Genomic DNA, 57,552 nt, shown 5'->3' on the forward strand with positions numbered 1-57,552 from the left:
CGTCGTACGGGCCGAGGATGAGCTGGAAGATCGGGTCGAAGAAGAACAGCGAGACGATGATGCCGAGGACCAGCACGGTCATGATCTTGAGCAGGCGCGCTCGCAGTTCACGCAGATGGTCGGAGAGGGCCATCCGGCCGTCTGCTCCGACAGGGTGCTGGGGCCTGCCGCTGTAGAGCTGGATGAGTCCGGAGAACACGGCTGTGACCTCAGTCAGAAGCCGGCGGACGGGCCGGGGTCAGCGGTTCTGGCTGTCGGGCCGGATGTCCGACGCCTGGATGTCCGACGCCTGGGTGTCCGCGACCGGCGGCGCCTGCGGCGGTGCGGCGGGAGGCAGCTCGGCGGGGCCTTCGGCTGTCGCGCGACGCGTCTCGTCGGGGTCCTCGTCGTCGTCCATCAGACCCTTGGTCTCCGACTTGAAGATGCGCAGTGCGCGCCCCGTGCCGCGGGCAAGCTCCGGGAGCTTCTTGGCGCCGAAGAGAAGCACGATCACAAGCAGGATCAGGAGCAGCTCAGTGGTACCGGGCACACCGATCAGCGGGATGGTCATGGCGTCCTCACCTAGAAGTACTGCGGGTAGTGGTCATCGTACGCGCATCACGCGTAGAGCCCGAGAGCCTGCCGGGCCTCTTCGACGAAGTCGTCGCTGAGCTCGGCGGGTGTCACGACCCGTGCGTGCGGAGCAAGACGGAGCAGCAGCCGGCGCAGCCACCGCTGATCGGCCACGTGCAGGTCGACCTCCAGCGAACCGTCGGGCTGCGTACGGACGGCGTCGACAGGGTAGTACTCCGGCACCCACCGCGCAGAGGGGGCCAGCAGCAGCGTGACCGGGGTGGTGTCGGCCGAGGCCTGGAAGAGCCCGGCCGAGAGGTCCCGTGGCGCCTGCGGCGGCGTGACGACCTCGGTGTCGAGCACCACCGCGTGGTGGACCCGGTCGAGGCGGAACAGACGGGGCGCCTCGGCACTGTGGCACCAGGCGTCGAGGTAGGCGTGACCGTGCGCGGTGACTACGCCGCGGGGGTCGACGGTGCGCTCGGACTCCTCGTCGCGCGCCGGCACGTAGTAGGTCAGCTGGACCTGACGTCCGCGAGCCACCGCGTCCTCGAGGCTGGTCCGCAGCCGGGTCAGCTCGGCCTCGGCCGGGTCGGCCCCGGGGTCGATGAGCGTCGCAGTCCCCTGCGCTGTCGCCGCCTCGAGCTTGGCCAGGGTCCGGTCGACGATCACCCGGGTGTCGTCGCCGGCTCCGTTGCGCAGCGCCCGGAGCGCCACGATCAGTGCAGTGGCCTCGGTCGTGGTCAGCCGCAGCGGGCGGGCGAGATAGTCGGCGTTGAAGACCCGGATGACCCCGTCGGCGTCCTCGCCCTCCAAGGCATCCAGGTCAACGTCGATCAGGTCGTCGGGATAGCCGCCCGGCAGACCGCACATCAGCAGCACCTTGAGGTCGCGCACCAGCTGCTCGGGCTCGACCCCCAGCGCTGTCGCGGCCTCCTCGAGCCGGACCTCGTCGTGGGCGTGGAGATAGGGCACCAGCGTCAGCAGCCGGGACACCTGCTCGCGGGCGTTGGGCTGGACGGGAGGCTGCGCCGGAGGTGGGGGCGGGGTCATGCGGCACCTCCAGGGACCTGGCGCGCCACCACGGCACTGAGGCGGGCGACGACCTCCTCGCGAAGCCGCGGCGGGGACACGACGTACACGTCGGAGCCGTGGCTGAGCAGCTCGTCGGCGATGCCGGGACCGGACTGGCCGAGGACCACCTGGTCCCAGGTGGAGCGGGTGTCGGGACCCTCCACGCCGGCGTCGATGCTCACCGCGTGGCGGCGCAGGCCGTGACCCGTGTCGGTGCGCACCAGGAGGACGGCGCTCTCCGCGACCGGGGCCGGTGCGAGGCGCCGGGTGAGGGCCCCGACATCGGTGCCCGGGGGCACGACGTACGAGCCAGGGGGGCCGGCATGGCTGACCGGGCCGGTCACCCGGGACAGCCGGAAGACGCGCTCCTCACCCCGGTCGGCGTCGAGGCCCACGGCATACCAGCGGCCGGACGAGCGCACGACGCCCCAGGGCTGGAGGTGGCGGGTGGTCGCCTCGTCAGCGCCGGCGCGGCGATAGGCGAACGACACCGGGATCCGCTCCTGCGTGGCCTCCCAGAAGGCGTCGAACGCCGGCTCGTCCGCCGTGAGCCTGGGCTCCACGAGGTCGAGGGCCGTGAGGTCGACCGGCAGCCCGGCGGCAGCGAGCTTCTTGAGGGCCTCCGAGGTGGCGTCGGCCAGTCTCGCGTGCTCCCAGACCCGGGTCGCGAGGCCGATCACCGCGGCCTCGTCGGCCTCAAAGCGGATCTCGGGCAGAGCGAACTCGTCGGGGCGGATCCGATAGCCGGGCTCCTCGAAGAAGGCGTCCAGGCTGCCCACCTCGATGGGTACGCCGAGGCTGCGCAGCTCCTCCTTGTCACGCTCGAACATCTTCTCGAACGCATCGGTGCTGGCGTCGGGGTAGAGGATGGCGCGGATCCGGTCCTTGGGCACGTAGTGACGCTGGACCAGCAGCATGATGAGCAGGTTCAGCAACCGCTCGGACTTCGGTGACGCCATGACCCTCCGCTCCTCGTGCGCTGACTACTGCTTCTTCTTGTCCTGCTTGGGCTGGGCGGGCTCGGAGGCAGCGGGCTCGGAGGCAGCCGGCTCGGAGGCGGCCGGCTCGGAGGCGGCCGGCTCGGAGGGTGAGGCCTCCGGGGCGGGCGGGGCGGCCGTCTTCTTGGTGGCGCCGAGGATGTCGACGACGAAGTACATCGTGTCGGTGCCCTTGATGTCGCCCTGGCCCTTCTCGCCGTAGCCGAACTCCGGCGGGATCGCGAGCATCACGCGACTGCCGACCGGGACGCCGACCAGCTTGAGGTCCCAGCCCTGGACGAAGCCGCCCTCGCCGATCGGACCGGCGTAGGGCTCGCGGGTGTAGGTCTCGTCGAAGGCCTTCTTGCCCCCGAAGACCTTGCCGAAGTAGTCGACCGCGATGACGTCGCCCTTCTCGACCTTCGGTCCGGTCCCCTCGATCACGGTGGCGGCCGACAGCCGGGCGGCAGGCTTCTTGACGTCTGCGAAGTCGAGGTCCGTGACGCCGATCTCGCCCTCCACGATCTCGGGCATGAAGGCCGGCGCCTCGACCTCCTTGCCCTCCGGGGCGGAGAGGACCTGGTCGACCAGGTCGACGACGACGAGCACGCTGTCGCCGTTGCCCAGTCCGAGCGAGGCGTTGCCCTGCGCGCCGTACGCGTCCTCGGGCGGAGCCGCCACGACGACGCGGGAGCCGATGGTCTGCCCCTCGAGCGCCTCGATGAGGAAGGGGGGCAGGGCCTCACCGACGGTGAGGATTGTCGGCACCTGGCCGTCCCAGGTGCTCACGGTCTGCTTCGAGGTGTAGCCGTTGCCGAGCCACAGATGCGCGAAGACGCTGTCGCCCTCGGCGATCTCGGCTCCGTCGCCCTCGACCAGGACCTCCGACTCGAGCTCGGCGGCCTCCATCCGGCCCTCCCAGGTGACCTCGGGGACGGTGCCGAAGTCGTCGGAGACCTCGACCGTCTCCAGCGCGTCGCTGCTCTCCTCGTCGTCCCCGCAGGAGGCGAGGCCGAGCGCCAGGCTCAAGGCTAGGGGGACAGCCAGCAGACGACCGGGGCGAGGACGCACGTGAACAACCTTCCAGACAACGACTTCGGGACAACCGCGAACGGCGTTGTCACCCTATCCGGCGCGGCGCAACGGCCTGCGCCGGCGGCTCACATCCCGTCGATCAGGCGCTGCACGCGCTCGTCGTACGCCTTGAACGGGTCCTTGCACAGCACGGTGCGCTGGGCCTGGTCGTTGAGCTTGAGGTGGACCCAGTCGACGGTGAAGTCGCGACGCCGCTCCTGGGCGTGCTTGATGAACTCGCCACGCAGGCGGGCACGCGTCGTCTGCGGCGGCACCGACTTGGCCTCGAAGATCTTCAGGTCGGTGGTCACGCGAGCGACCTTGCCCCGCTTCTCGAGGAGGTAGTAGAGCCCCCGGTTGCGGTGGATGTCGTGGTAGGCGAGGTCGAGCTGGGCGATCCGCGGGTTGCCCATCGCCATGTCGTGCTTGGCGCGGTACTGCTCGATCAGCTTCCACTTGATCACCCAGTCGATCTCGGTGTCGACCAGGCCGAGGTCGTCGGACTCGACGGCCTTGAGCGTGCGCTCCCACAGGTCGAGCGCCTGCTCGATGACCGGGGTGCTGATCTCGCGACGGTCCACGAAGTCGCGGGCCTTGGCGAGGTACTCCCCCTGGATCTCCAGCGCGCTGGCCTCGCGCCCGTTGGCGAGACGCACCTTGCGGCGGCCGGTGGGGTCGTGGGAGATCTCGCGGATCGCGCGGATCGGGTTCTCCATCGTGAGGTCGCGCATCACCACGCCCTCCTCGATCATCCGCAGCACGAGGTCGCAGCTGGCCACCTTGAGCATCGTGGTCGTCTCGCTCATGTTGGAGTCCCCGACGATCACGTGCAGTCGGCGGTACTTCTCCGCGTCGGCGTGCGGCTCGTCGCGGGTGTTGATGATCGGGCGGCTGCGCGTGGTCGCGCTGGAGACGCCCTCCCAGATGTGCTCCGCGCGCTGGGAGACCGAGTACGACGCGCCGCGGGGCGTCTGGGTGACCTTGCCGGCCCCCACCATGATCTGGCGGGTGACCAAGAACGGGATCAGGATGTCGGCCAGCCGGCTGAACTCCCCCGCCCGGCTGACCAGGTAGTTCTCGTGGCAGCCGTAGGAGTTGCCGGCCGAGTCGGTGTTGTTCTTGAAAAGGTAGATGTCGCCGGCGATGCCCTCGTCGTGCAGTCGCTGCTCGGCGTCCAGCAGCAGCCCCTCGAGCACCCGCTCGCCGGCCTTGTCGTGGGCGACCAGCTCCAGGATGTCGTCGCACTCGGGGGTGGCGTACTCCGGGTGGCTGCCCACGTCCAGGTAGAGCCGCGCTCCGTTGCGCAGGAACACGTTGCTGCTGCGCCCCCAGCTCACGACCTTGCGGAACAGGTAGCGCGCGACCTCGTCCGGCGACAGCCGTCGCTGCCCCCGGAACGTGCACGTGACGCCGTACTCGTTCTCGATCCCGAAGATGCGCCGGTCCATTTCGCCACCCTAGGCCCATGGCCCTAGGAGAAGCGTCACATCGCGAGTCCTCCTGCGTCGGATGCTGCCGTTTGGTCCCCAACGGCGTCCATTTCGCGATTCCTCATGCAGTCTCTGCCCAATCGGGGACCCCATTGACCTTCCGCCAGCGGTTCTCCAGCCGCGCCCGGCCGGCCGGTGACCAGCACGATTCCGCGACGAGCCGGCGCCAGCGGTGCACCCGGGTCGGCACGTGCTTGCGTCCCAGGGCCTGGTCGATCTCCCGGAGCACCAGAAGAGGTCGGTTGAGGAGCTCGTCAGCGGTGAAGGCGCGCCGGCGGTACGGCGTGCCCGCGAGCCGCCGCTCCCGGCGAAGGTCGTTGGCCTGCACGTCCGCATCGCGGTGCACGCCGCCGTCGTACTCATGGAGGAACCAGGTCCCGACGACCAGCAGGTCAGCGCGGGCGATGAAGAGCCCGTCGTCGTCGAACACCTCGAACTGGGGCTCCACCGCGATGCGCATCAGCACGTGGAAGACCCGCAGCAGCGTCTCCCAGGGTGACTCGGCCCGGCCATCGGAGAGGCGCACGGCCGCACGCAGCCGCCGTACGCCGGGGCGTGGCGCTGTATTGCAGAGGATGAGGAGGCGCTTCGCCGTGGTGTGGCCGGCATGGAGGGCCGCGTCGACCAGCACGATCAGATCGAGCAGGGACAGGTCACGAGCCGCACGCAGGAGGATCTCCTCGGCGGAGTCGATCGGTACACCCCGGTGGTGGTGGATCTCAGCGGCGCGGGTGAGGCGCGAGCAGATCAGCGCCGGCCGTCGCGGTCGCGGGTCGTCGTACTGAGTGGCGGCGAAGACCGGGACGTACTCCGGGAGCCGCGGCATGCTCCACCCCAGCAGCTGGGCGGCGGTCAGGTGGGTGAACACCGCGCCGCCAGGCAGGACCAGAGCCCACGCCTTCAGGTCACGGATCAGTTCCTCCTCGGGCGTCGAGCCCGCGACGTGAGGCAGGTAGAGGCCGTGGCCCACTCGTCGAAAGCCGGCTTCGCGGATATGCCCCCGGATCGCTTCGGCGGCCCCGATTGGTTCATCATTCATGCTGGCGAGCCTGACCGACCAGCGAGGTCGGCGACAACCCGTCGTACGCGCCTGTGGAAAACCCACGCGGAGCTAGTCGGCGACGAGCCGTCGGAGCCCTCGAATGGGCAGAGACTGCAGGCCAAGTCACGAAATGCATGCCGTTGGGGACCAAACGGCAGCCCGAGCGTGCGAGGGCCTCGGTCAGAGGAGACCGGCGTGGTCCAGGGCGAGGTAGGTCTGCTCGGTGACGCCCAGGCGGCCGGCGCGGAGCTCGGCGCGGAGGGTGGGGAGGTCGATCAGGACGGGGACGCAGTCCTCGTAGTCGTCCAGCATCTGCTCGTACGACGCGACGCAGCCACGCGCGACCGCGGCGAAGCGGGGGCCGGTCCCGTTGCCCGCCATCGTGGAGCCCACGACCTCGATGGACGCGCAGGCGTAGCCCGTCTCCTCGCGCAGCTCGCGGGCCGCGGCGTCGGCCGGGTCCTCGCCGAGGTCGACGATGCCGCCGGGGAGCGAGAGCACCTGACGGGCGGGCCCGGGGCGGTACTGGCGCACCATCACCACCCGGTCGTCGGGGGTGAGCGCGAGGACGGCCACCGTCGCCGGAGTGTCGAGGATGTCCCACAGCGCCTCGCGCCCGTCGGGCAGGCGCAGGGTCCGGTGGAGGACCCGGACGAAGCCGTCGTAGGCCACCCGGTCCTCCCCCACCGGCACCCAGCCGGGGCGGGGCTCAGCCGGATCCGTCACGCCAGCGGGTCGCCCGGATCGACCTCGGGAGCGACCGGCGGAGCCACCGGCGTGTCGTCGGCCGCCTCGGACGGCGAGACCGTGCCCCGCTCCCCCAGCACCTCGGCCAGCCGGGCCGGGCGCAGCCGGACGAACTTGCGCGGCTGGGTGCGGGTCCGGTCGAGCACCGCCACCTCGAGGTCCTCCACGGGGATCACCCGGTCTGCGGCGTCGGAGTGGCCGAGCGCGGTGACCGCGAGACGGATGGCGTCGTCCAGCGAGGCACCGGCCACGTAGTGCTCCTTGAGATGGCCGGCCACGACGTCGGCGGCGCCGCCCATCACGGCGTACCCGTGCTCGTCGGCGACCTGACCGTCGTAGGTCAGCCGGTAGACCTGGTCGTCGGCCGCGTCGTCCCCGATCTCGGCGACGAACAGCTCCACCTCGTAGGGCTTCTCGCCGCCGCTGGAGAAGATCGTGCCCAGCGTCTGCGCATAGGCGTTGGCCAGCCCGCGCCCGGTGACGTCGCGCCGGTCGTAGGCGTAGCCGCGCATGTCGGCCAGCCGGACCCCGGCGATGCGGAGGTTCTCGAACTCGTTGTAGCGCCCGACCGCGGCGAAGGCGATCCGGTCGTAGATCTCGGAGACCTTGTGCAGGGCCTGGGAGGGGTTCTCGGAGACGAACAGGACGCCGTCGGCGTACTGGACGCAGACGACCGACCGGCCGCGCGCGATGCCCTTGCGGGCGAAGTCGGCGCGGTCCTTCATCAGCTGCTCGGGCGAGACGTAGAACGGCATGCTCATGGCTGTCTCCCTCTCAGACCAGGCCCGCGGAGGGGCCGTCGGGGCGGTTCATCCGCCCGGCGATCACGCGGTCGGCGATGGTGGCCACCTCGTCGTCGGGGAGCCGGCGGCCCCCGTCCGCGGTGACCACGTGGACCACGGGGAAGATCCGGCGCGCGATGTCCGGCCCGCCGGTCGCCGAGTCGTCGTCGGCCGCGTCGTAGAGCGCCTGGATGACGGCCGTCGTGCACTCCTCGGCCGTAAGGTCGTCGCGGTAGAGCTTCTTCAGCGACCCGCGTGCGAAGAGCGACCCGGAGCCCACCGAGTGGAAGGACGTCTCCTCGTAGCGCCCGCCGGTCACGTCATAGCTGAAGATCCGGCCCTGGTCGCTGTTGAGGTCGTAGCCGGCGAAGAGCGGCACCACGGCGAGGCCCTGCATGGCCATCCCGAGGTTGGAGCGGATCAGCGCCGCGAGCCGGTTGGACTTGCCGTCCATCGACAGCGTGGTGCCCTCGATCTTCTCGTAGTGCTCGAGCTCGGTCTGGAAGAGCCGCACCATCTCCACCGCGAGGCCGGCGGTGCCGGCGATGCCGACGCAGGAGTACTCGTCTGTGGGGAAGACCTTCTGGATGTCGCGCTGGGCGATGATGTTGCCCATCGTGGCCCGGCGGTCACCGGCCATCAGCACCCCGCCGGGGAAGGTGGCCGCCACGATCGTCGTCCCGTGCGGCGCGAGGTCCCCGGCGTTGCCCTGGGGTACGGCGCGGCGCGAGGGCAGCAGGTCGGGGGCCTGGTCGGCGAGGAAGTCGGAGAACGAGGACGTCCCAGGCATGAGGTAGGCCGCGGGCAGGCGGGGGCTGTCGCTCACGCTGCTCACTCGCCGCCCTTCTGGATGAAGGACTTCACGAAGTCCTCGGCGTTGGTCTCCAGCACGTCGTCGATCTCGTCGAGGATCGAGTCGATGTCGTCGTCCAGCGCCTCCTTGCGCTCGGCGACGTCGGTCTCGGGAGCGACCTCGGTCGTCTCCTCGGTCTCGGTCGACTTGCGGGGCTGCTTGTGCTCCTGTGCCACGGGGTGCCTCCTTGGTGAGGGGTCACAGGCGACCCTATCCACTGACGGTGACGAAGCGGTGCGGCGACTCAGCGAGTCAGGGCGGAGAAGAGCTGCTCGGCCGTGTCGCACCGGTCGAGCAGGTCTCCCACATGGGCCCGGGTCCCGCGCATGGGATCGACGGTGGGGATCCGCTGCAGCGATGCGTGCCCCGGAAGATCGAAGATCACCGAGTCCCACGACGCGGCGGCGACGCTGTCGGCGTACTTGTCCAGGCAGCGACCGCGGAAGTAGGCCCTGGTGTCGTGCGGGGGCTCGTGCATCGCACGCTCGACCTCCGCGTCGCCGAGCAGCCGCTCGATCCGACCCGAGCGGACCAACCGCTGGTAGAGCCCCTTCTCCGGGCGGATGTCGGAGTACTGCAGGTCGATGAGGTGGAGCTTGGCGTCGTCCCAGCCCAGCCCGTCGCGGTCGCGGTACTGCTGGAGGAGCTTCAGCTTGGCCACCCAGTCCAGCTCGCGCGCGCAGAGCATCGGGTCCTGCTCGAGCCGGGACAGCACGGACTCCCACCGGGCCAGCACGTCGACGGTCTGCTCGTCGGCATCGCTGCCGTAGCGGTCCTCGACGTACTTGCGGGCCAGGTCGAGGTACTCCATCTGCAGCTGGACGGCGGTCAAAGTGCGGCCGTCGTGCAGACGGATCAGGTGGCGCAGCGTCGGGTCGTGGGAGACCGCGCGCAACGCGGCGACCGGGCCGTCGACGCTCAGGTCGCGATCGATGAAGTCGTCCTCGATCATCGCCAGCACCAGTGAGGCCGTGCCGACCTTGAGGTACGTCGAGATCTCGGCGAGGTTGGCGTCGCCGATGATCACGTGGAGCCGGCGGTACTTCTCGGGATCGGCGTGCGGCTCGTCGCGGGTGTTGATGATCGGTCGCTTCAGCGTCGTCTCGAGGCCCACCTCGACCTCGAAGTAGTCCGCGCGCTGGCTGATCTGGAAGCCGTGCTCGCCGCCGTCCTGGCCGATGCCCACCCGGCCGGCACCGGTGACGACCTGACGGCTCACGAAGAACGGCGTCAGGTGGCGCACGATGTCGCCGAACCGCGTCGAGCGGCGCATCAGGTAGTTCTCGTGAGCCCCGTAGGAGGCGCCCTTGTTGTCGGTGTTGTTCTTGTAGAGCAGGATCCGCGCGCCGTTGGGCAGCTGGGCCGCCCGGTTGGCGGCGTCGAGCATGACCAGCTCGCCGGCCTTGTCCCACCGGACGATGTCGAGCGGCGTCGTCACCTCGGGCGTGGAGTACTCCGGGTGGGCGTGGTCGACGTAGAGCCGGGCGCCGTTGGTGAGGATGACGTTGGCCAGCCCCAGGTCCTCGTCGGTGAGCTGGGACGCGTCGGCCGCAGCACGGGAGAGGTCAAAGCCCCTAGCATCACGCAGCGGCGACTCCTCCTCGAAGTCCCACCGGGCGCGACGTGCCCTGGCGGTCGCCGACGCGTAGGCGTTGACCACCTGCGAGGAGGCCACCATCGGGTTGGCCGTCGGCTGCCCCTGCACGGAGATGCCGTACTCGACCTCGGTTCCCATGACGCGGCGGACGCTCATGCGGCGAGCCTACTCGGGGGCGCCGACAGCCGGACCCGGTCTCAGCGGCGGCCCATCACCATCTTGGCGACGTAGAGCACGACAAGGACGACGAGGATGATGAGCAGGATCTTGATCACGAGGGTTCCCTCCCTGTTCGGGCGCCACCGGTGCGGCGCCGCCTCCTCGCCGTACCCCGCGACCGTGCGACGAAACGGCTATCGTCGCCGGATGGGTGTCTGGACCGACCACGTCGTGCCCCGCCTCACCGAGAGCTCCCTGAGCAGCGACGAGGTCGGGCGCTGGCGGCGCCGTGCGACCGCAGGGCTGCACGGTCGTGTGCTGGAGCTCGGCTTCGGCTCGGGGCTGAACCTCGCCTTCCTCCCCTCCGCAGTCACCGAGATCGCCGCGGTGGAGCCCTCCGATGTCGCGTGGAGCCGGTCGGCCCCGCGGCGTGAGGCGTGCGGTGTGCCGGTCCGGCGGATCGGCCTGGACGGCCAGTCCGTCGAGGCCGAGGACGGCACCTTCGACGCCGCGCTGACGACGTTCACGCTGTGCACGATCCCGGACGCCGGCCGGGCCCTGGCGGAGGTACGACGCGTGCTCGCTCCTGGCGGGGCGCTGCACTTCCTCGAGCACGGTCTCGCCCCCGACGAGTCGGTGCGGGTCTGGCAGCGGCGGCTCGAGCCGATGCAGCGCCGGGTGTTCGCCGGCTGCCACCTCACCCGGGACGTGCCGGCGCTCGTGAGCGAGGCGGGGCTGGACGTGGTCGAGCTCGAGCAGCTCTACCTGCCGGCTCCGGCGGTCTCCCGGCCGTGGACCTTCGGGTCGCTCGGCCGGGCGGTGCGCCCGCCCGGCTGACCGCCCGGCTGTCCGTCAGACGTCCCAGACCTACAGGTACTGGCCCTAGAGATATTGGCCCGTGTTGGAGACCGTGTCGATCGAGCGGCCCGGCTCGGTGCCCTGCTTGCCGGTGATGAGCGTGCGGATGAAGACGATCCGCTCGCCCTTCTTGCCCGAGATCCGCGCCCAGTCGTCGGGGTTGGTGGTGTTGGGCAGGTCCTCGTTCTCCTTGAACTCGTCGACGCAGGCCTGCAGCAGGTGCTGGACGCGCAGTCCCCTCTGGTCGTGCTCGAGGAGGTCCTTGATCGCCATCTTCTTGGCCCGGTCGACGATGTTCTGGATCATCGCCCCGGAGTTGAAGTCCTTGAAGTAGAGGACCTCCTTGTCGCCGTTGGCGTAGGTCACCTCGAGGAAGCGGTTCTCCTCGGTCTCGGTGTACATCCGCTCCACCGTGGCCCTGATCATCCCGGCGACGCAGGCGTCGCGGTCGCCGCCGAACTCCACGAGGTCGTCGGAGTGCAGCGGCAGGTTGGTGGTGAGGTACTTGCTGAAGATGTCACGCGCCGACTCGGCGTCGGGTCGCTCGATCTTGATCTTCACGTCGAGCCGGCCGGGTCGCAGGATGGCCGGGTCGATCATGTCCTCGCGGTTGGACGCCCCGATCACCAGCACGTTCTCCAGCGCCTCGACGCCGTCGATCTCGCTCAGCAGCTGCGGGACGATCGTGTTCTCGACGTCGGAGGAGACCCCCGATCCACGGGTGCGGAAGAGCGAGTCCATCTCGTCGAAGAAGACGATGACGGGCGTGCCCATGCTGGCCTTCTCGCGGGCCCGCTGGAAGACCAGTCGGATGTGGCGCTCGGTCTCGCCGACGTACTTGTTGAGCAGCTCGGGGCCCTTGATGTTGAGGAAGTAGGACTTCCCCTCCTGCCCCGTCTTCGCCGCGACCTTCTTGGCCAGCGAGTTGGCGACCGCCTTGGCGATCAGCGTCTTGCCGCAACCGGGGGGACCGTAGAGCAGCACGCCCTTGGGGGGCTTGAGCTCGTGCTCGAGGAACAGCTCGGGGTGCAGGTAGGGCAGCTCGACGGCGTCGCGGATCTGGTCGATCTGCGCGATCAGGCCGCCGATGCGCGAGTAGTCGATGTCGGGGACCTCCTCGAGGACCAGTTCCTCGACCTCCGACTTGGGGACCTTCTCGTAGACGTAGCCGGCCTTCGCGTCGAGCAGCAGCGAGTCGCCGGCCCGGATGACCTCGTCGCGCAGCGGCTCGGCGATGCGGACCACGCGCTCCTCGTCGGCGTTGGCGATCACCAGGACGCGGTCGCCGTCGGCCATGACCTCCTTGAGCATCACCACCTCGCCGACCTGCTCGTAGTCGAGCGCTGCGACGACGTTGAGGGCCTCGTTGAGCATGACCTCCTGGCCGCGGCGCAGCTCGTCGAGCTCGACGGTGGGACTCACGTTGACGCGCAGCTTGCGCCCGCCGGTGAAGACGTCGACGGAGTCGTCGTCGTTGCGGGCCAGGAAGGTGCCGAAGCCGGCCGGGGGCTGGGCCAGCCGGTCGACCTCCTCCTTGAGCTTGAGGATCTGGTCGCGGGCGTCACGCAGCGTCTGTGCCAGCCGCTCGTTCTGGCCGGTGACCGCCGCGAGCGAGCGCTGGGTGTCGGCGAGCCTCAGCTCGAGACCCCGGGACTGGGCGGGGCCGTCCGCGAGGCGCCGACGCAGGTCTGAGACCTCAGCCTCCAGGAACCGCACCTGGCTGAGGAGCTCCTCGGGGCTGCGTCCCTGCTGGCCGGGCCCGCCGTCGGAAGCACTGTCCGATGCCGACATGAGCGTCACCTCCTGTGTATGCCAGCGACCCTACCGCTGTCCTGGAGGAAGGGAAGGGACACACGCGCGGCGAGAACGACGTTCAGTCCCAGGAGGGCTCCTCCACCACCTGGGGCGGCAGGCCGGCGGGCCGGGGGCCGCCGTAGTCGACGCCGTAGGCGCCGGGCGCGGGACGCCGCTTCTTGACCGGCGCGGTCTCGCCGGGCGCCATCCGGCGCGCGGTCACGAGGAACGCCGTGTGCCCGATCATCTTGTGCCCGGGACGCACCGCCAGCCCCTCGACGTGCCAGTCGCGCACGAGCGACTCCCAGGCCTGCGGCTCGGTGAACCCGCCGTGAGCGCGCAGCGTCTCGACGATCCGGCTCAGCTGCGTGGTGGTCGCGACGTACGCGCAGACGATGCCGCCCGGCACGAGGGCGCCGGCCACGGCCTCCACGCACTCCCAGGGGGCGAGCATGTCCAGGATGATCCGGTCGACGTGCGCGCCGGAGGCGGGCAGGGCCTCGGCCAGGTCGCCGAGCTCGAGGCTCCACGCAGGGTGGTCGCCGCCGAAGAACTGGGTGACGTTGCGCCGCGCGACGTCGGCGAACTCCTCACGGCGCTCGTACGACGTGACGCGGCCGTGCGGACCCACCGCGCGCAGCAGCGAGCAGGTCAGTGCGCCGGACCCGACGCCGGCCTCGACGACGTGGGCGCCGGGGAAGATGTCGGCCATCGCCACGATCTGGGCGCTGTCCTTGGGGTAGACCACGGCCGCGCCACGGGGCATCGACACCACGAACTCGGAGAGCAGCGGGCGGAAGACGAGGTACTGCCCGCCGGCGGTCGAGGTGATCGTGAACCCCTCGTCGCGCCCGATCAGGTCGTCGTGCTCCATGCCGCCGCGGTTGGTGTGGAAGCTCTTGCCGGCCTCGAGGCGGATGTTGTGGCGGCGCCCCTTCTGGTCGACCAGGCGCACCCACTCCCCCTCGCGCAGCGGTCCGCGGTGCACGCCCGACCAGGCCTCGGGTGCCACGTCGACCCACGGGGCGTTCTCACGCGGCGGGTGCTGGTCCAGGGCCTCCTGGTCCAGGATCTCCGCTTCCGACAGCTGGGGGTCCGTCAGGGGGTCAGGCGTGTGCTCGAGCATGCGCGGAAGACTATCGGCGGGCGCTGCGGAACGCCCTATCGACGTCGGCGGTCGACAGCACCCCGAAGAGGTGGCCGTTCTCGTCGACGACGAGGTACTCCGAGGCCGGCGTGCTGCCCAACGCGACCACCAGGTCCTCGCCCGACAGGGAGCTGGACAGGGTGAGTCCCGGCTCGATGCTGCGCGCGATGCTCGAGACCGGCAGCCAGGGCCGGCGCTCCTCCGGCGTCGCGAGCAGCCCGGCCTCGCTGACGATGCCCACCGGCCTGCCCTCGCTGGTGACGGTCACGATGCTGCCTGCCTCGACCTCCTGGGCGCGTCGTACCGCCTCGGCGACCGAGACATCGTCAGGCACCGCGAGGGTACGGCGGGCGAGGTCGCGGGCGACCAGGCGCGGCAGCTTGGCGCGCAGGCGCCCCGACGCGATGGAGGCCGATGCCCCCGTCCAGAGGAAGAGCGCGATGACGAAGGCGATCAGGTAGTCGAAGACGTCGGGGCCCCGGCCGAGCACGGCGGGCTGGGCGGCCGGCCACAGCAGCATCGCCAGGGCTGCGACCCGTCCCCCCCAGCCGGCGGCGATGGTGCCGCGGTGCACGTTGCCGGTGAGCTTCCACACCCCGGCCTTGAGCACCCGGCCTCCGTCGAGCGGCAGACCGGGGACCAGGTTGAGGATCCCCACGAGCAGGTTGGCGACGATGAGTCCCTGCAGCACGAGCAGCAGCAGCCCGTCGGGGGTGACGGGCACCAGGGCGAGGGCGAGAAGACCGATGCCGATCGAGGTCAGCGGGCCCACCACCGCGATGAGGAACTCCTGACGCGGGGTGCGGGACTCCCCCTGGATCTCGGTCGCCCCGCCGAGGAAGTGCAGGGTGATCGCGCGCACGGCGAAGCCCTGCCGGCGCGCCATCAGAGCGTGGGAGGCCTCGTGCAGCAGCACCGACCCGTAGAGCACGACCGCGAAGGTCACGCCCGCGACGTACTTCCAGCCCCCGAGCCCGGGCTGGGCCTGGTCGACGGCGGGCGCCATCACCACCGCGATCAACCCCGCGATCAGGAACCAGGAGGAGGACACGAGGACGTCGCTGCCCGCGATCGTGCCGATGCGCAGCGTCCCCGGAGGGCGGCGCGGCGTGCGAGGGGAGGCGTCTGGGGGCACAGCGCGAGGCTATCCGACCTCGCCAGGCGCCCCGCGCTGTCGGCGGGCTCGCCTAGGGTCGAGTCATGAGCGTGCAGCAGGACTCCCCGGCCGATCGGGTCTCCACACCGGTGGACGGCGTGGAGGTCCTGGCGTCGCTGTCCCCCAGCCGGGCCGGGGACTTCTTGACCTGCCCGCTGCTCTACCGGTTCCGGACCGTCGACCGGCTGCCGGAGCCGCCGTCACCCGACGCGGTGCGCGGCACCGTGGTGCACAAGGTGCTCGAGGACCTCTTCGACCTGCCGGCGGCGCAGCGGACGCCCGAGCAGGCCCGGCAGATGCTCGAGCCGGCCTGGCACCGGCTGCTCGAGGCCGAGCCGGAGGTCGCCTCGATGCTCGAGGGCGACGGCCCCGAGCTGGCGTCGTGGCTGGCCGGCGCCCACGCCGTGCTCGAGCGCTACTTCAGCCTCGAGGACCCGCAGCGCCTCGAGCCCGCCGAGCGAGAGCTCTACATCGAGACGGTGCTGGACTCGCGACTGCTGCTGCGCGGGTTCGTGGACCGCCTCGACGTCTCCCCCGACGGGCTGGTCCGCATCGTCGACTACAAGACGGGCCGGGCGCCCAGTGAGGCCTTCGAGGCCAAGGCGCTGTTCCAGATGAGGTTCTACGCGTTGGTGCTGTGGCGCACCCGCGGCGTGGTGCCGTCGATGCTGCAGCTGGTCTACCTCGGCAGCGGGGAGATCCTGCGCTTCGTCCCCGACGAGGCCGACCTGCTCGCCACCGAGCGCAAGATCGAGGCGATCTGGGAGGCGATCCGGTCAGCCGAGGAGACCGGCGACTGGCAGCCGCGGCGCAGTGGGCTCTGCGCCTGGTGTGCCCATCAGGCGATCTGCCCCGAGTTCGGCGGCACTCCCCCGCCGCTGCCGTCCGACGGGTAGAGCACACACGCCACGTCGACGTCTCCGTCCCGGCGCAGTCGCGGGTCGACTCCGTCGTGGAAGTGCACCTCCACACCGGAGCCGTGGTCGTCGATGCGGTCCACGCCGCCCCACAGGGGCTCGTCAGGGTTCTCCCCGCGGATCCGATCGAGCAGGCCGCGCACCTGCGTGGAGCCGCCCCGGCCGATGCGGGCCACCTGACTCGGTCGGTCCAGCGGGTCCAGAGAGCCGAGCAGGGTCTGCTCGGCCTCGTAGGTCTCGGGGGCGCTCCGCGTCCAGTGCTCCTCCAGCAGAGCGCGCAAGTCGCGTGACTCCCACCCGCAGGCCGGTGTCGCCTCCGGGCAGCGCGGATGGAAGCTGCACCCCATCGGGGGGTTCGCAGCGTCGGGGATCTCTCCCCGGGGCAGCTCGCGATCGACCATCAGCTCGGGGTCGGGCTCGGGGATCGCCTTCAGCAGCGCCTTGGTGTAGGGGTGGCGAGGGTTGCGGAAGATCTCCTCCGTCGGGCCGATCTCCACCACTCGGCCGAGGTACATGATCGCGATGCGGTCGCAGAAGTACTTCGCGCTGGCCAGGTCGTGGGTGATGTAGATGTAGGTGAGGCCGAGATCCCGCTTGAGGTCCAGCATCAGCTGGAGGATCTTCGCCCGCACGCTCATGTCGAGCATCGACACCGGCTCGTCGGCGACCAGGACCTCCGGGTCCAGGATGATCGCGCGGGCGATGACCGCACGCTGCTTCTGACCGCCGGAGAGGTCCGAGGGGTACTTCGACAGGAACCTCTCGACGGGCGCGAGCCCGACGCGCTCGAGGGCGTGCACCACGCGGCGGCGCAGCTCCTCGCCCTGGGCGATCTTGTGGATCACCAGGGGATGACCCACGGCGTCCTCGATCGTCATCGACGGGTTCAGCGCGGCATGGGGGTCCTGGAAGACCATCTGCAGGTTGGTCCGCAGCTCGCGGAGCTCGCGGCCCCGCATGCCGGAGACGACCCGCTCGCCCCGGGCGGCGTCGTGGTAGGTGATCGTCCCGTCCGTGGCGGGGACGAGGCCAAGCAGAGCCCGGCCGAGCGTGGACTTGCCACTGCCCGACTCCCCGACAAGACCGAGCACCTCGCCGCGCCGCAGGTTGAAGGACACCCCGTCCACGGCCTTGACCGAGCGTGCCTTGAGGCCGAGCAGACGGGTCAGCGCCCCACTGTGCAGCTGGAAGTGGACGGAGAGGTCGTCGACGTCGACCACGGCGTCCGATCGTGTCTCCACCCGGGGGGACAGTGGCGGCTCAGGCTTCGTCGGCAACGGAGATCTCCTCCCGCACCAGAGGTGCGCGTTCGTGCTCGGTCAGGTCCACCTTGTCGTCGCGCAGGTCGGCCGCCCAGCAGGCCGCGCGGGTGCCCGAGTCGTGCAGGCGGTGGACAGGGTGTCGGGTGGCGCACACCTGCATGGCGTCCGGGCACCGCGGGTGGAAGTAGCAGCCGCTGGGCGGGTCCACGAGGTCCGGTGGGGCGCCGTCGATGAAGTTCAGCCCCGTGGTGCGCAGCGAGATGGTGGAGCGCAGCAGCTCACGGGTGTAGGGGTGCTGAGGACGGGAGAACACCTCGCGGGCGTCGCCGATCTCCACGATCTCGCCGGCGTACATCACCGCGACCCGGTCGCAGGCCTCCGCGATGATGCCGAGGTTGTGGGTGATCAGCAGCAGTGACGTCTCGTAGTTCGCCCGCAGGTCGTGCAGGATGCGGATGATCTGCGCCTCGACGAGCACGTCGAGGGCGGTCGTGGGCTCGTCCGCCACCACGAAGGCGGGCCGCAGCACCAGTGCGAGCGCGATCATCAGCCGCTGACGCATCCCGCCGGAGAACTCGTGGGGATAGGCCCGGTAGCGCGTGGGCGGGATCCCCATCAGCCGCAGCGCCTCCAGCGACCGCTGCTCGACCTCGGCCTTGCTGATGCCCTTGACATGGGTGCGCAGCGTCTCGGAGAAGTGCTCCGAGATCCGCATCAGGGGATTCAGCCGGGTCAGTGGCTCCTGGAAGATCATCGCGAGGTCCTTGCCCCGCATCGCGTGCTGGTCCTTCTTGCGCAGCGACAGCATGTCGCGGCCCTGGAACAGCAGCTCACCGTCGCGGGCCGCCCCGTCGGGCAGCAGGCCGATCAGCCCACGTCCCAGCGTGGACTTGCCGCAGCCGGACTCCCCCACGAGACCGAGGATCTCCCCCTTGCGGATGTCGAAGGTGACCTCGTTGACGGCCTGGACCGGTCCCCGTTCGGTGCCGTACCAGACGCGCAGGTCGCGGACGTCCAGGACGGGTGCATCGCTCGACCCGGCGCTCGCCGCGGAGCCGGGTATGCCTGTCAGGTCGCTCACTTGGTCACCTTCGAGTCGTTGGTCGGAAGGACCACGGGGCGCAGTCGGCGCCTCCGCAGCGCCGGGTTGACGGTCTCGTTGAGCCCCTCTCCGACCAGGGTGAGGGCGGTGATCAGCAGCACGATGGCCAACCCCGGGAACAGCGCCGGCCACCAGGTGCCCGCGGCGGCGTCGTCCAGGGCGCGGCTCAGGTCATAGCCCCACTCGGAGGCCTCGTTGGACTGGATCCCCAGTCCCAGGAACCCCAGCGCCGCCAGGGTGCCCAGGGCGTCGGCGGCGTTCAGGGTGCCGAGCACCGGCACCGACTGGACGACGTTGCCGAAGAGGTACTTGCGCATGATCGTGAACGGGGGCGCGCCGATCGCGCGCGCAGCCTCGACGTACGTCGCCTCGCGTGCCGACACCGTGGTGTTGCGCACCACCCGGAAGTACTGCGGGATGTAGACGGCTGTCAGCGAGAGCGCCGCAGCGACGATGCCGCCGCCCAGCGGGCCTCGGAGCAGGAACGAGAAGATGATCGCGAGAAGCAGCGCGGGGAAGGCGTAGAGCGCGTCCATCACGAAGACCAGCAGCCGGTCGATCCAACCTCCGACGAAGCCCGAGACGATGCCCAGCGGGACGCCGATCAGGGAGGAGAACAGGACGGCCAGGACGATCACCTCGAGGGCGGTGCGCGCACCCCACACCACCCGCGAGTAGATGTCGTAGAACTGGTCGTTGGTGCCCAGCCAGTGCTCCCCCGACGGAGGGGCGAGCTTGGGCAGCTTGGCGCCGTCGACGGAGGCCTGGTTGTAGTCGTAGGGAGCGATCCAGGGGGCGAAGACCGCGAAGACGACGAAGACGGCGGTGATCAGCAGACCGGTGAAGAAGATCCACCGGGCCATGCCCTTGGTGTTCCAGATGGTGTGGAAGAGATTGCGCATCAGTACCTCACTCGCGGGTCGACGAGCGCGTTGATGATGTCGACGGCGACGCTGACGATCACCACGATCATCGCGAAGAACGTCACCAGGCCCTGCACCGCGATGTAGTCGCGGGCGGTGATGTAGTCGATCAGTGCTGTGCCGAGCCCTGGCCAGTTGAAGGTCCGCTCGGTGAGCACCGCTCCCGAGAGGGTGAGGGCGATCTGGAGGCCGATCACGGTGATCACCGGGACCAGCGCGTTGCGGAACGCGTGCTTGCGGACCACGCGGCCCTCGGAGATGCCGCGGGCCCTGGCCGCCTCGACGTAGTCGCCCTTCATCGCCTGGATCACGTTGATCCGCACCAGCCGGATGATCACGCCGGAGATCAGCAGCCCGAGCGTCAGGCAGGGCAGCACGTGGTGCTTGAGGATGTCGACGGTCGCGGTGCCGTCGCCCGCCAGGATCGCGTCGACGAGCAGGATGTGCGTGCGCGGCTCCACGGTGAACTTGGTGACGACCGAGGCGATGTCGTAGGTCGGCCACCCCGGGAAGAGCTGCACCACGAGGATGACCAGCATGATGCCCACCCAGAAGATCGGCGCGGCGTAGGCGACGACTCCGAAGACGCGGATCACCGCGTCGAGGGCGGAGTCGCGATGCCGACCGGCCAGGCGCCCCAGGGGCAGGCCGATGAGCAGCGCCACCAGGAAGGCGCCGAGAGTCAGCGTGAGCGTCGCCCCGCCCTGGTCCTTGATGATGTCGAAGACCGGCCGGTTGTCGCTGATCGTCTTGCCGAGGTCCAGGCGGACGACGTCCCCTAGGTAGTCGAGGTACTGGACGATCATGGGCCGGTCCAGACCGAGGGTGGCGCGCCGGGCGTCCAGCGCGTCCTCGCTCAGCTTGCCGCCGACGGCCGCGGAGACCGGGTCTCCCGGCGCTACCCGCAGCAGGAAGAACACCATGGTGAGCAGGACCCACATCATCGGGACGACCAGGGCGAGTCGCACCAGTACGTAGCGGGGCAGTGAGCCCGATGCGGAACTCAAGAGCTGACTCCTCTGGACGGGGCGGGGCTGGGGACATGAAGCGGGGAGGAGGGTGCGTGGCGCGCACCCTCCTCCCCAGGGGGTGGGGCGGGATCAGCCGTTCTTCGAGATGCCCCAGAAGCGGAAGATGTAGGTCGGGTCGAGCGTCTCCTCGACCCCCTCCATCTGGGAGCTGGCCACGGCCACGTTCTGACCGTTCCACGACGGGATGAGGGGCACGTCCTCGGCCACGATGTCCTGGATCTCGCCGATCAGCTCGTTGCGCGCGTCGGCGTCGGTCTCAGCGAGCTCCTCGTCGAGCAGGCCGTTGACCTCCTCGTTGCTGTAGTTGTTCGCGTAGAAGCCCCCGTCGCGCAGGAACGGCGACAGGTAGTTGTCGGCGTCCAGGAAGTCGGGGTACCAACCGAGGATGAACAGGTCGTAGGCACCCTCCTTGTAGAGGTTCTGGTACTGCTCCCACTCGGCGTCCTCGGTGGAGACGTCGAACAGTCCGCTGTCGTTGAGCTGCGAGGCGAGCTCGTTGGCCTCGTCGACCGCGTTCGGACCGTAGTGGGTGGGCGTGTAGCCGATGGTCAGCTCCACCGGGGTCTGGATCCCGGCGTCCTCGAGCAGCTTCTTGGCGGCATCCACATCGGGCTCGCCGTACTTCTCCTCGAAGGAGTCCTTCTGTCCACCGAAGCCGGGCGGCACGATGGAGTACGACGGCTCGACGGTGCCGTCGTAGGCGTTCTTCGCGATGGCCTCACGGTCGATGATCTGCGCGACCGCCTGACGGGTGGCGACATCCTTGGCGGCAGGGTTCGCGAACTGCCACACCCAGTAGCGGAACTCCGACCCCTCGCCCTGGATGACGTCGACCTTGCCGCCCTCCTCCAGGGAGTTCAGGTCGGTGGGGCTCAGCGTGCGCCAGGCCACGTCGACCTGGCCGGACTCGACCGCCTGCTTGAGCGGGGCGGCGTCGTTGAAGTACTGCACGAAGACCTGCGAGCTGGCGGGGGTGCGCTCGCCGTCGTACTCGGCGTTCGCCTCGAGCACGGCCTGCTCGCCGGCCTTGTACTGGCTGAGCTTGAAGGGGCCCGAGCCGATGACCTCGGCGTCGCCGAGCAGCTTGTCGGCCGGGAACGTCTCCTCGTCGACGATCGAGGCGGTCGCCGTGGTCAGCACCTTGAGGAAGGTGGTGTCCGGACGGTTGAGGTGGAAGACGACCGTGGTGTCGTCCGGGGTCTCGATCGCGCCCTCGGCGAGGGCCGGGCTCTTCTCGTCGCCGTTGCTGATCGCGCCGAGCAGGACCGACGAGCCGTTGGGGTCCGCGATCGCGATGTTGCGCTCGAGCGAGAACTTCACGTCCGAGGAGGTCAGCTCGTTGCCGTTGGAGAACGTCAGGCCCTCGCGCAGGGTGCAGGTCACGGTCTCAGCGTCGTCGTACTCGCACGACTCCGCGGCGTCACCCACCGGCTCGTCTGCGCCGGCCGGGATCGAGACGAGTTGCTCGAAGATGTTGAACTGCATGTTCCAGGAACCGAAGTCGTAGGACCCGGCGGGGTCCATCGCGGTGACGGACTCGGTGGTGCCGAGGATCCAGGGAGCGCTGGAGCCTCCCTCGGGCGAGCCCTCGCCGCCGTTGCCCCCGTCGTCGTCCTCACTGCCACAGGCGACGAGGGACGCCAGCAGCACGCCCACCCCCGCCAGCGCGATCGCATGCTTTCTGCGGTTCACGTCAAGACCCCTCACTGAATGGAAACCGGCCCCGATCGACACCGGCTCCCGGGAACATACTGGCCGCGGTGTGGCCCACGCCACCGCAAGTTCCCCGGTGAAAGGTCGCGAATCGACAACTGTCTGCACGGCAGTCGGACTGGCGGCCCCGGTCAGCGGAGCACCGCCGGGCGTCTCAGTCCACCAGGGCGCGCAGGCCGGCGGTGTCGAGTCCGACCAGGCTGTCGCGGAAGACGCGGCTCTCGCCCTCGAGGATCGGGACGTGGTTGGGCACGCAGAGGACGAGGCAGCCGGCCGCCTCGGCGGAGCGCGCCCCGGTGTTGGAGTCCTCGATCGCCAGGCACGAGGTCGGGTCGAGCTCGAGGGCACCGGCGGCCCTGAGGTAGGGCTCGGGGTGCGGCTTTCCGTGGGTGACCGCGTCGCCGGTCACGATCTCGGCGAAGGTGCCGGCGGGGAGGGCGTCGAGAACGGGCGCGACGAAGCGTAGGTAGGACATCGTCACCAGCGCACAGGGCACTCCCCTGCGTCCGAGGTCCGCGAGAAGCTCACGGGCGCCGGGTCGCCACGGCACCTCGCGCTCGACCCGGGCCACGACTCCGTCGAGCAGCTCCTCGACGATCACCGACGGCTCGAGGTCGATGCCCATGTGCTCGCGGATGTAGCGCCCCGAGCTGATCAGGTCGTTGCCGACCAGGTTCAGCGCGTGCTCGCGGCTCCAGGTGCCGCCGTGCCGCTCGGCGAGCTCGAACTCGGTCTCGATCCAGTAGGGCTCGGTGTCGACCAGGGTGCCGTCCATGTCCCACAAGACCGCCTTGGGCCACCGCGCAGATGTCGTCCTCACAGTGCCCTCCCTCACGCTCGATGCGACGACTCACCCTAAGACCAAGTGTTCACGGTCGGGCGAGGCGTCTGCGGATCGTCGCGCTGTGCAGGTCGACGACGGGTGGTCCAGGCCACTTCGTCGGTCCCGAGACGGTCGAGACGGCTGAGGTTTCGCCGCTCGCGATGCCAGGGTCGGGATCGGTCGCCGCAATGTCGCCAGCGCCGGTGACTGCGACGTCGCAACGACTGCGCTGGAGGCGGCGAGAGGGACTACAAACTTACTCGGCAGAGGGTGAGGCGCACAACAGACTTCGTGCGATCCGTGCAACATAGCCGTTCCCGAGACAACCTCACTATCGGGGGCTCTACTGGGAAAAGGACGCTCGGAGGAACGTCCGGCCGACACCGCTATTCCGTACTTCGGACATCCACTCGCACTGCCTGACCTGCGCTCCTCCGGCATCGCGAGTGGCGCCCTCTGGCGCCCATGGAGGAGGTCGGAAAGCATGGTCAGGAAGACGAAAGCAAAGCTCCATGTGCTGCTCGTCAGCACATTGGCCGCGTCCCTCACGCTCAGTGCGGGCACGGCGGCCACAGGTGCCGCACCGGGCGGTGGTGGCGGCGGTGGCGGCGGCGACGACGGAGGCGGTTCTGGTACGGGCTCGGTCTATTCCGAGCTCGTCGTGGCCCTGCGCGAACCGGACGGCACACCGCGGTTGAAGGAGTACGTCGTCCCGGAGACCGAGGAGGCCGCCGAGGCCGTCGAATACTGCGTTCAGCCGGTGTCCTACACCGCTGTGCCGGGGGTCGCCGCCATGGTCAACCCGCTCGACGGGCGCAACGTGTGGGTGATCCCGCTGCAGGGTGAGTGGATCAAGAGCCCGGTCGACCCGCTGCCGGTCGCCGAGATCGAGGCGTGCGACGCGCAGCCCCAGTACGCCATGTTCGTGGTCGAGCCCGAGCTCGAGCGACTGAACATGACGCGCACGAGCGAGGACGTGCTGGCGCGGAAGATCAAGGACGTCGAGACCAAGTTGACCTTGGCCGCCACGGTCTCGCTCGACGCGGCCGGGCGGCTGTCCACCGACGGCTCCTCGCTGGACGCGGCGCCTGAGTACGCCGCGATCTACGAGAGCCTGATGACCACCGGCAAGATCCCCGGGCTCGACTACGCCGACATCGGCTACAACGCGTGGCAGTTGGCCGCCGTCGCCGTCGGCACCACCTCGAGCAAGTACGTCCCGATCACCGTCGACACGGTCGAGTACTACAACCGGATCGTCGGCTTCACCGCCCTCGACCCGCTGCCATCGTGGGGATCGCTGTCGTTCATCCAGTCTGCGGACCCCGATCCGGCCACGCCGGTGCCGATCGACGTCCTGCCCGCCGGTGAGAGCTTCGTCGACTACAGCGGCTTCGTCTACAACCGCTCCGAGATCTTCACCGGGGCTGTGACCTGGCTCGATGTCGCCGGGATGACCTGGCACGTCGACCGGGTTCTTGACGCCGTCGAGTGGACCAACCTGACGGACACCACTGGCCTCACCGAGGACGAGGTCAACAGCCGGTCCCTCTCCGGGGTCACCGCGTTCACGCAGATGGCGGACGACGCACGTGCCGTGATCGCCTACCTGCACGAGAACGAGGTCGTCCTGCCGGGCTTCTACATGGACCCGGTGCTCGTCGACACCTATGACGAGCAGATGGACTCGATCACCCTTCCGGCCGTGCAGGTGACGGCCCCGGAGGTCGCGTTCCAGACCCTGCCCTTCGTGGCGACGAGCTCGCTCTTCAACCCGTGGGGCGGCACGCTGATCGACGAGGCCAGGGTGCGTGTGACCATCGATGCGCCGACCGCTCTCGAGGCGGGTGACGTCACGATCACCTCCGGTGGCGTGGAGGTTCCCCTCACGACCTCCGGGGAGGACCTCACCGGTTGGCTGGGCGCGGAGACCGGGTTCGAGATGAAGCCGGGATACCGGATGACGACTGACCTCGACGTCACGGTGACAGGGGCCGCACCCAGCGGCGACTTCACCATGGCCCTCGAGCTCGTCGACGTCGACGACACGGCTGCGGTCCTGGCCAGCGACAGCTCGTCGGTCGACGTCCACCCGGCCACGCTGGCCGTGCTGTGGGGGGCTGACCTGCCGGTGCTCGGCACCCAGGACGCCTACTACCCCCTGCCCGTGCGGGTCTACTCCCCCGTCGAGCAGGAGGGCACGCTGACCTTCACGTTGACCGGCCCCGAAGACGACCCCGACACGCAACTGTTGGAGGAGCTCGAGGCAGGCGAGGCGAAGGTCTTCGCCAGCGACGGCCTCGACATGGTTGCGATGAGCCTGTCGCTCAGCGGTCAGGACGAACTCAGCGGGACGTGGCCGGCGTCGCTCAACCCCGGGTACACCGACCTCGTGTGGTATCTGATGGTCAATGAGGGTGCCCCTGTCGGGCAGTACGGCATCGACGTCGGCATCCAGGGTGGCACCGACCTGGCCGAGACGGCGTACGTGTCCTTCGCGGCACCCGCCGTGCACGGACAGAAGCCCCCGGACAGCGGCGAGGACACCACCGCCCCGGTCGTGATGATCACGACCGACGCCATCACCTCCGACTCGGCCTCGTTCAGCTTCGTGGCCAACGAGGACGGCGCGACGCTGAAGACCCTGCTGGCGGTCCATGGCGTCAAGGGTGAGTGGGAGGACGCAGCCGTGGGCACCAAGACCTACACCGGTCTGGAGCCTGGCGACTACGTGTTCTACGTCAAGGTCACCGACCTCGACGCGAACGCCGCCACCTACATCCAGAAGTTCACGGTCCCCCAGCCCAGCCCCACGGTCGTCGACGCCACCCTGAGGGCCAAGGACAACGGCGCCAGGGACGACAGGATCAACGTCGTGGCGGGCACCGCCCAGGCTGCGGGCGCGTCGGTGACCGTCATCAAGATCACGAGGAACGGCAATCGGGTCTTGGTCGGGACCGGCGTCCTGGGAGCCAACGGGAAGGTGAAGATCGTGGTGCACGACAAGAACGGATGGAAGAGGACGAAGTACGTCGCCAAGGTCGCCAAGACCGGCACGACGACGCAGGACTGGACCAACAGGCGTCGCGTTCGTTGATCCACGCAGCAACATGAGGTGAGGCTCCGGGGCAGTCTGAGGACTGCCCCGGAGCCGAGCCACCCCGGCTCAGTCCTCCGGGTCGTAGGCGAGGTTCGACGACAGCCAGCGCTCGGCCTCCGCCATCGTCCAGCCCTTGCGCTCGGCGTAGTCCTCGACCTGGTCGCGGCCCACCCGGCCGACGACGAAGTACTGCGACTGCGGGTGGGAGAAGTACCAGCCCGAGACCGCTGCCCCCGGCCACATGGCCATCCCGTCGGTGAGCTCGATCTCGGTGTTGGCGTTGACGTCGAGCAGCTCCCAGAGCGTCTTCTTCTCCGTGTGCTCGGGGCACGCGGGATAGCCGGGGGCCGGGCGGATGCCGGTGTACTTCTCGGAGATCAGCGCCTCGTTGTCGAGCTCCTCGTCGGGGGCGTGGCCCCAGAACTCCTTGCGCACCCGCTCGTGCAGGTGCTCGGCGAACGCCTCGGCCAGCCGGTCGGCGAGCGACTCGAGCAGGATCGCGGAGTAGTCGTCCTGCTCCTCCTTGAAGGCCAAGATCCGGTCGTGGATGCCGAGCCCGGCGGTGACGGCGAAGGCCCCCACGTGATCGGGCAGGCCGGTCTGCTGCGGAGCGACGAAGTCACCCAGCGACCGGTTCGGCACGCCGTCGCGGTGGTCGCCCTGCTGACGCAGGTTGTGCAGCGTCTGGAGCACCTCGGTGCGCGACTCGTCGGTGTAGAGCACGATGTCGTCGCCGACCGCGTTGGCGGGGAAGAAGCCGAAGACGGCGTTGGCGGTGAGCCACTTCTCCTCGATGATCCGGTCGAGCATCGCCTGCGCGTCGTCGTAGAGGGCCCGGGCGGTCTCCCCCGTCGCCGGGTTGTTCAGGATGTCGGGGAAGCGACCCTTCATCTCCCAGGCGTTGAAGAACGGCTGCCAGTCGATGTAGTCGCGCAGCGCGCCCAGGTCGTACGACGACAGCACGTGCACGCCGGGGCTCCGGGGGGCCGGCGGCTCGTAGCCCTGCCAGTCGATCGGGGTCCGGTTGGCGCGGGCCTGCTCGAGCGACACCATCGGCCGGTCGTGCTTGGCGGCATAGCGGGTGCGCAGGGAGTCGTAGTCGGTCTTGAGGTCGGCCAGCAGCTTGGGGCGCTGAGCATCGCTCAGCAGCGCGGCCAGAGTGGGGACCGAGCGCGAGGCGTCCTTGACCCAGACGACCGGCCCGTCGTACTTGCCGTCGACCTTGACGGCCGTGTGGGCGCGCGACGTCGTCGCTCCCCCGACCAGCAGCGGGATCGTCAGGCCCTGACGCTGCATCTCGGCGGCGACGTTGACCATCTCGTCGAGCGAGGGCGTGATCAGGCCAGAGAGGCCGATCGCGTCGGCTCCCACCTCGACGGCCTTGTCGAGGATCTTCTGCGCGGGGACCATCACGCCGAGGTCGATCACCTCGAAGTTGTTGCACTGCAGCACCACACCGACGATGTTCTTGCCGATGTCGTGCACGTCGCCCTTGACCGTGGCCATCACGATGGTGCCGTTGGTGTCCTTGGCGGTGGCGTACTCCGGCTTGTCGAGCTTCTCCTGCTCGATGAAGGGGATCAGGTAGGCCACGGCCTTCTTCATCACCCGGGCGGACTTCACGACCTGCGGCAGGAACATCTTGCCAGCCCCGAACAGGTCGCCGACGACGTTCATGCCGTCCATCAGTGGCCCCTCGATGACCTCGATGGGACGGCCGCCGCGCGACTCGATCAGCGCTCGCAGCTCCTCGGTGTCGGACTCGGCGTAGGCGTCGATGCCCTTGACCAGCGCGTGGGTGATCCGCTCGCCGACGGGCAGCTCGCGCCACTCCTCGGTGACGGCCTCGCTGCGTCCGGCCGCGCGGTTGTGCTCCTCGGCGACCTCCAGGAGCCGCTCGGCCGCGTCGGGGCGCCGGTTGAGCACGACGTCCTCGATGCGCTCGCGCAGCTCGGGGTCGACCTGGTCGTAGACGACGAGGGCGCCGGCGTTGACGATGCCCATGTCCAGCCCGGCCGCGATCGCGTGGTAGAGGAAGACAGCGTGGATCGCCTCGCGCACGGGGTTGTTGCCGCGGAACGAGAACGACACATTGGAGATGCCGCCCGACACCTTGGCGCCGGGCAGGTTCTCCTTGATCCAGCGGGTGGCCTCGATGAAGTCCAGGCCGTACGACGCGTGCTCCTCGATGCCGGTCGCCACTGCGAACACGTTGGGGTCGAAGATGATGTCCTCGGCGGGGAACCCGACCTCCTCGGTGAGGATGCGATAGGCCCGGGCGCAGATCTCCTTGCGCCGCTCGAGGTCGTCGGCCTGGCCGTCCTCGTCGAAGGCCATCACGACGGCAGCCGCGCCGTACTTGCGGCACAGGCGCGCCTGCGCGCGGAAGGCGTCCTCGCCCTCCTTCATCGAGATGGAGTTGACGATCGGCTTGCCCTGGACGCACTTGAGGCCGGCCTCGATCACCTCCCACTTGGACGAGTCGATCATCACCGGGACCCGGGAGATGTCGGGCTCGCCCGCCACCAGCTTGAGGAAGCGGTCCATCGCGGCGACGCCGTCGATCATCCCCTCGTCCATGTTGACGTCGATGACCTGTGCGCCGTTCTCCACCTGCTGGGCAGCCACCGAGAGCGCGGCGTCGTAGTCGGCGTCCTTGATCAGCTTGCGGAAGCGGGCCGACCCGGTGATGTTGGTGCGCTCGCCGACGTTGACGAAGAGGCTGTCGGGAGTGATGTTGAAGGGCTCGAGCCCCGACAGGCGGGTCGCGGCCGGGAGCGTCGCCGGGACGTGGGGGGTGCCGCCCTGGGCGGCGCCGGCGATCGCCGCGATGTGCTCGGGGGTGGTGCCGCAGCAGCCGCCCATGATGTTGGCCAGCCCGTTGTCGGCGAACTCGGCCAGGACCGCCGCCATCTGCTGGGCGGTCTCGTCGTACTCGCCGAAGGCGTTGGGCAGGCCGGCGTTGGGATAGCAGGAGACGAAGCAGTCGGCGACCCGCCCAAGCTCGGCGATGTAGGGGCGCATGTCGGTCGCGCCCAGGGCGCAGTTGAGGCCGATCGCGAGCGGACGCGCGTGGCGCACGGCGTTCCAGAACGCCTCGGGCAGCTGGCCCGAGAGGGTCCGGCCCGACGCGTCGGTGATGGTGCCGGAGATGACGACCGGCCAGCGCCGCTCGCGCTCCTCGAAGAGCGTCTCCAGCGCGAAGATCGCCGCCTTCGCGTTCAACGTGTCGAAGATGGTCTCGATCAACAGCAGGTCGGCACCACCATCGACCAGGCCGCGCGCCTGCTCGAGATAGGCCTCGGCGAGCTCGTCGAAGCTGGTGTTGCGCTTGCCGGGGTCGTTGACGTCGGGGCTGATCGAGGCGGTGCGGTTCGTGGGGCCGAGTCCCCCGGCGACGTAGCGGGGTCGGTCCGGAGTCTCCGCGGTGACCGCGTCGGCCGCCTCGCGGGCCAGCCGCGCCGAGGCGAGGTTCAACTCGTAGCCCAGATCCTCGAGGCCGTAGTCGGCCTGCGAGATGCGCTGGGCGCTGAAGGTGTTGGTCGCGACGATGTCCGCACCGGCGTCGAGGTAGGCGCGGTGGATGTCACGGATCACGTCGGGACGCGTCAGCGACAGCACGTCGGCGTTGCCCTTGAGCTCGCGGTCGAAGTCGGCGAACCGCTCCCCGCGGTAGTCGGCCTCCTCCAGTCCGTAGCCCTGGATCATCGTCCCCATCGCGCCGTCGATCACGAGGATGCGGGTGCGCATCGCCTCGGAGAGCTCGTCGGTCAGGTCGGGACGGATCAGGTCGGCCGGTTGGGCGTCGGACGGGCTCACAGGGTCTCCTCGAAGGTCGCGGGCGGACCGCTTCTCCAGCGTAGGCAGAGCTGTCCACGTCGTGGACCGCCTTCCCGCATCGTGACACCGGCACTCCGCCCCGATGAAATCCTCAGGCGCGAACTAGGCTGGGCAGGTGATCGAGATGGACGACGTGCCCGCGCTGGTCGACCCGGTGGTGATCTCCGCCTTCGAGGGCTGGAACGACGCGGCCGACTCGGCCTCCTCGGTGATCGACCACTTGATCGAGGTCTGGGACGCGCGCGTCGTCGGTGCCGTCGACCCGGAGGAGTTCTACGACTTCCAGGTCAACCGCCCCGTCGTCGGCACCGACTCCAACGGCCACCGGCGCATCGAGTGGCCGACGACGCGGATCGCGGTGGCCTCGCCCCCCGGCCTGGGCCGCGACGTGATCCTGATCCGCGGCATCGAGCCCAACATGCGCTGGCGGCAGTTCTGCGCCGAGCTGCTGGCGGCCTGCGACGAGCTGGGCGGCCAGCTCGTGGTGACGCTGGGCGCCCTGCTCGCCGACGCCCCGCACACGCGCCCCATCCCGGTGACGGGCACGGCGACCGAGCCCGACCTGGTCGACCGGCTCAAGCTCGAGCAGTCGTCCTACGAGGGCCCGACCGGGATCGTCGGCGTCTTCCAGGACGCCTGTGTGCGCCTCGACATCCCCGCCGTCTCCTACTGGGCGGCGGTCCCCCACTATGTCGCCGCGCCGCCGTGCCCGAAGGCGACCCTGGCCCTCGTCGGTCAGCTTGAGGACCTGCTGCAGACGAGCATCCCGCTGGGCGACCTTCCCGATGACGCGCGCGCCTGGGAGCGCGGCGTCGACGAGCTGGCCGAGGAGGACGAAGACGTCGCGGACTACGTCCGTGCCCTCGAGGAGACCCGCGACACCACCGACCTGCCCGAGGCGTCGGGCGAGGCGATCGCGCGCGAGTTCGAGCGCTACCTCAAGCGCCGCGGGGACGACCCGGCCGGCTCCTGACCGGGAGCGACGCTGGCCGGCTGCGTCACAGGGACAGGCCGAGCGCGGCGTCGAGCAGCGCACGCATCGTCTCGGCGGCGGTCGCGTCACTGGTGTCGGCGAGCCCGTCGGTGCCGAGGGTCGCCGCCACCCAGGCGTCGACCGCGGCGAGCGCCGTCGGGGCGTCGAGGTCGTCGGCCAGTGCGCCGAGGACCACGTCGACCACCGGAGCGGCCGGAGCACCGGCACCCAGCGAGAGCGCCTGGCGCAGCCGGACGAGCGCGTCGACCGAGGCCCAGAGCTGGTCGTCGGTCCACTCCCAGTCCGAGCGGTAGTGCTGGCGCAGCAGGGTCAGCCGGATCGCCATCGGGTCGACGTCGCTGCGGCGCAGTGCGGACACGAAGACCAGGTTGCCCCGCGACTTCGACATCTTCTCGCCGTCGTAGGCGACCATGCCGGCGTGCGTGTAGGCCTTCGCGAACGGCGTCCCCGGGACCGCCACATGGGCGTGCCCCGCGCACATCTCGTGGTGGGGGAAGACCAGGTCGCTGCCGCCGCCCTGGACGTCGAAGGCGCCGCCGAGGTGCTCCATGGCGATCGCCGTGCACTCGATGTGCCAGCCGGGGCGCCCGGGGCCGTAGGGGCTGTCCCAGGCGGGCTCGCCGGGGCGCTCGGCACGCCAGACGAGACAGTCCAGCGGGTCGCGCTTGCCGGGACGGTCGGGGTCTCCGCCGCGCTCGGGGAAGATGCGGAGCATCGCCTCGCGGTCGAGGTTGGACACCGCCCCGAAGGCAGGGTCGGCCGTCACCGAGAAGTAGAGGTCGTCGTCCACGCGGTAGACCGCGCCGGCGGCCTCCATCCGGCGGATCAGCTCGGTGACGAGCGGGATCGACTCGACGGCGCCGATGTACTCCGCGGGCGGGATGACGCGCAGCGCCTCCATGTCCTCGCGGAACAGCTGCGTCTCGCGCTCGGCCAGCTCCACCCAGTCGACGTTGACCTTGTCGGCCCGCTCCAGCAGCGGGTCGTCGACGTCGGTGACGTTCTGGACGTAGCGCACCTCGCGTCCGGCGTTGCGCCACGCGCGGTAGAGCAGGTCGAAGCCGAGATAGGTCGCAGCGTGGCCCATGTGGGTCGCGTCGTACGGCGTGATGCCGCAGACGTAGAGCCGGGCGGTTCCGTGCGGCGCCGTCGTCACCAGGGCGTCGGTCGCGGTGTCGTGCACCCGGACGGCGGGACCCGTGACGGGCAGGGTCGGGACGTCTGGAGCAGACCACGTACGCATGTCGGGCAGCCTAGCCAACACCCCCTGCGGGCCCAGTCGGAAGGTCCCATCAAAGGGTCCGGTCAGAAGGGTGGCCACGGGATCGACGGCCAGCCACCGCCGGGCGCCGGCATCGCGCCGTGGCGCACCAGGAGCGCGCACCGCCGGACGAACGCGGCCAGCTCGTCGGCGGTGACAAGCTCGGCCAGCTCCGCGCCGAGGGAGCCCTCCGCCGCCTCGGCCACGCGTCGTACGGCGTCGAGCTCGTCGGGCAGCAGGTCCTGCCCCGCCCAGCCCCACAGCACCGTGCGCAGCTTGTCCTCGACGTGGAAGCTGACGCCGTGGTCGACGCCGTAGCGGTGGCCGTCGTCCATCGCGAGGACGTGGCCGCCCTTGCGGTCGCCGTTGTTGACGAGCACGTCGAAGATCGCCATCCGGCGCAAGGGTGCGGTGTCCTCGTGGATCAGCGACACCGGGCTGTCGTTGCCGTCGACGCCGTCGAAGACCCGGCACCACCCCGCCGGCACCTCGCCCTCCGCGACGATGTCGACGGCCGTCTGCTCCTCGTCCGGCTCCTGCCACAGCTGGACCATGCCCGGCCCGTGCGGTCCGTCGCGCAGGAACGTGAGGGGGACGACGTCCCAGCCGAGTGCCCGGGACACGGCGTACGCCGCGACCTCGCGCTGGGCGAGGGTGCCGTCGGGGAAGTCCCAGAGCGGGCGCTCGCCCGCCACCGGCTTGTAGACCACGCGGACGTCGTCGATCTCTCCGATGAACGTCGCGTTGGAGGCCGGCATCACCCGGCCGTGCAGGCGGATCGGGGCGCTCCGGAGGTCCTCGGAGGGTGACTCCGCGGACGAGTGGGTGCTCACGGGTCGCGGCGGCGGAACCCGTTGGCCCGCACGCACAGGTGGCCGTCGGGGTCGATGGGGTGGCCGCAGAACGGGCAGTCGGGTCGTCCAGCCTCGAGCACGGAGGCGGCCCGCTTGACGAAAGCCCGGGCAGCGGCGGCGGTGAGCCGCACCAGCAGCAGCTCGTCGGGCTCCGGCTCCTCGAGCTCCTCGTCGAGCTGGTCGGGCGACACGACCGCGGCCTCGGTGAACGGGAAGACCTCGATCACGATGCGCTCGTCGGTCGGATCCCACGACAGCGTCATCGTGCCGGCGCGGAACTCCTCCTCGATCGGCTGGTCGAGCGGATTGGTGTCCTCGAGGTCGAGCGGCGCCACTGCGGGCACGACCGCCTCGGTGCTCGCGTTGGTCATCACCTCGTCGAGCAGCTCGTCGATCCGCTCGGTCAGCGCGGCCACCTGCTGCTTCTCCAGCGAGACGCTGACGACGCGGATCCCCTCGCGGGCCTGGAGGAAGAAGGTCCGCTGGCCGGGAGGGCCGACGGTGCCCGCGACGAAGCGCTCCGGAGGGTCGAAACCGTGGACGAGGGGTGCCATGTCGTCCACCTTATGACCCCGCCTCGGACGCGGTCGCGGACGGACCCGCGCCACCGCCGACGACCGCGTCGCCGGATGGGGCGGCCGCCGCCGCGTGTCCGGCAGGGGGGACGAGCCAGTCCAGGGCCCCGGCATGGGTGTTCAGGCCCAGCACGTAGGGCCGGGTCGAGGTGTAGCGGACGACCGACAGCGAGGCCGGGTCGACGTGGATGCGCTGGAACTGGTCGAGATGGGTGCCCAGCGCGTCGGCCAGGATCGACTTGATGATGTCGCCGTGCGAGACGGCGACCCAGACCGCGCCCGGTCCGTGCTCGGCCTCGATGGCGGCGTCGTGGCCCCGGATCGCCTCGACCGCACGGGCCTGCATCACCTGCATCGACTCGCCACCGGGGAAGGTGACGGCGGACGGCTGGGCCTGGACGACCTTCCACAGGTCCTCCTTAGCGAGGTCCTTGATCGCCCGGCCCTGCCAGTCCCCGTAGTCGCACTCGACCAGGCCCCGCTCGCTCACCACGCGCGGCACCGGACGCTCGGTGCCCCTCTGGGCCTCGGCGATGGCAGCGGCCGTCTGGCGACAGCGGGTCAGCGGGCTCGTGACGATCGCGACGAGGGGGACCTGCTCCAGGCGGGCCCCCGCCGCGGCCGCCTGCTTCGCGCCGGCCTCGTCCAGCCGGACCCCCGCCTGGCGGCCCGCGAGCATGCCGGAGGCGTTGGCGGTCGTGCGCCCGTGGCGCGCGAGGATGACAGTGGCCATGACCGGGAGCCTAGTGGGACTAGCCTCGCGGTGTGATCGTCGACAACGCGCTCTATCGCAAGGGCGTCCGCGTGCCGCTGGAGTTCGACATCGCGGACCTCGCCGCGGTCCGCGCCCGCGCCGCCACGGACGATGAGTTCGTCTGGGTCGGCCTGCACGAGCCGACGGAGGCCGAGCTGGACGGCGTCGCCGAGGTGTTCGGCCTGCACCCGCTCGCCGTCGAGGACGCCCTGCACGCCCACCAGCGGCCCAAGCTGGAGCACTACGACGACGGGATCTTCCTCGTCCTCAAGACGCTCTGGTACGTCGACGAGGACGACGCCGTGGAGACCGGCGAGGTGAACGTCTTCGTCGGCGCCGACTACATCGTCACGGTCCGCCACGGCGTCGGCTCCGAGCTGCACTCGGCCCGCGAGTTCCTCGAGGGCGTCGAGTCCGTGCTCAGCCACGGCCCCTCGGCCGTCGTCTACGCCGTCTGCGACCGGGTCGTCGACGAGTACCGGCACGTCGCCGCCGCCCTCGAGGTCGACGTCGACGAGGTCGAGGAGTCGGTCTTCTCCCCCGCCCGCACCAACGACTCCGTCCGCATCTACACCCTCAAGCGGGAGATCGCGGAGGTGCGCCGCGCGGTGCTGCCGCTGCGTGACCCGATCCGCCGGTGCGCCACGGGGCGTGTGGAGGGCATCCAGGCGGAGTCGGCGCCGTTCTTCCGCGACGTCGCCGACCACCTGGACCGGGTGGCGGAGACCGTCGACAACCTCGACGGCCTGCTCTCGACCGCGTTCGACGCGCACATGGCGGCGATCAGCGTCCGGCAGAACGACGACATGCGCAAGATCTCGGCCGGCGTCGGCCTGGTCGCTGCACCCACGCTGATCGCGGCCGTCTACGGTATGAACTTCGACAACATGCCGGAGCTGCACTGGGCATTCGGCTATCCGTTCGCGCTGGTGCTGATGGCGTTGAGCTCGCTGTCGGCCTGGGTCTTCTTCAAGAAGTCCGGGTGGCTGTGAGGCCTCAGGCGTTCAGCACTCCCCCAGCCACCAGGCCGAGGGTGAGCGCGCCGAGGCCGATCCGGTAGACGACGAACGGCAGGTAGGACCTCGTCGACACGTAGCGCAGCAGCCAGGCGATCGCGGCGTACCCGACGACGAAAGAGACCACGGTAGCCACGATGGTGGGTCCCCAGCCGAAGGTGTTGTCGCCGTGCGGGATCTCCTTGAGCTCGAAGAGGCCGGCGCCGACGACCGCGGGGATCGCGAGCAGGAACGCGTAGCGGGTGGCGGCCTCGCGCTCGTAGCCGAGGATGCGGCCCATCGAGATCGTGGCACCCGAGCGCGAGACGCCCGGCACCAGCGCGGCGGCCTGGGCGAGTCCCATCAGGACCGCGTCGCGGAGGTTGATCTGCTTGATGGTCTTGTTGTTGCGGCTCAGCCGGTCCGCGACCCCGAGGATGATGCCGAGGACGATCAACGTGGTCCCGATGATCCAGAGGCTGCGGAAGTCCGACTCGATGACGTCCTTCAAGGCGATGCCCAGGACCACGATCGGCAACGAGCCGATGATGATGAACCAGCCCATCCGGGCGTCGAGGTGACCGCGGTACTCCGGCTTCACCAGCGACTTCAGCCACGCCGTGGCGATGCGCAGGATGTCCTCACGGAAGTAGATCAGCACGGCCAGCTCGGTCCCGATCTGGATCACCGCGGTGAACGCAGCGCCTGGGTCGCCCCAGCCCACCATCTCCGGGAAGATCCGCAGGTGGGCGCTGCTGGAGATCGGCAGGAACTCGGTGAGCCCCTGCAGGGTTCCGAGCACGACTGCCTTGAGAAGGTCCATCACGGGCCGGAAGCCTACGGGGGCAGGGCGCGACCCGCCGCGTCACCCGGGGTGTACGGCGAGCCGCGGGAGGCGTCCGTGGTCGTCGTCGCTAACGTTGCGCCATGCAGCAGCGCGCGATGGGCTCCACGGGGCTCAAGGTCTCCCGGCTCGGTCTGGGGACGATGACATGGGGTCGGGACACCGACGAGCACGAGGCGCGCGACCAGCTGATCGCCTTCACCGAGGCGGGTGGCACGCTGCTCGACACGGCCGCCGGCTACGGCGACGGAGCCTCCGAGGAGCTCATCGGCTCGCTGCTCGGGGACATCGCCGACCGCGACGATCTCGTTCTCGCGACGAAGGCCGGCATCTCGCGGCGCCACGGCCAGCGCTCGACCAACACGTCGCGTGGGCACCTGCTGACCACCCTCGACGCCTCGCTGAAGCGCCTCGGGGTGGACCACGTCGACCTCTGGCAGGTCCACGTGTGGGATGACGGAGCCCCGCTCGAGGAGACGCTCAGCGCCCTGGACCTCGCGGTCACCAGCGGGCGCGCGTCGTACGTCGGGGTGTCGAACTACACCGGCTGGCAGACCGCCCAGGCCGCGACCTGGCAGCGCGCCGTGCCCGGTCGGACCCCGCTGGCGTCGACCCAGGTGGAGTACTCCCTGCTCAACCGCGCGATCGAGGCCGAGGTGCTGCCGGCTGCCCAGGCGCTGGGACTCGGCGTACTCCCCTGGTCACCGCTCGGGCGGGGCGTGCTGACGGGGAAGTATCGCCACGGAACGCCGTCGGACTCGCGCGCCGCCACCGAGCACTTCGCCGGCTTCGTGAGCGCCTACCTCGGCGAGCGCAGCCACGGCATCGTGGAGTCCGTCGTGCGCGCCGCGGACGGCCTGGGCTGGTCGCCCCTCGAGGTCGCCCTGGTCTGGGTGCGCGACCGCGACGGGGTCACCGCCCCGATCATGGGAGCCCGGACGGCAGCCCAGCTGCGCGCCGCCCTGGAGACCGAGGAGCTGGAGCTCCCCGGTGAGATCGCCGACGCCCTGGACGACGTCTCAGGAGAGTGAGATGAGCCCCCGCACGCACCGACGCCCGCCCACCCCCGGGGTGGAGTGGGAGTTCGACCGGATCACCCTCTCGCGGGAGTTCTCCCGCAACGTGGTCACTCGCCTGCTCGTCGACCGGGCCGAGCACGGCGGCTGGGAGCTGGACCGGGTGCGGATCACGCCCGACGGGACGCGCCGCGTCACGCTGCGCCGCAAGATCATCCGCCAGGTGCGGCCGACCCTCTACCTCTGACCCCTCGTTGGTCGAGCAGGTTGCGCAGCAACCGACGTCGAGGCCCCCCTCGCTGGTCGAGCAGGTTGCGCAGCAACCGACGTCGAGGCCCCCTCGCTGGTCGAGCAGGTTGCGCAGCAACCGACGTCGAGACCAGGCCCACCACATGACGACGCGGTCGATCCGGAGCACGTGCTGCTCCGGATCGACCGCGTTGCGTCGGCTCACAGAGCCTTGAGGATCTCCTCGGCCAGCGGACCCGACGACGCCGGGTTCTGACCGGTGTAGAGCGTCCGGTCCACAACGACGTTCGGCGCCCACGGCTCGGCCTCCTGATAGTCCGCGCCCAGCGCGACCAGGCGGTCCTGCAGCAGCCACGGAGCCTTGTCGGCCAGTCCGGCCTGGGCCTCCTCGGCGTTGCTGAAGCCGGTGAGGCGATAGCCGCTGAACGGGCTTGCCCCGTCCGCGTCGGCCGTCGCGAGGAGCGCGGCCGGGGCGTGGCAGACGATGCCGAGCGGCTTGCCCGAGGCCAGCGTCGAGGTCAGCAGGCGCGCGGAGGTGACGTCCTCGGCGAGGTCCTCCATCGGACCGTGACCGCCGGGGTAGAACACAGCGGCGTAGTCCGCGATCGACACGTCCTCGAGCCGGGCCGGCGAGCCCAGCTGCTCGATCGACTCGAGCTCGGACCGGATGGCGTCCGCGCTCTCCTGCCCGCCGTTGGCGTCGGCAGCGAGGCTGGCCTCGTCCACGACGGGCTTCACGCCGCCGGGCGTCGCGACGACGACCTCGTGGCCGGCCTCGGTGAAGACGCGGTACGGCGCGACGAGCTCCTCAGCCCAGAACCCGGTGGGGTGCTGGGTGCCGTCCTTGAGCGTCCAGTGCCGGGCGGCGGTGACGACGAAAAGGACCTTGCTCACGAGCTCTCCTTCGGTTGGGTGCGTGCGGATCGTTCACGTAGCCCAACCCGCGACCCGGGTCGCCCATTCCACCTGCGGCTGCTCAGGCCTCGTCGAGGAAGCGGTCGAAGACCCTCGCCCCGAACTCCAGGGCGTCCACCGGGACCCGCTCGTCCACGCCGTGGAAGAGCGCGGTGAAGTCGAGATCGGCCGGCAGCCGCAGCGGGGCGAAGCCGTAGGAGCGCATCCCGAGCTTGGTGAAGTGCTTGGCGTCCGTCCCGGCGCTCATCAGGTACGGCGCCACGAGGGCGTCGGGGTCCTCGGCCATCAGCGAGCGGGTCATCGCGTCGACGAGCGGGGTGTCGTAGGGCATCTCCCAGGGCTGCTGGTGGCTGACGAAGTCCATCTCGACGTTCTCGCCGCACAGCTCGGCGATCGTGGCGAAGAACTCGTCCTCGTAGCCCGGTAGGAACCGTCCGTCCAGGTGCGCGGTGGCCTCGGTGGGGATCACGTTGACCTTGTAGCCCGCGTCGAGCATCGTCGGGTTGGCGGTGTTGCGGATCACGGCACCGAGCATCCGTGCGGCCGGCCCGAACTCCTGGACCAGCGCCTCGGCGTTCTCCGGCGTGGCCTCGGTGCCCGCCAGCTCCCCCACCGACGCGAGAAGCACCCGCATGGCGGGCGTCAGCCGGACCGGCCACTCGTAGGCGCCGATCCGCGCCACGGCTCCGGCCAGCTCGGTGATGGCGTTGTCGCCGTTGATCATCGACCCGTGCCCGGCACGACCACGCGCGCGCAGTCGCATCCAGGCCATCCCCTTCTCGGCTGCCTCGATCAGGTAGATCCGCCGTCCCCGGACCGTGGCGCTGAAGCCGCCCACCTCCCCCACGGCCTCGGTGCAGCCCTCGAGGTCCTCGCGCGCCACCTTGAGCAGGTGCTCGGCGCCCTTGTGCCCGCCGGCCTCCTCGTCGGCGGTGAAGCACAGCACGATCGGACGGTCCGGCAGCCGTCCCGCACGGGTGCGGGCACGCACCACCGACAGCAGCATCGCGTCGAAGTCCTTCATGTCGACCGCGCCGCGCCCCCAGACGAAGCCGTCCTTGATCTCGCCGGAGAAGGGGTCGACCTGCCAGTCCTCCGCCGCGGCGGGGACGACGTCCAGGTGACCGTGCAGCAGCAGCGGCTCCCCCGTCGTACCGCCCCAGTGGGCGATCAGCGACGTCCGCCCCGGCTCGGACTCGTAGAGCTTCGACTCGATGCCGACCTCGTCGAGCAGCGTCGCCACGAGCTCGGCGGCCTTGCGCTCCCCGGGCCCCTCGGCGTCGCCGTAGTTGGAGGTGTCGATGCGGATCAGGTCGCGACACAGGTCGACGACCTCGGCGGCCGGGTCGTAGGGCGCGGGCTGGGAGCTCTCGGTGACCATGGCCCCATCCTGACATCCGCACCTGCAGGGGCCGATGTGAGAGTTGGGGCGATCCTTTGTTACAGTTCCACCGCACTCGTCCGGGTGGCGGAATAGGCAGACGCGCTAGCTTGAGGTGCTAGTGCCCTTTATCGGGCGTGGGGGTTCAAGTCCCCCCTCGGACACTGAGAAGGCTCCGGCTCCACGGAGCCTTTTCTTCATTTAGGCCTCCACCGGATCCGTCGGCACGCCGACGGGCCGGGCGTCGATCGGCGCACGTCGTACGACGTCCCCGACGGCCGCCGGGAACCGTGCGGCGAACCGCTCCGCCAGCGCGGTGATGGTCAACGACGGGTTCACGCCCAGGTTGGCGGGGATCACGCTGGCGTCCATGACGTAGAGGCCCGGGTGACCGTGCACCTCGTGGTCGGCGTCGACCACGCCGTGCTCGCCGTCCACCCCCATCACCGCTCCCCCGAGGATGTGCGCGGTGATCGAGAGCCCGCCGACGGACTCGCCGAGCAGGTTGAGCGGTCGGCCTCCCGAGGCGGCGGCGAACGCCCGGGTCACCTCGTTGGCGATGGGGAGATAGCTGGGTGGGCGGACGCCACCGGAGAGGCGGGAGCGCAGCACCCGACGCCAGGGCCGCACCGGCGAGGGGCTCAGGTCCAGCGCCAGCTCACTGTCGTGGTGCTGCATGGTGGTCAGCACCGTCAGCCGCTGCAGGAACCGGCGAGCGGTCAGCACTCGCGCCTGGGCTCCCGGGCGAGTGACGAGCTGCCCCAGCACCCGTGCCGCGCGCCGACCGGGACGCTCGCCGTCGACCAGCGGACCGAGCTGCAAGCGCATGTGCCAACCGCCGATGTAGCGGTTCAGGGTCGTGTGCGTGCGCTCGTCGGGGTGGAAGTCGCTGGAGATCGTCGGCCCACGGGAGAGGTCCTCGCCCGGGGGCTGCAGGACCGCCGTGAGCGCCTCCGAGTTGGTGCGGACGTGCTGACCCAGCCGACGCGAGACCCGGGGCAGGGTGCCGAGCTCGTCCCGGCATCGGTAGAGCAGCTCGACGGTGCCGAGCACCCCCGCGGCGAGCACCACGCGCCGCGCCCGGATCTCCCTGAGCGGCTCGCGACGCCACGGATGCCCCACCCGCAGCAGGTAGCCCCCGCCCGGCAGCGGCTCGATGCTGCGCACGTCGTGCTCAGGGCGGATCTCCGCGCCGTACCGCTCCGCCAGGTGGAGGTAGTTGCGGGTCAGCTGGTTCTTCGCGCCGTAGGGGCAGCCGAGCAGGCACTCGCCGCACAGCCGGCATCCGGTGCGCTCGGGGCCCTCGCCCTCGAAGAAGGGATCGGGGCCGCTGACACCCTCGCGTCCGAAGTGGATGGCCAATGGCACGGGCCCGTACGACGCCTCCGCACCCACCGCTCGTGCCGCCGAGCGCAGATGGTCGTCCATCGGTCCTCGGTGCGGGCTGTGCACCCGACCGAGCATCCGGCCCGCCCGGGCCAGGGGCGCCGACAGCTCCGAGGCCCAGTCCACTCCGAGCGCCGTCATGGCCGGCTCGGCGTAGAAGTCCGCACCGGGCTCGAGCAGCACGCCCGCCCACACGATCGAGCCACCGCCCACACCGGTCCCGCCGATGATCGCCATGTGGCGGAAGATCCGCTGCCAGAAGAACCCGCGCATGCCCAGGCTGGGCTGCCACAGGTAGGCCCGCGGGTCGCGCCGGGCTCGCAGCAGGTCCTCGTCACTGTGCCGCTGGCCCTTCTCCAGCACCAGCACCCGGTGCCCGGCCTCGGTCAGGCGCAGCGCGGTGACCGCGCCACCGAACCCGCTGCCGACCACGGCGACATCTGTGTCGAATACATCTGCTCCAGCCATGGCCGGAGGCTATCGGCTGGCACGACGGATCATGCCCGAATCCAGGAGGCGGCCTGCGTCGATCCGTGTCTGCCCTGGCGACGCTGGGAGGCGGGCAGAACTGTGGGCCTCCCGTTACTCCCTCTTTGCCCCACCCCCTCATGTCCTGCACTCCGCATGCCGACATCTGGAGCACAAGCCACGATCTGCGCCACCAGGCGCACCAGCGAACGGGACAAGCACCGTGACCATCCTCCGCATCGACCACGTGCCCGGCCACTGGGCTGCCGAGGCTCTCGGGCGCGAGCTGAACCAGCTCGACCTGTGGGTGCTCGGACGGCTCGCCGCCCGCGCCGGTCTGCGCCTCGACATCGAGGGCTCCTGGGTCTCTGCCTCCCCCGAGGCGCTGGCGGCGATGGGCAGCGTCGAGTGCCGGGAGGCACCGGGCGAGGACCTGATGCTGGTGCTCAGCGACGCGCTGGCCGCGGAGATCTGGTCCCCGCTGGGGGATGAATGGGCCGCCGAGGTCGACGCCGTCGTGGACCTCGCCGTCGCGGGGACCCTCGATCTGCTCCCGCTCCTGGTGGCCTGCCTGGCAGCCGGCCGCGCGCAGGTCGACCAACGCCCTCTCGCCGAGCTGCTCGGCGCCGTGGTGTGCAGCGCCCAGAGCGTCTGGCTCGTCTGAGACTCGCCACCGCCCCCGCTGGTCGAGCAGATTGCGCAGCAACCGACGTCGAGACCACACGACTGCGGCACCCGCCCTCCTCGAGGACGGGTGCCGCAGTGATCGGTGTGCTGGGACTACTTCACGAGCTCATGCGCGTGGGAAGCGACCTTCGCCGAGCGCTGCGCGACCCGGTCGCTGGGACGGGCCGGCAGGAAGCCCCGCTTGGCCTGGGCCAGACGCAGGACCGCGTGCGCGGCCGCGTCGGACATCTCCCCGATCGCCTTCGTGCTCACGTTGCGGATGTTGTCGCACTTGGCGTGGTAGCACTTGTCGTAGGCCTCGCCCGCGGTGCCGCCGAACAGAGCGGCCTCCTCAGCCGTCTTGATGCCCTCGGCTCCGGTGAACAGACCACCGGCCGGGATGCCGACCGCGATGAACGGGCCGTAGTCCGAGCGGCCACTGAACTCGGTGGGCGCGCTCGCCAGCTTCTCGCGACGGAAGTGGCTGGTGAAGACCTGCTCGATCTTCCCCGAGCCGGCAGGGCCCGCGAGCTCGGTGTCGGAGCCGTCCCCGTCGTAGATGAAGCGGGCGTAGTTGGGCGACCCGACCATGTCGAAGTTCAGGTTCGCCATGATCCGGCTGATGCCCTTCTTGGTGAGCGTCTTGACGTAGTGTTCCGAGCCGAGCAGCCCGGACTCCTCGGCCCCCCAGAAGGCGAAGCGCACCTGCTGGCGCGGCTTGATCTTCAGCTTGGCCATCTGCTCGGCGATCTCGAGGATCGTGGCGCTGCCGCTGCCGTTGTCGTTGATGCCGGCGCCCTCGGTGACCGAGTCGAGGTGAGCTCCGACGACGAGCGCCCTGTTGGGGTTGCCCGTGCGCGTGGTCGCGATGATGTTGCTCGTGCGTGCGGCGGGATCGGTGCGCACGTCGGTGGCGACGTGCATCGTGACGTCTCCGGCCTCCGTCTGGGCCGCCAGTGCCGCCCCGTCCTCGAAGGACGCCCCGACCACGGGGATCGAGACGGGGTCTCCGAGCGTGCCGGTGGTCAGGTCGGTGCGCCCCTCCTGGCCCTCGTTGAAGATGATCACCGCGTCATAGCCGGCGTCCTGGGCGAGCTGGGCCTTGACCCCGAACGCGCAGGTGCCGCGCTGGACCAGCGCGATGGCGTCGTCCTCACCCGGCGCCGGGAAGTCCTCGGCCTCGCAACCGGACGTGGCGCCCGGCTCCGCCGGCGGCGGCAGGGTCAGGTCGATCGGCACCAGGGTGCCCGTGACGTCCCCGTCACCGGAGAAGGAGAAGGTGCCCGTCTCGTAGGTGGTGGCCATCGGATCGGTCTGCTCGAGGACCGGCTCGGAGAACTCCTGGAAGAACGGGAACGTGAACTCCTGCTCGCGCACGCGGTAGCCCGCGCGCTTGAGCTTGCGCATCACGTAGTCGGCGGACGCGTCGTAGCCGGGCGTCCCGGAGGCGCGGTTGCCGTCGTTGCGGTTGGCGATCCGCTGGAACGCGCGGTTGTGCTCCATGATCTGCCTGGTCGTGACCGCCTTGCGCAGGCGCTTGGTGCCGGCCTGCTTGCCGGGGCGCGGCTTGGCGTCCGCCTCCTGCGAGACGGAGCGATCAGCCGACTGACCGGCGGGGTCGTCGGCTTGGGTGGCGGCCACGGGGACCAGGGACAGGACCAGGGCGCTCGCCCCTCCCGTCGCCATCATGCGAATGCGGTGCAAGGCGCCTCCTGAGAACGGCGTCCGCGTCGCTGACCGGCGCGGACTTGGAGGCAGGAAACCCTGCGCACCCCGCTCTTGGCAAGAGGTCGTGCGGTGAAAGCGCTCTACTTGGCGTACATCGTCTCCAGCAGCCCCCGGTGGTCGGCCTCCACGACCTTGCGACGGACCTTCATGCTCGGCGTCAGCTCACCGTTGGTGACGGACAGGTCGTGGTCGAGGATGCGGAAGTCCTTGATGGTCTCCCACCGGTTCAGCTGCCGGTTGAGGTTGTCCACGCACTCCTGGACGTAGTCGCGCACGGCCGGGCTATCGGTGAGGGCCCGGTAGTCGCGCGTCGTGATCCCCTGCGAGACCGCCCACTCCGTCAAGGCGTCGGGGTCCAGCGACACCAGAGCCGTCGCATAGTGGCGTCCCTCGGCGTGCACGATCATCTGGCTGGCCAACGGGCAGCCCGCGCGGAAGAGCACCTCGATGGCCTGGGGCGCGATGTACTTGCCGCCGGAGGTCTTGATCAGGTCCTTCTTGCGGTCGGTGATCCGCAGCCGGCCCTGTTCGTCGAGCTCCCCGACGTCGCCGGTGGCGAACCACCCGTCGGGGCTGAGGACGGCGGCCGTCTCCTCCGGCAGGTGGTGGTAGCCACGCATCACGCTGGGCCCGCGCAAGAAGATCTCTCCGTCGGCCGCGATCCGGACCTCGGTCCCGGTGATGGGCGGGCCGACGTGGCCGAAGACGAGGTCCTCCAGCTGGCCGATGCAGCCGGCCGCGCTGGTCTCGGTCAGCCCGTAGCCTTCGAGCACGGGGAGGCCGGCGGCATGGAACCAGCTCGCGACGTCCGCCGACAGAGCAGCGCTGCCCGACAGCAGGAAGCGGATCCGTCCGCCCAGGCGATCGCGGATCTTGGCGAGGACGAGCCGGTCGGCGACGGTGTGCTCGAGCCTGACCAACGGCGAGGGCCGCAGACCCTCGAGCCGGCACCGAGACACCGTGCGCCCGACGCGGAAGGCCCAGTCGAACAGAGCCTTCTTCACCCCGCCGTCAGCCTGGACGCTCTGCTTCACCTTGCCGTGCACCTTCTCGAAGATCCTCGGGGGCCCGGCCATGAAGGTCGGTCGGACCTCTGCCAGGTTGTCGACGATCTTGTCCATCCGACCGTCGATCGCGGTGGCGAATCCGATCTGCAGCTGGACGGCCTCGAGCATCTTGCCGAACGAGTGCGACAGCGGCAGCCAGAGGAACTGCAGGTCGTCGCTGGTGAGGATCCCGAGCGACTCGGCCCCGGCGCCGACGTACGTCCAGCAGCTGTGAGGCAGCTCGACGCCCTTGGGCTGCGCGGTGGTGCCGGAGGTGTACATCAGCGTCGCCAGCTGGCCCGAGGTGATGGCCGCGATCGCCTCATCGACGCAGGTGGGGTCCTCGTCGAGGCGACGCTTCCCCAGCGCCCGGAGGTCCTCGAGGCCGATGACCCACTCTCCATCGCCCTTCCCGTCGAACCTGATCACCTTCTCGAGCGCGGGCAGCTGGTCGCGCCAGGCCCACAGCTTGTCGATCTGGGTCTGGTCCTCCACGAAGGCGATCCTCGACCCGCTGTCGGCCAGGATGAAGGAGACGTCCTTGGCGCTGGTCGTCGGATAGACCGCGGTCGTCGCGGCTCCGGAGCAGGTGATGGCCAGGTCCGCCAGCACCCACTCGATGCGGGTCCCGCTCGCGATCGCCACCCGGTCCTCTGGCTCGATGCCCAGGGCGAGCAGGCCGGCGGCCAGCACCCGGACCCGCTGCTGCGTCTCGAGCCAGGTGTACGACGCCCAGCCGTTGCGGGTGGGGAACCGGTAGGCCTCCGCGTCAGGCGTCCGCGCCACGCGGTCCTGGAACATCTGCGCGACGGAGACCGCCACCGCCGGAAGAGTGGTGGGGTTCGTCCCCCTGGTGATGGCACTCACGATCGCTCCGTCCCTGGCACTTGCCACCAACATTCGTAGCCGTACCGGGTCATCGCTAGGGGCCTAGGTCCCGGGAAGCACCCGGTCGTCCTCCGGCACGAGCTGGACCTCCACCTCGAGGCAGTTGCCCCCGACCGGGGTCAGGGTGCACGGTCCGAGGCTGCGCACCATCGCGATCGAGGCGGCGTTGTCGGCGGCGATGCTGGTGACGATCCGGGTGACTCCAACCGGACGGGCCCGCAACAGCTCGGCGAGCAGCGCCCGCGCCACGCCGCGCCCCTGCCACTCGTCGATCACGGTCACGGCCAGGTCGGCCGCATCGGGTTGGTCGGCGTAGCGGATGATCCGGCCCACTCCCACCGGGTCACCGTGATGGTGGCTGTCCAGCGCCACGAGGGCGAGCGCGATGTGGTCGATACCGTCCACCTCGTCCACCAGGTGGTGCAGCAGCCCCTCGGTGAGGTGGGGCACCCCCGACAGGAATCGGCTGTCCCGGGTGCGTGCGGACAGATGCTCATAGCCCTCGCGGAGGGCCTCGCGGTCCGTCGGCAGCAGCGGGAGGATGAGAGCCGGGGTCCCGTCGCTCAGCACGGCCTCGGCGATCACGGTGCACCTCCCTCATCGTCGAACCTACGCCCCTGTCGGGGGCGCCGCAGCGTTCGGACGAGGTGATCCCAGCCTCAGGCGCCGATCGCCGAGCTGTCTGGGTGCCCGCGTTGACCGTCGATCCCCATGTCCGCGTCCCGCATCAGGTCGGAGACGAGCCGCTGACCGGTCTCCAGTGTCTCCTCGAGGGTCTGCATGGCCCGATCATGACGGCCCGACTCCATCGCCCACTTCGCCGCCGCCATGCCCTGGACCAGGGTGTCGTTGATCTCCACGGCCTGGCGATGCCGCAGCTCCGCGATCTCGTGGGTCCGTTGCAGCTGCTCTGCCCGCTGGAGACGGTCGGAAGCATCGCCCAGGAGCACACCGACGAGCAGGTGAGGGAGCGTCCGTGAGGCCCAGCCGAGCAGCCCGAGCTCCACTGAGTCGACCACCACCCACACGGCCACCAGTGCCACGGCCACCAGGCCGGCCGCGACTCCGCCACGCCTGCCGAGCGCCAGTGCCAGCAGGGTGATGGGGAGGGCGTAGAGCATGGTGATGCCCTCGGTGGTGTCCATCCCGAACATCAGCCGCAACGCGAAGATGGCGGCGAAGAGCACGCCGGCAAGCGCCACCGCCATCGGAGGGCGGCGCCGGAACCAGGGCGCGTCGGCGCGAGCGACCACGAGTCGCTGGACAGGATGCATCCGACAATCCTGCAGATTCGCCGCGCCAGATCCAACGGACGAAGGTCCTGACCTCGGGCGCCCAAGGTCAGGTCCATGCGGCATTCCGGTCTCTTGAGGGACGTTGGTCCCCAGCCGGTGGATACGAAGGCCCTCCCCCGAGCTCGACCGGGAGCGTGACGATGGTGACACGCCTGCAGGACGACCCTTCGGAGGACTTGATGCACGACGCGCCCGTCGATCCCGGCCCCACGGAGACCTCGCTCCCCGTGACGGAGGACACCCCAGTCGGCGCCGGTCGTCCCATCCGCATCTACCTCGTCGACGACCATGAGCTCGTCCGCCGCGGACTGTGCGATCTCCTCGACGCCTATGAGGACATCGAGGTGGTCGGCGAGTCTGCGACCGCGACCGAGGCGATGGCGCGCATCCCCGCACTCCGACCCGATGTGGCGATCCTGGACGGACGTCTCCCGGACGGGACCGGCATCGACGTGTGCCGCCACATCCGCTCCATCGACCCGAGCATCCAGGGCCTGATCCTCACGTCGTACGACGACGACGAGGCGCTGTTCGCCGCGATCCTGGCCGGTGCCGCCGGCTACGTGCTCAAGCACATCAGCGGGGACGCTCTGGTGCAGGGCATCCGGCAGGTGGCCCAGGGCCAGTCCCTGATCGACCCGGCGCTGACGCTGCGCGTGCTGGACCGGGTGCGGACGGGCCCGACCACCCACGCCGAGCTCGCCTCACTGACCGAGCAGGAGCAGAGGATCCTGGCGCTGGTCGCGGAGGGCCTGACCAACCGGCAGATCGGGGAGCGTCTCTACCTCGCCGAGAAGACGGTCAAGAACTATGTCTCGACGATCCTCACCAAGCTCGGTCTGCAGCGTCGGACGCAGGCCGCGGTCCTCGCGGCCCGGCTGATGATCACCTGAGCTAGCGAGGACGCGGACGCACCCGCGTCGTGGCCGGGGCCGTCCACGGGTCCTCGGGCCACGCGTGTCGCGGATAGCGCCCGCGCAGCTCCGAGCGCACCTGTGGATAGCCGCTGGCCCAGAACGACTCCAGGTCGGCGGTGACCGCCGCAGGCCGGCCGGCGGGCGATAGCAGGTGCAACAGCAGCGGCACCCGGCCATCGGCGAGCCGCGGGGTGGCCCGCCAGCCGAAGGTCTCCTGGATCCGCACCGCCAGGACCGGCTGCGCGCCCGCATAGTCGACGCGATGGGACGCGCCGCTCGGCACCGTCACCCGCTCGGGAGCCAACTCGTCCAGGCGGCCGGCCTCCGGCCAGGGCAGCAGGCGGCGCAGTGCTGCGACGACGTCCACGCGCCTGAGGTCACGCGCACCGCGCAGCCGGTGCAGCTCCGGGCCCAGCCAGAGCTCGACGGCGGCCAGCAGCGCCTCGTCGGACACCTCGGGCCAGGGCGACCCGAGGGCGGTGTGCAGGAAGTGCAGCCTCCCCCGCAGTGACGTCGCGGCCGCAGTCCAGGGAAGCAGATCCAGTCCTTCGGCACGCAGTGCCTCGCGCACGGCGTCCGCCACCTGGTCGGGCGCCGGCTCGGGGATCGGCGTCGAGGTCAGCTCGATGGCCCCCAGCCAGGTGCGGCGGCGCGCGACGACCTGACCGCCTGACCAGGACACGTCCTCGCTCTCCTGCCACAGCGCCGGGGCCGCCTCCAGGGCAGCGTCCTCGGTGAGCGGGGCGGCCGAGCGGATCGTCGCGTCGCGCTGCCCGGGCCTGCGCTCGGCGTCTGCGATGGCCAGCCACGGCTGACCCGCCAGGCTGGCGGACCCTGGGCCGAGGGTCGCTCCGGTCCCCGAGGCCATCAGGTACGACGCGGAGCCGGCCCGTCGACGGGCGATGCGGTCGGGGTGGGCGAGTGCCACGACCAGCCCGACGGCGAGATCGTCGCTGGTGGCCGGGCCGCCGGCGCCACCCGCCCGCTGATCGGCGGGGTGGTCACGGGGCTCCCGCGGCAGCGAGGTCCGCAGCTGACGCACGCTGTTGGTCCAGACGGCGGCGTCGCGGCCGTTGCGGCGCAGGGCTCTCAGCGCCGCCACCAGGTCCCCGGCGGGAACCCGCACGTCCGAGGAGATCAGCGCCACGACCTCGGCGGCGCGGCGAGCGCCGACCAGGGCGGAGCCGTCGAGCAGCGCGCGGGCCAGCCGCGGGTCGGCGCCGACCCGGGCGATGGCCCGGCCGCGAGGAGTTGCTGATCCCTCCTGGTCGACGGCCCCGAGCCCCAGGAGCGTCTCGCGAGCAGCGGTGAGCGCCCCGGTCGGTGGCTGGTCCAGGAGCGCGGCCCCGCGCGGGTCCGGGGTCCCCCACACCGCCAGCTCGAGCAGGAACGACGTGAGGTCGCCGGTGGCGATCTCCGGCTCGGGATGGGCCGACAGATGCGCGTGCTCGGTCTCCGACCAGCAGCGGTGGACGGCACCGGGTCCCTCGCGGCCCGCGCGTCCGGCCCGTTGGTCGGCCGCGGCCCGACTGACGTTGACCGTGACCAGTCCGGCCAGGCCCCGGCGGTGATCGGTGCGCGGCTGGCGGGAGAGTCCGGCGTCGACCACGACCCGGACACCGGGCACGGTGAGCGACGACTCGGCGACGGCGGTCGACACGATCACGCGTCGTTCGGTCGCCGGAGGCGGCTGGGGGGTCAGCGCGAGGTCCTGCTCGGCCGGTGGGAGCCGGCCGTGCAGTGCCCGCACCTGGGCGCCGACGCCGGCGAGGCGTCGTACCACTCCCCCGATCTCGGCCGCGCCCGGCAGGAACACCAGCACATCGCCCTGGTGCCGGACCAGCCCCTCCCGGACACAGCCGGCGACGTGGTCGAGGTAGGCCGGTGTGACACCGCGCTCGTCGAGGCGGCGCACACCCGGCGGCGGGGGGCTCCACACCTGCTCCACCGGATGCAGGGCGCCCGGTACGTCGATCACCGGCGCTGGGCGGGCCCCGCCCAGCAGCTGCGCCGTGCGTCCGGCCTCCACCGTCGCCGACATCGCGACCACCAGCAGATCGTCGCGCAGATGGGCGCGCACGTCGATGAGGAGCGCGAGCGCGAGATCGACGTCGAGCTGGCGCTCGTGGACCTCGTCGAGCACCACCGCGCTGACGCCGGGAAGCTCCGGGTCACGCTGGAGGCGGCGCACCAGGACACCGGTCGTCACGATCTCGATGCGGGTCCGCTCGCTGACGCGACGGTCACCGCGCACGGCATAGCCCACCGTCTCCCCCACCGGCTCTCCGAGCAGGGAGGCGAGCCTGCGCGCGGCGGCGCGGGCCGCGATCCGGCGCGGCTGCGTGACGACGACGCGCCCCGGACGCAGGACGGCGACGGCCGGGGGGACCATCGTGGTCTTGCCCGTGCCCGGCGGGGCCTGGACGACGGCGACGCCCTCGGCGCCGAGAGCGGCCACCAGTGCCCCCAGACCGCCGACGACCGGAAGGTCGGGCGGCTCGGCGAGCAGGCGCTGGAGCGGGTCATCGGGCACGCCTGCAGTGTGCCCCGACGACAGGGTGCTCGCTCAGGTGCCCCGCTCAGGGCGTTCGGGTGTCGGGCTCAGCCGCTCGGCGTCCCGCGTCTGGGCCCGGCGGTCGATCCTCCTCAGCGGCCTTGGCGGCATGGATGGCCTCCGTGGCGAGGTAGCGGTTCATGCCCGCCCACATCCGTGCCTTCTCGCTGCCCGTCATGGTGCGCGGTGCCTGGGCGCGCGCCTCCTGCTGGGCCTGCAGCTTGTCGGTCTCGTCCATGGCTGCTCCAGTCTCATGGTGCCTTCCCTTCGATGCTCACGCCCGTCACCGTCGCGGCACAGAGTCCTTGGGCCCGTCGTGCTGCACCCGGACCATGGGCCAAGGACCATGGACACTGGTGGCCGGCGCAGGCGCAGGCAAGGCTGAGAGCAGCCAACGAAGGAGCCTCGATGAGCACCGACCCCACCCCCCACGTCATCCAACAGCTGGTCCAGGATCTCCGGGCTGACCTCAAGGTCGCCGACGAGGCGCTCGCCCGGGTCCGTGAGACAGCCGTCTCCGGCGGCGGCGCGGTGCGGGAGGAGCTCGGAGCGACGCTGCGCCAGCTGCGCGCCGATGCCGGGCATCTGCTGTCCGAGCTCGACGCCAGCACCAGCGGCCACCGCGCCGCCTACCTCAGTGAGGCCCGCCGCCGCCTCGACGCGAGTCGCGGGGCTCTCGACGAGATGTGGGTGCGCACGTCCCTGGGTCGCAAGGAGGTCCAGGACGACACCACCCGCCTCCTCGGAGCCGCCGAGAACGCCTGGCTCGCCGCCCGGGCCCGTCTGACCCAGGCTCAGTCCGAGGCGCAGGACACGCTGGACGACACTCGTACCGGCCTCAACGAGGCGCTGCGGCGCTTCAACGCCGCCCTGTCCGACGCCCGTGCGGCGTTCAACCGCTCCCGCGAGGCGTGACCTCTCGCCGGGCTCGGGCGTCATCCCGAGTCCGGCCCAGCGTGCCCAGCCGGCCCAGCCGGCCCAGCGCACCGAACGCGGCGATGGTGCCGAGCGCGACGTTGGCCACGAGCGGGATCGCGACGAGGTGCCAGGAGAGGTGCCCCGAGGCGTCGACGATGCCGTGATCGGCCAGCAACAGCAGTGCCGCGGCGGTGAGGAGCGCGGCCACCACGGGCATCCAACCCGGGGGCACCGGACGCAGGTCGGCGCCGAGCTCCTCGAAGCGGCCCAGACCGACCACCAGTAGTGCCGTCACCCCCACCAGCAGCAGGATCCACAGCGGCCGGGTGGCCCACCAGCCGCCGCTGTTCGGGACAAGCCGCAGATCCGCGATGGGGTGGAGCATCGCCGCTCCGGCCGCGATGCCGAGCGCGGTGAGGTGCCAGAGATAGATCGTCATCACCCGGCCGTTGATCGCCACGGTGACCAGCCAGACGCGAGGCCGCTCGGCTGCCCGGCGCAGCACCGGCTCGAGCATCAGCGTGACGCCTGCCTGCGCCAGAGCGAGGAAGGCCAGCGTCACGCGCGGGGGCCGCGCGTTGTCGAGGCCATAGCCGTTCACGCCCACCATCGAGACGCCGTACGGGCCGAGGCGCACGAGCAGCACCAGTCCGGCGACGCCCACACCGGCCAGGAGCAGGCGACTGCCGCGGTGAGCCAGTCCCCCGGTGAGCCAGGCATAGCCGAGCTGGTGGGCGGTGCCCCACACGAACAGTGCGTTGAGCAACCCGAGCGCAGGCGCATCGCCGCTGATGCTGAGCAGGTCGACGACACCGGCGAGGCCCACGGCGACGACGACACAGGCCCAGCCCCACCGCTGCCACAGCCACCAGGTCGCCGGCACGAGCATCACCACGACCAGGTAGTTGGCCAGGAACCAGGTCGGGACCAGCGAGGCCTTCCCGGCGATGCGCAGCCAGTCGTGCCCGAGCCCGGCGCGTCCCGCGACAGCAGGGGCCAGCAGCCAGAAGACCATCAGGGGCAGCACCGGGGTCACCAGGCGGCGCAGGCGCGCGCGCAGCCAGCCGCCGTACGTCGTGCCGCGACGCTGTGCCCCCTGCCAGGACAGCGCGTTGGCATAGCCCCCGACGAGGAAGACCAGGGGGATCACCTGGAGCACCCAGGTGAGGGGGTGGGCCCAGGTCGCGACGCTGAGCAGCCCGGTCCGGTGCAGGGCGCCGTCGGCGTCGACGTAGAGCCCCGCCATCAGCCAGTGGCCCAGCACCACCACGCAGATCGCGAGGGCGCGGATCAGATCGACGACGCGGTTGCGAGCCGCCGGGGTGTGCGCGGCCCGGCTGCTGAGGGACCCCGCCACTGGCGCGCTCATCAGCGATCAGCCCCGGCGCCGGGCCAACCTCACGCGCTCGCCCTGGCGAGGCACGACCGCCAGCCAGTGCAGCTCCCGCTCCACCCGACTGCGCAGCGCCGCCGACGCGGTGGGCTCACCGTGGACGACGTACGCCGCGGCCGGCGGCGGAAGGTGCCCGAGCCATGCGAGCAGCTCGTCCTGGTCGGCGTGGGCCGAGAAGCCGTGGACGTTCACGACCTCGGCCAGCACCGGCACGTAGTCGCCGTGGATCTTCACGTGGGGGGCACCGTCCGCCAGCGAGCGGCCCCGGGTGCCGGCGACCTGGTAGCCGGTGAGGATCACGCTGTTGCGGGCGTTCGGCAGCTGCTGCTTGAGGTGGTGCAGGACCCGACCGCCCGTGGCCATTCCCGACGCAGAGATGATCACGCAGGGGTGCCGGGGCGCGTTGAGCGCCTCCGAGTCCTGCCGCGACGACACCGCCCGCAGCTGCGGGGGTTGTGCCTCCAGGCGGCCGTCGACCACCTCCGGCCGGAACTGCTGGTCACCCGCCGACAGCGCCTGCCGATAGACCTGGAGCGCAGCCAGGGCCATCGGGCTGTCCACGAACACCGGGACGTCGGGGATCTGCCCCTCGGCGACCAGCCGCGCCAGCACGTGCAGCAGCATCGGGGTGCGGTCGACGGCGAAGGCCGGGAGCAGTGCGACGCCGCCGCGTTCGACGGTACGGCGGATCGCGGCGGCCAGGAGGGACTCCGCCTCCGGGGTGTGCAGGCGGTCGCCGTAGGTCGACTCGACGACGACCGTCTCGGTGGGGTGCGGGACGCTGGGTGCGCGAAGCAGCGGGTGCTGATCTCGCCCGAGATCCCCGCTGAAGGTCACCCGTGAGCCGTCGACCTCGAGCTCGGCGAAGGCCGAGCCGAGGATGTGCCCGGCCGAGCGCAGGGTGACGCGGCTGTCGGACCCGATCGAGTGGGGCGTGTCGAACGCGACCGGGCGGATCAACCGCAGAGCGCGCTCGACGTCGGAGGAGTCGAAGAGCGGGAGGGGCGGGTCGTGGCGGGAGAAGCCGCGGTCCCTGGCATAGCGGGCGTCCTCCTCCTGCAGGTGGGCCGCGTCGCGCAGGACGATGGCCGCCAGCTGGGCCGTCGTCGCCGTGCACACCACGTCGCCCACGAAGCCGTCTCGGACCAGCCGGGGCAGATAGCCGGTGTGGTCGAGGTGGGCGTGGGTGAGCACCACTGCGTCGAGGTCGGTGACGTCCACGTCGAGCGGCTCCCAGTTGCGCCGGCGCCCGTCGCGCTCGCCCTGGAACATGCCGCAGTCCACGAGGACGCGATCATCGCCGCCCTCGACGAGGAACTTGCTGCCCGTCACGGTGCCGGCGGCGCCGAGGAAGGTGAGCACCGCGCGCTCGTGGCGCGGCGTTGCTCCGGCGGTGCTCATCGGTCTCGCCCCGTCTGGTGTTCCGGCTCGTGTCTCGTGGCGTGGTCGGTGTGGGGGGCGACGACCATCACCGGGCAGTCGGACCAGCGCAGGAGCGTGCGGGCGGCCCCGCCCAGGTGGGTCGCGGCCGGGAATCCGTGGGCCCGGCGGACGAGCACCAGCAGGTCGGCGCCGGCGGAGTGCTCCACGAGGGCGCGACCTGGCTCCTCGTGCACCACCTGCACGTCGACCTCCACCTCGGGGTAGGTGCGCCGGCCTTCGGCGAGCAGTGGCTCGATGACCGCCCGGGTCTCGGCCTCGCAGCGCTCACGACTGACCCGGTCGGCCACCAGGTCGTCGTAGGCACCGGGCAGCTTCCAGGCGTGCAGGACCACCAGCCGCGCCTCGCGGGTCGCCGCCTCGGCGAAGGCGGTACGCAGCAGCTCGGGAGCGTGGTGGGGGGACTTGAAGCCGACGACCACCTGGCGCCGCAGCTCCAGGGGTGGCCACCCGGCGGGCACGCACACCACCGGGCACGTCGCCCGCGCGGCCACGCCGGCCGTGGTCGCCATGCCCAGGACGCGCTCGACCAGCGAGCGGTCGGTGCGTCCCAAGACGATCATCCGCGCGCCCTCCGCGGTTCGGGCGAGCGTCGCCGCCCGCGGACCGTCGTACAGCTCCTGGGTGACGCGGAGCTCAGGGGCCAGCTCCCGAGCAACCGCGGCCGCGGCCGCGAGCATCTCGCGTCCGCTGCGCTCCACCACCATCCGGAACGTGAGGTCCACCGGCGACGCGGCCACATAGTCCGGCCCGACGTGCACCAGCCGCACCGTGTCGTCGGTGCCGGTGCGATTGATCTCGTGGACCGCATAGCGCAGCGCGCGGAGCCCCCCGTCTTCGCCGTCCACCCCGACGACGACGGCCTGGTCGACTGAGCGGGACATGGAGGCCTCCCCTCTTCGCGTCCACCTCCAGCCTGTCCCGACCGGACGCGCGAGGGCAGGGCCGTTGGACCCGTCAGTCGCCGGCTCCCGCGGGAGGACGGAGGCGTCGCGGGATGCCCGCGTCGAGAAGGGTGGCCGGCGTCGCCAGCCGGACCTTGGCGTCGACGCACACCGCGCCGTCGGTGAGCACCATCACGGGGTTGAGGTCGATCTCGGCGATCTCCGGCACGTCAAGGCTGAGCCGCCCGAGTGCCACCACCAACCGCTGCACCGCAGCCACGTCGGTCGGCTGCGACCCCCGATGACCTGCGAGCAGCGGCCAGATGCGCAGCGCGCGCAGAGAGCGCTCGGCGTCACTCTCGCTCAGCGGCGGCATCGAGAAGACCCGGTCGGCCCACACATCGACGGCGACTCCCCCGCTCGCGACCATGACGAGCGGGCCGAAGCCGGGGTCGCGCACGACGCCGAGTGCGAGCTCGACCCCGCCCACCACCATCGGCTGGACGAGGACCGGCACATCGGTGCGGCCCATCTCCGCGGCGAAGTCGGCGAGACACCCCTCCACGGCTGCGCGGTCGCGCAGCCCGATGCGGACCAGGCCGCGGTCGGTCTTGTGCACCACGGTCGGGTCCGCCACCTTCAGCGCCACCGGGAAGCCGACCTCCTCCGCGAGTGCGACGCACTCCTGATGGCTGGTGGCCACGCGCCCCACGGGGGCGTCGATGCCGTAGAGCCCGAGCAGGCTCCGCACGTCAGCGGGAGCGAGCCAGCCGGCGTCCACGTCCTCGACACCGTCCGGCACCTGCGCGAGTGCCAGGGCTCGTGCCTGTTCCGCGACGACCGGGTCCTCCGCCGGCAGATCGCTCGCCGGTGCCGCCAGCCAGGCGGCGTACCGCGCGGCGTGGGCGAGGGACTGGATCGCCTCGTCGACCGACCGGAACGCCGCGAACGGCGCCTTCCCTGCCTCGTCGGGACGCGGCACCTCGGAGACGCCGATGGCCACCAGCAGCAGCGGCTTGTCGGGCGCCACCGCGCGCGCCTCGGTCAGACCGTCGATGACCGCCTCGGCGTCGGTGACCGCTGTGGCGGTGATCGTGACCAGCACGCTGTCGACCTGCTCGGAGGCGAGCATCCCGCTCACCGCGGCGAGGAACTCCTCCCGGCCCACGCCGGCCCCCAGATCCACCGGGTTGCTGGCGCCGACCGTGCCGGAGAGGTAGGCCTGCATCTGGCGCTGCCCCTCCCCCGAGAGCTCGGGGACGACGATGCCGGCGCCCGAGGCTGCGTCCGCGGCCAGCACACCCAGACCTCCGGCGTTGCCGACGATGCCGACCCGCGGTCCACGCGGCACCGGCTGGGTGGTGAGCAGCAGCGCCGTGGCCGCCATGTCGTCGAGGCCGCGGCAGGCGATGACGCCGGACTGCGCGAACAGCGCGTCGATGCCGACCGAGGGGGCCGCTGCGGCCGCCGTATGCGACGCACCGGCACGGCGCCCGCCGGAGGAGCGGCCGCCGACGACGGCGAGCAGCGGCTTGCGCTCAGCGAAGCTGCGCGCCACGCGGGCGAACTTCTGGGCGTTGCCGAAGGACTCGAGATAGAGGGCCGCGGCGGTGACCTCGTCATCCTCGAGCCAGGCCGAGAGCAGGTCGTTGCCCGAGACGTCCGCCTTGTTGCCGAGAGAGACGAACGACGAGATCCCGAGCCCGGACTCGCGAGCCCGGTCGAGCAGGCTGATGGCGACGCCACCGGACTGCGAGGCCACCGCGAGTCCACCGCGAGGTGGCAGGCCCCGGGTGAAGGTCGCGTTGAGGCTGACCCCGGACTGGTTGGCCATCACACCGAGGCAGTTGGGGCCGATCAGGCGCAGGCTGTGCCGCCTCGCGACGGCCAGCATCTGGTGCTGCATCGCCCTCCCCTCCGCGCCCATCTCGCTGAAGCCTCCGGAGAGCACCACGGCAGCCCGGACGCCCGCGTCCGCTGCCTGCTGGATCACCGCGAGCACCTCGGGAGCCGGGACGGCGATGACGACCAGGTCGACCGGGGCGTCGAGGCTGCCGAGGTCGGGGTATGCCGGCACCCCGTCGACCTCGTCCGCCGTCGGATGGACCACCACCAGGC

General features: G+C 70.8%; 50 protein-coding genes and 1 tRNA gene (2 of these 51 cut by a window edge). 11 read left to right on the plus strand and 40 right to left on the minus strand.

All coding sequences use genetic code 11. From position 1 onward, the window contains the following. From tatC to dop, 12 genes are all read right to left on the minus strand, one after another. On the minus strand, positions 1–199 hold the start of the coding sequence (gene tatC, locus ACYU7L_RS01395) for a twin-arginine translocase subunit TatC (RefSeq protein WP_460793397.1). Its footprint begins 638 nt before the window's first position; only the first 199 of its 837 coding nucleotides appear in the window; it begins with the start codon at positions 197–199; the stop codon falls past the left edge of the window. A gap of 39 nt (positions 200–238) precedes the next feature. Next, positions 239–550, minus strand: coding sequence for a Sec-independent protein translocase subunit TatA (gene tatA / locus ACYU7L_RS01400; RefSeq protein WP_460793398.1), 312 nt, complete (start codon positions 548–550; stop codon positions 239–241). Between the two features lie 47 nt (positions 551–597). Beyond that, complete coding sequence (locus tag ACYU7L_RS01405) at positions 598–1,605, minus strand: helix-turn-helix transcriptional regulator (RefSeq protein ID WP_460793399.1); 1,008 nt, start codon at positions 1,603–1,605, stop codon at positions 598–600. After that, positions 1,602–2,585, minus strand: coding sequence for a helix-turn-helix transcriptional regulator (locus ACYU7L_RS01410; RefSeq protein ID WP_460793400.1), 984 nt, complete (start codon positions 2,583–2,585; stop codon positions 1,602–1,604). The genes ACYU7L_RS01405 and ACYU7L_RS01410 overlap by 4 nt, the downstream gene beginning before the upstream one ends. A gap of 24 nt (positions 2,586–2,609) precedes the next feature. Next, positions 2,610–3,674, minus strand: a complete 1,065-nt coding sequence (locus ACYU7L_RS01415; protein WP_460793401.1) for an FKBP-type peptidyl-prolyl cis-trans isomerase — start codon at positions 3,672–3,674, stop codon at positions 2,610–2,612. Between the two features lie 89 nt (positions 3,675–3,763). Beyond that, positions 3,764–5,125 carry a Pup--protein ligase gene (gene pafA / locus ACYU7L_RS01420; RefSeq protein ID WP_460793402.1) on the minus strand — a complete coding sequence of 454 codons (1,362 nt, stop codon included), beginning with the start codon at positions 5,123–5,125 and terminating at the stop codon, positions 3,764–3,766. A gap of 103 nt (positions 5,126–5,228) precedes the next feature. Further along, a complete protein-coding gene (locus tag ACYU7L_RS01425) occupies positions 5,229–6,206 on the minus strand; it encodes a hypothetical protein (RefSeq protein ID WP_460793403.1) in 978 nt (325 codons plus the stop codon). A gap of 183 nt (positions 6,207–6,389) precedes the next feature. Further along, a complete protein-coding gene (locus ACYU7L_RS01430) occupies positions 6,390–6,935 on the minus strand; it encodes an NUDIX hydrolase (RefSeq protein WP_460793404.1) in 546 nt (181 codons plus the stop codon). Continuing rightward, a complete protein-coding gene (gene prcA / locus ACYU7L_RS01435) occupies positions 6,932–7,717 on the minus strand; it encodes a proteasome subunit alpha (RefSeq protein WP_460793405.1) in 786 nt (261 codons plus the stop codon). Before prcA ends, ACYU7L_RS01430 begins: the two co-directional genes overlap by 4 nt. 13 nt (positions 7,718–7,730) lie before the next feature. Continuing rightward, positions 7,731–8,528, minus strand: coding sequence for a proteasome subunit beta (gene prcB / locus ACYU7L_RS01440; RefSeq protein ID WP_460793628.1), 798 nt, complete (start codon positions 8,526–8,528; stop codon positions 7,731–7,733). A gap of 41 nt (positions 8,529–8,569) precedes the next feature. Further along, on the minus strand, positions 8,570–8,767 hold the full coding sequence (locus ACYU7L_RS01445; protein WP_460793406.1) for a ubiquitin-like protein Pup: 198 nt from the start codon (positions 8,765–8,767) through the stop codon (positions 8,570–8,572). Positions 8,768–8,835: 68 nt separating this feature from the next. Beyond that, positions 8,836–10,344 (minus strand): depupylase/deamidase Dop, encoded by a 1,509-nt coding sequence (gene dop, locus ACYU7L_RS01450; RefSeq protein WP_460793407.1) that lies wholly within the window; start codon positions 10,342–10,344, stop codon positions 8,836–8,838. A gap of 210 nt (positions 10,345–10,554) precedes the next feature. Here dop and ACYU7L_RS01455 point away from each other — a divergent pair, with 210 nt between their 5' ends. Next, positions 10,555–11,184: a class I SAM-dependent methyltransferase gene (locus ACYU7L_RS01455; RefSeq protein WP_460793408.1), complete on the plus strand. Its 630-nt coding sequence runs from the start codon at positions 10,555–10,557 to the stop codon at positions 11,182–11,184. A 45-nt stretch (positions 11,185–11,229) separates the two neighbouring features. Here ACYU7L_RS01455 and arc read toward each other — a convergent pair whose 3' ends face one another. From arc to ACYU7L_RS01470, 3 genes are all read right to left on the minus strand, one after another. Beyond that, on the minus strand, positions 11,230–12,996 hold the full coding sequence (gene arc / locus ACYU7L_RS01460) for a proteasome ATPase (protein WP_460793409.1): 1,767 nt from the start codon (positions 12,994–12,996) through the stop codon (positions 11,230–11,232). 82 nt (positions 12,997–13,078) lie between these two features. Beyond that, positions 13,079–13,987 (minus strand): tRNA (adenine-N1)-methyltransferase, encoded by a 909-nt coding sequence (locus ACYU7L_RS01465; RefSeq protein WP_460793629.1) that lies wholly within the window; start codon positions 13,985–13,987, stop codon positions 13,079–13,081. 148 nt (positions 13,988–14,135) lie between these two features. Further along, complete coding sequence (locus ACYU7L_RS01470) at positions 14,136–15,281, minus strand: site-2 protease family protein (RefSeq protein WP_460793410.1); 1,146 nt, start codon at positions 15,279–15,281, stop codon at positions 14,136–14,138. Positions 15,282–15,346: 65 nt separating this feature from the next. On the opposite strand from ACYU7L_RS01470, the gene ACYU7L_RS01475 reads away from it, so the two are divergent. Continuing rightward, entirely contained in the window at positions 15,347–16,198 is an 852-nt protein-coding gene (locus ACYU7L_RS01475; protein WP_460793411.1) for a RecB family exonuclease, read from the plus strand. Here the strand turns inward: ACYU7L_RS01475 and ACYU7L_RS01480 are convergent. From ACYU7L_RS01480 to ACYU7L_RS01505, 6 genes are all read right to left on the minus strand, one after another. Then, complete coding sequence (locus ACYU7L_RS01480; RefSeq protein ID WP_460793412.1) at positions 16,141–17,460, minus strand: ABC transporter ATP-binding protein; 1,320 nt, start codon at positions 17,458–17,460, stop codon at positions 16,141–16,143. The two genes, ACYU7L_RS01475 and ACYU7L_RS01480, sit on opposite strands and share 58 nt — an antisense overlap. Before the next feature lie 19 nt (positions 17,461–17,479). Continuing rightward, entirely contained in the window at positions 17,480–18,562 is a 1,083-nt protein-coding gene (locus ACYU7L_RS01485) for an ABC transporter ATP-binding protein (protein WP_460793413.1), read from the minus strand. After that, complete coding sequence (locus tag ACYU7L_RS01490) at positions 18,559–19,485, minus strand: ABC transporter permease (protein WP_460793414.1); 927 nt, start codon at positions 19,483–19,485, stop codon at positions 18,559–18,561. The genes ACYU7L_RS01485 and ACYU7L_RS01490 overlap by 4 nt, the downstream gene beginning before the upstream one ends. Further along, entirely contained in the window at positions 19,485–20,513 is a 1,029-nt protein-coding gene (locus ACYU7L_RS01495; protein WP_460793415.1) for an ABC transporter permease, read from the minus strand. Before ACYU7L_RS01495 ends, ACYU7L_RS01490 begins: the two co-directional genes overlap by 1 nt. 93 nt (positions 20,514–20,606) lie before the next feature. Continuing rightward, a complete protein-coding gene (locus ACYU7L_RS01500; RefSeq protein WP_460793416.1) occupies positions 20,607–22,229 on the minus strand; it encodes an ABC transporter substrate-binding protein in 1,623 nt (540 codons plus the stop codon). A 175-nt stretch (positions 22,230–22,404) separates the two neighbouring features. Further along, the gene (locus ACYU7L_RS01505; RefSeq protein WP_460793417.1) at positions 22,405–23,070 is read right to left on the minus strand and encodes an HAD family hydrolase; all 666 of its coding nucleotides are present in this window, start codon (positions 23,068–23,070) and stop codon (positions 22,405–22,407) included. A 487-nt stretch (positions 23,071–23,557) separates the two neighbouring features. On the opposite strand from ACYU7L_RS01505, the gene ACYU7L_RS01510 reads away from it, so the two are divergent. Then, complete coding sequence (locus tag ACYU7L_RS01510; protein WP_460793418.1) at positions 23,558–26,170, plus strand: hypothetical protein; 2,613 nt, start codon at positions 23,558–23,560, stop codon at positions 26,168–26,170. Between the two features lie 69 nt (positions 26,171–26,239). Here the strand turns inward: ACYU7L_RS01510 and metH are convergent, their stop codons facing one another. Continuing rightward, positions 26,240–29,992: a methionine synthase gene (gene metH, locus ACYU7L_RS01515; RefSeq protein ID WP_460793419.1), complete on the minus strand. Its 3,753-nt coding sequence runs from the start codon at positions 29,990–29,992 to the stop codon at positions 26,240–26,242. Positions 29,993–30,137: 145 nt separating this feature from the next. Between metH and ACYU7L_RS01520 the strand changes: the two genes are divergently transcribed. Next, complete coding sequence (locus tag ACYU7L_RS01520) at positions 30,138–30,986, plus strand: PAC2 family protein (RefSeq protein ID WP_460793630.1); 849 nt, start codon at positions 30,138–30,140, stop codon at positions 30,984–30,986. A 25-nt stretch (positions 30,987–31,011) separates the two neighbouring features. Here ACYU7L_RS01520 and mshC read toward each other — a convergent pair whose 3' ends face one another. From mshC to ACYU7L_RS01540, 4 genes are all read right to left on the minus strand, one after another. Next, positions 31,012–32,250 (minus strand): cysteine--1-D-myo-inosityl 2-amino-2-deoxy-alpha-D-glucopyranoside ligase, encoded by a 1,239-nt coding sequence (mshC, locus tag ACYU7L_RS01525; protein ID WP_460793420.1) that lies wholly within the window; start codon positions 32,248–32,250, stop codon positions 31,012–31,014. A gap of 62 nt (positions 32,251–32,312) precedes the next feature. After that, a complete protein-coding gene (locus ACYU7L_RS01530) occupies positions 32,313–33,101 on the minus strand; it encodes an SCO1664 family protein (protein WP_460793421.1) in 789 nt (262 codons plus the stop codon). After that, on the minus strand, positions 33,098–33,676 hold the full coding sequence (locus tag ACYU7L_RS01535) for a DUF3090 domain-containing protein (RefSeq protein ID WP_460793422.1): 579 nt from the start codon (positions 33,674–33,676) through the stop codon (positions 33,098–33,100). Before ACYU7L_RS01535 ends, ACYU7L_RS01530 begins: the two co-directional genes overlap by 4 nt. 10 nt (positions 33,677–33,686) lie before the next feature. Further along, positions 33,687–34,430 carry an MSMEG_4193 family putative phosphomutase gene (locus ACYU7L_RS01540; RefSeq protein ID WP_460793423.1) on the minus strand — a complete coding sequence of 248 codons (744 nt, stop codon included), beginning with the start codon at positions 34,428–34,430 and terminating at the stop codon, positions 33,687–33,689. 32 nt (positions 34,431–34,462) lie between these two features. Between ACYU7L_RS01540 and corA the strand changes: the two genes are divergently transcribed. Continuing rightward, positions 34,463–35,443: a magnesium/cobalt transporter CorA gene (corA, locus tag ACYU7L_RS01545; protein WP_460793424.1), complete on the plus strand. Its 981-nt coding sequence runs from the start codon at positions 34,463–34,465 to the stop codon at positions 35,441–35,443. Between the two features lie 4 nt (positions 35,444–35,447). Here the strand turns inward: corA and ACYU7L_RS01550 are convergent, their stop codons facing one another. Beyond that, positions 35,448–36,269: an undecaprenyl-diphosphate phosphatase gene (locus ACYU7L_RS01550; protein WP_460793631.1), complete on the minus strand. Its 822-nt coding sequence runs from the start codon at positions 36,267–36,269 to the stop codon at positions 35,448–35,450. A 104-nt stretch (positions 36,270–36,373) separates the two neighbouring features. Here ACYU7L_RS01550 and ACYU7L_RS01555 point away from each other — a divergent pair, with 104 nt between their 5' ends. Together ACYU7L_RS01555 and ACYU7L_RS01560 are read left to right on the plus strand one after the other, a co-directional pair. Next, complete coding sequence (locus tag ACYU7L_RS01555) at positions 36,374–37,321, plus strand: aldo/keto reductase (RefSeq protein ID WP_460793425.1); 948 nt, start codon at positions 36,374–36,376, stop codon at positions 37,319–37,321. Between the two features lies 1 nt (position 37,322). Continuing rightward, on the plus strand, positions 37,323–37,553 hold the full coding sequence (locus ACYU7L_RS01560) for a DUF5703 family protein (protein WP_460793426.1): 231 nt from the start codon (positions 37,323–37,325) through the stop codon (positions 37,551–37,553). 203 nt (positions 37,554–37,756) lie between these two features. Here the strand turns inward: ACYU7L_RS01560 and ACYU7L_RS01565 are convergent, their stop codons facing one another. Together ACYU7L_RS01565 and ACYU7L_RS01570 are read right to left on the minus strand one after the other, a co-directional pair. Further along, a complete protein-coding gene (locus ACYU7L_RS01565; protein WP_460793427.1) occupies positions 37,757–38,449 on the minus strand; it encodes a type 1 glutamine amidotransferase domain-containing protein in 693 nt (230 codons plus the stop codon). 82 nt (positions 38,450–38,531) lie between these two features. Further along, positions 38,532–39,851, minus strand: coding sequence for a M20/M25/M40 family metallo-hydrolase (locus ACYU7L_RS01570; protein WP_460793428.1), 1,320 nt, complete (start codon positions 39,849–39,851; stop codon positions 38,532–38,534). 78 nt (positions 39,852–39,929) lie between these two features. Here ACYU7L_RS01570 and ACYU7L_RS01575 point away from each other — a divergent pair. Beyond that, positions 39,930–40,015, plus strand: a tRNA-Leu gene (locus tag ACYU7L_RS01575). Positions 40,016–40,052: 37 nt separating this feature from the next. Here ACYU7L_RS01575 and ACYU7L_RS01580 read toward each other — a convergent pair. Continuing rightward, a complete protein-coding gene (locus tag ACYU7L_RS01580) occupies positions 40,053–41,705 on the minus strand; it encodes a GMC oxidoreductase (RefSeq protein WP_460793429.1) in 1,653 nt (550 codons plus the stop codon). Between the two features lie 223 nt (positions 41,706–41,928). On the opposite strand from ACYU7L_RS01580, the gene ACYU7L_RS01585 reads away from it, so the two are divergent. Continuing rightward, positions 41,929–42,369, plus strand: coding sequence for a hypothetical protein (locus ACYU7L_RS01585; RefSeq protein WP_460793430.1), 441 nt, complete (start codon positions 41,929–41,931; stop codon positions 42,367–42,369). Between the two features lie 116 nt (positions 42,370–42,485). Here the strand turns inward: ACYU7L_RS01585 and ACYU7L_RS01590 are convergent, their stop codons facing one another. The 4 genes from ACYU7L_RS01590 to ACYU7L_RS01605 form a co-directional block, all read right to left on the minus strand. Beyond that, complete coding sequence (locus tag ACYU7L_RS01590) at positions 42,486–44,075, minus strand: M28 family metallopeptidase (protein WP_460793431.1); 1,590 nt, start codon at positions 44,073–44,075, stop codon at positions 42,486–42,488. 104 nt (positions 44,076–44,179) lie between these two features. Next, on the minus strand, positions 44,180–46,012 hold the full coding sequence (locus ACYU7L_RS01595; RefSeq protein ID WP_460793432.1) for an AMP-dependent synthetase/ligase: 1,833 nt from the start codon (positions 46,010–46,012) through the stop codon (positions 44,180–44,182). Between the two features lie 63 nt (positions 46,013–46,075). Beyond that, positions 46,076–46,618, minus strand: coding sequence for a GNAT family N-acetyltransferase (locus ACYU7L_RS01600; RefSeq protein ID WP_460793433.1), 543 nt, complete (start codon positions 46,616–46,618; stop codon positions 46,076–46,078). A gap of 74 nt (positions 46,619–46,692) precedes the next feature. Continuing rightward, a complete protein-coding gene (locus ACYU7L_RS01605) occupies positions 46,693–47,307 on the minus strand; it encodes a hypothetical protein (protein WP_460793434.1) in 615 nt (204 codons plus the stop codon). A 161-nt stretch (positions 47,308–47,468) separates the two neighbouring features. Between ACYU7L_RS01605 and ACYU7L_RS01610 the strand changes: the two genes are divergently transcribed. Further along, positions 47,469–48,221 (plus strand): response regulator, encoded by a 753-nt coding sequence (locus tag ACYU7L_RS01610; RefSeq protein WP_460793435.1) that lies wholly within the window; start codon positions 47,469–47,471, stop codon positions 48,219–48,221. Position 48,222: 1 nt separating this feature from the next. Here ACYU7L_RS01610 and hrpB read toward each other — a convergent pair whose 3' ends face one another. Beyond that, complete coding sequence (gene hrpB, locus ACYU7L_RS01615) at positions 48,223–50,778, minus strand: ATP-dependent helicase HrpB (RefSeq protein WP_460793436.1); 2,556 nt, start codon at positions 50,776–50,778, stop codon at positions 48,223–48,225. A 46-nt stretch (positions 50,779–50,824) separates the two neighbouring features. Then, positions 50,825–51,037 (minus strand): hypothetical protein, encoded by a 213-nt coding sequence (locus tag ACYU7L_RS01620; RefSeq protein ID WP_460793437.1) that lies wholly within the window; start codon positions 51,035–51,037, stop codon positions 50,825–50,827. Between the two features lie 170 nt (positions 51,038–51,207). On the opposite strand from ACYU7L_RS01620, the gene ACYU7L_RS01625 reads away from it, so the two are divergent. Further along, positions 51,208–51,714 (plus strand): hypothetical protein, encoded by a 507-nt coding sequence (locus tag ACYU7L_RS01625; protein WP_460793438.1) that lies wholly within the window; start codon positions 51,208–51,210, stop codon positions 51,712–51,714. Here the strand turns inward: ACYU7L_RS01625 and ACYU7L_RS01630 are convergent. The 4 genes from ACYU7L_RS01630 to ACYU7L_RS01645 form a co-directional block, all read right to left on the minus strand. Continuing rightward, positions 51,692–53,086 (minus strand): acyltransferase family protein, encoded by a 1,395-nt coding sequence (locus tag ACYU7L_RS01630; RefSeq protein WP_460793439.1) that lies wholly within the window; start codon positions 53,084–53,086, stop codon positions 51,692–51,694. The genes ACYU7L_RS01625 and ACYU7L_RS01630 overlap by 23 nt on opposite strands. A gap of 6 nt (positions 53,087–53,092) precedes the next feature. Beyond that, positions 53,093–54,511 (minus strand): MBL fold metallo-hydrolase RNA specificity domain-containing protein, encoded by a 1,419-nt coding sequence (locus ACYU7L_RS01635; protein WP_460793440.1) that lies wholly within the window; start codon positions 54,509–54,511, stop codon positions 53,093–53,095. Continuing rightward, the gene (locus ACYU7L_RS01640; RefSeq protein WP_460793441.1) at positions 54,508–55,434 is read right to left on the minus strand and encodes a universal stress protein; all 927 of its coding nucleotides are present in this window, start codon (positions 55,432–55,434) and stop codon (positions 54,508–54,510) included. The genes ACYU7L_RS01635 and ACYU7L_RS01640 overlap by 4 nt, the downstream gene beginning before the upstream one ends. A gap of 73 nt (positions 55,435–55,507) precedes the next feature. Then, positions 55,508–57,552, minus strand: partial view of a bifunctional acetate--CoA ligase family protein/GNAT family N-acetyltransferase gene (locus tag ACYU7L_RS01645; protein WP_460793442.1) — the 3' portion only. 712 nt of this gene lie beyond the right edge of the window; only the last 2,045 of its 2,757 coding nucleotides appear in the window; the start codon falls outside the window, past its right edge — the gene reads right to left on this strand; the stop codon is at positions 55,508–55,510.

It is taken from the genome of Nocardioides pacificus (assembly GCF_054775955.1).

Bases quoted from the DNA above. Each gene is read 5' to 3' on its own strand.
- ACYU7L_RS01425 (WP_460793403.1), bottom strand. From the start codon at position 6,206: ATGAATGATGAACCAATCGGGGCCGCCGAAGCGATCCGGGGGCATATC.
- dop (WP_460793407.1), bottom strand. From the start codon at position 10,344: ATGAGCGTCCGCCGCGTCATGGGAACCGAGGTCGAGTACGGCATCTCC.
- ACYU7L_RS01570 (WP_460793428.1), bottom strand. From the start codon at position 39,851: ATGGTCACCGAGAGCTCCCAGCCCGCGCCCTACGACCCGGCCGCCGAG.
- ACYU7L_RS01550 (WP_460793631.1), bottom strand. From the start codon at position 36,269: ATGGACCTTCTCAAGGCAGTCGTGCTCGGAACCCTGCAGGGGCTCACC.
- ACYU7L_RS01475 (WP_460793411.1), top strand. From the start codon at position 15,347: ATGAGCGTGCAGCAGGACTCCCCGGCCGATCGGGTCTCCACACCGGTG.
- ACYU7L_RS01555 (WP_460793425.1), top strand. From the start codon at position 36,374: ATGCAGCAGCGCGCGATGGGCTCCACGGGGCTCAAGGTCTCCCGGCTC.
- ACYU7L_RS01605 (WP_460793434.1), bottom strand. From the start codon at position 47,307: ATGCATCCTGTCCAGCGACTCGTGGTCGCTCGCGCCGACGCGCCCTGG.
- pafA (WP_460793402.1), bottom strand. From the start codon at position 5,125: ATGGACCGGCGCATCTTCGGGATCGAGAACGAGTACGGCGTCACGTGC.
- ACYU7L_RS01540 (WP_460793423.1), bottom strand. From the start codon at position 34,430: ATGGCCACTGTCATCCTCGCGCGCCACGGGCGCACGACCGCCAACGCC.
- prcB (WP_460793628.1), bottom strand. From the start codon at position 8,528: ATGCCTGGGACGTCCTCGTTCTCCGACTTCCTCGCCGACCAGGCCCCC.
- ACYU7L_RS01640 (WP_460793441.1), bottom strand. From the start codon at position 55,434: ATGTCCCGCTCAGTCGACCAGGCCGTCGTCGTCGGGGTGGACGGCGAA.
- ACYU7L_RS01535 (WP_460793422.1), bottom strand. From the start codon at position 33,676: ATGGCACCCCTCGTCCACGGTTTCGACCCTCCGGAGCGCTTCGTCGCG.
- tatA (WP_460793398.1), bottom strand. From the start codon at position 550: ATGACCATCCCGCTGATCGGTGTGCCCGGTACCACTGAGCTGCTCCTG.
- ACYU7L_RS01410 (WP_460793400.1), bottom strand. From the start codon at position 2,585: ATGGCGTCACCGAAGTCCGAGCGGTTGCTGAACCTGCTCATCATGCTG.
- ACYU7L_RS01630 (WP_460793439.1), bottom strand. From the start codon at position 53,086: ATGAGCGCGCCAGTGGCGGGGTCCCTCAGCAGCCGGGCCGCGCACACC.
- ACYU7L_RS01610 (WP_460793435.1), top strand. From the start codon at position 47,469: ATGGTGACACGCCTGCAGGACGACCCTTCGGAGGACTTGATGCACGAC.
- mshC (WP_460793420.1), bottom strand. From the start codon at position 32,250: ATGCGTACGTGGTCTGCTCCAGACGTCCCGACCCTGCCCGTCACGGGT.
- ACYU7L_RS01405 (WP_460793399.1), bottom strand. From the start codon at position 1,605: ATGACCCCGCCCCCACCTCCGGCGCAGCCTCCCGTCCAGCCCAACGCC.
- prcA (WP_460793405.1), bottom strand. From the start codon at position 7,717: ATGAGCATGCCGTTCTACGTCTCGCCCGAGCAGCTGATGAAGGACCGC.
- ACYU7L_RS01625 (WP_460793438.1), top strand. From the start codon at position 51,208: ATGAGCACCGACCCCACCCCCCACGTCATCCAACAGCTGGTCCAGGAT.
- ACYU7L_RS01635 (WP_460793440.1), bottom strand. From the start codon at position 54,511: ATGAGCACCGCCGGAGCAACGCCGCGCCACGAGCGCGCGGTGCTCACC.
- ACYU7L_RS01520 (WP_460793630.1), top strand. From the start codon at position 30,138: ATGGACGACGTGCCCGCGCTGGTCGACCCGGTGGTGATCTCCGCCTTC.
- ACYU7L_RS01560 (WP_460793426.1), top strand. From the start codon at position 37,323: ATGAGCCCCCGCACGCACCGACGCCCGCCCACCCCCGGGGTGGAGTGG.
- arc (WP_460793409.1), bottom strand. From the start codon at position 12,996: ATGTCGGCATCGGACAGTGCTTCCGACGGCGGGCCCGGCCAGCAGGGA.
- ACYU7L_RS01490 (WP_460793414.1), bottom strand. From the start codon at position 19,485: ATGCGCAATCTCTTCCACACCATCTGGAACACCAAGGGCATGGCCCGG.
- ACYU7L_RS01510 (WP_460793418.1), top strand. From the start codon at position 23,558: ATGGTCAGGAAGACGAAAGCAAAGCTCCATGTGCTGCTCGTCAGCACA.
- ACYU7L_RS01620 (WP_460793437.1), bottom strand. From the start codon at position 51,037: ATGGACGAGACCGACAAGCTGCAGGCCCAGCAGGAGGCGCGCGCCCAG.
- ACYU7L_RS01580 (WP_460793429.1), bottom strand. From the start codon at position 41,705: ATGGCTGGAGCAGATGTATTCGACACAGATGTCGCCGTGGTCGGCAGC.
- ACYU7L_RS01455 (WP_460793408.1), top strand. From the start codon at position 10,555: ATGGGTGTCTGGACCGACCACGTCGTGCCCCGCCTCACCGAGAGCTCC.